Origin of the sequence: Pseudobutyrivibrio sp., from assembly GCF_015057185.1 — a bacterium.
In the GTDB taxonomy this organism is placed as follows: Bacteria; Bacillota; Clostridia; order Lachnospirales; family Lachnospiraceae; genus Pseudobutyrivibrio.
Window position 1 is genome coordinate 57,672 of the sequence record NZ_SVEV01000007.1, and the last position, 42,941, is coordinate 100,612.

A 42,941-nucleotide genomic window follows, 5' to 3' on the forward strand; every position below is an offset into this window, starting at 1 on the left:
TTCCATCAAGCTCTTCAAAACACTCAGCTAATAGATCCGTTGGAATATCAGCAAGCGATTCATAAGTTGTTCTACTTTCACAGTTTGCCCCGTAAAGAATCGTATTACATGCTTTTTTTATGTCGTAATTACTGTATTTTCCAGCCAATCCACCACTAATCTTATCAACTATACCATCCTTATCATTGTTATATGATTTTAGATATTCCTCCACTATATCATCTACATGATCATCTCCGACATATAAAGCAGAAATTCCTTCATCATCCCACTGTCTAATAAGCTTTATAGTATCAAAGTCATTTAGCTTAACATAATATCCTTCTTTATCATCATTAGTCTCATATTTTTCTACAGAATAGAAAGTGCATGCGCCTTGAATCTTTCCATATTTTTCTATTTGCTCTTCTAGCTCTTCCATTTTTTCATTGTAATCTTTGATTGCTGAATACAATGACGAACCAACACCGGCAGGATTTGCTAACTTATCTACATCCCCTAATAAATCACCAGCATTTTCTCCTGCTGCATCAACGGCACCACCAGCCATATCACCATCCGCTGCTGCCTCTAAAATATCCTTGGTTATTTCCAAACCTTTACCTGCTGGTTCGCAGAATACACCTATAATGCCAATGGTCGAATCTAATAATAAATCCTGCTCTGCCTTTTCTTTCTTTTCATTTAGGTTGCCTATTTCAGTTGAGCAAATGGCATTAGCTCCAGCAGAGCCTTGTCTATCCGCCTTTAAATCTATCTTGACAGTATTTGTCTCTATTGTTGGAGTATAATCGCCTCCATAATTAATCATGCCACTGTGGCCTGTCTGAGTCACCTTAATAGAATCATATGATAAGTAAATTACATCATCATTTGTAAAATCGAAATCTCCATAATCAGCACTTGTTCCAGTTACTTTTATTTCTGTTCCATCATCAAAACATCCTAACGAATCACAATATCCGCATATTGTAAACAATACAAGTTCATTATGATTTGCTATGTCCAGCTTACGCTCTAGTTTGCTCACAGCATCTGCATCATTAAGGTCAACTTCCCACGCACTTGTTACATAAGCATCTGCTGCCATGCTACTGCCAACTGCCAAAAATTCAATGTACTCTTCATTTCCCCATCCACCATATTGTGTACTGTTTAATGCTGCATTAATAAATGTAAAGTATTCTTCATAACCACTTGATTTGTATTTGTCATCTGCCAATGCAATTAAGTGGTTACCTGCTATAAGCTGAACATTGCTGCTCAGCTTGCTTGGATCGACATCAAATACCTCTTCATATTTTCCATCCGATTTAAATAATCCATCTAAAAAGTCAACATCGGCAGAACTTGTCGCCTGACAGTAGAGAGTTATTAAATTCTGCCTCTGTTCTTCCTTAGTAGAGCCTTCTAGCAATGCGTATTCATGATCAAAACAACCAGGGTTTTCTTTTTCCCAGTAATCAATGCATCTTCCTGTTCTATCTTCATCAGTAAAGCATAAAATTTCTGCTTTTCCATCATTCTCTGTATTTTCGAAAGTAAATACTACTCCAACTCCATTGATTTTAATATCTAAGCATGCAAGTCCAGCATCATAGTCATAATCTGTTCTCTGTAGAGGCGCTAACGCATTCAAATATACTAATGCTCTACTGTCACTAGACATGTAGCCTTTGAGTTCATTCATCAGTTCACTATTGAATACATTCCCTTCCGTTGCTCCTGGGCCATTTGCTATATACATCAAAATAGTTTCTACTCTAGCTTCTGCATTAGCACACTTCTTATTTGAAAGATGACCATCGATGTATTCAATGTCTTTTTCTGCGATTCTTGATAATGCCTTTTTTGTAATTTCGACATCCACATCTCCATCTGACCAGTTATTAAACCAATCAAAATCAGAGGAATAAAGTCCACTTAGGTCTTCGCCATAAGTCTTTAATAAGCGAATTATTTCATTGTCTACGGCTTCATCACCAGTCAAGTAATCTGCATATTTTTTTCTAAGTTCTTCATCTGTCAGGCTGCTTTTAGATAAAACCTGTGCCCCATTAGTAACTATTTTTTTAACTAAATACTTAACATTAGTAGTAGTTTTTGAAACTGCTGAATTTGTATCTATACCACCTGACACAGATTTTGCAGAACAATTAATATTCCTCTGTATCCCCCTCATAGAAGGCACCAATGCATTGCACACAAAGGTCCTATAATCCTTTGTGAGGTCAATCATGGTGCTGCTGTCATTGGCAAGTTTCATCATGCAATCTGTGCCAATAGCTTTAGACTGGATTGTTAATGGTGTCTCGTCAAATACTAAATCGGCGCCATTGCTTTCTATTGAATTAATCAATCCCGTTACAACTTTGTTGTTTAAAAATAATTCGTCTTTCATTACTCTTCCTTTTCTCCGCGTTATGTTAAACTGCTGCAAGCTCTCTCTCTAAAGATGAAATTTCATTTTCTAGTCGATTGATAACACCATCAATTCTCACAATAACATCTGCAATCTCGCCTAAAAAGGACCCGATTTTTCCTTCCAGTGTCTTTTTTCTTATTTCACCGTCTTCCTGAAGTTGACCGGTCCAATGGGAAATATCAAAGGTGGCAGTAAGGTCATAGTTTTTCTTGGGAATGAGAACATCATCTTCTACTCTGGCGCATTCTCTCCTAAACTCTCCCTTATACTGATTTAGTCTGTTTATCTTGTTTCGTCTTTCAGCGATTTGCCCGCGTAAATACTGGCGACGTGCTTCTCTTGCTCGCTCTCTTGCCTCTTCCTCTGCTCTAGATGACATTTTTCATTCTCCTTTTCTTTTAAACGATTACTCCCTAATTATTTACAGTAGATAATAGAACCATTTCTTACTCCGAATTCGTCGAGTAGGTTATCCCCACGCAGCAACCCTATGGGATTTTCCATTCGAAGGAAACATTGATCTGGATTATCCATGTCTATTCCAAGATTAAATGCCTGAGATACACCGTAAATAAACTCATTTGCCGTGATGTTAACCGGTGTCTCTAGGTCATAGCTTCCGTTGTTTAATTTTAGAATTACAATTGCTTTTTCCATAGTTCTGACTCCTTGCTATCCTAGTCATTCTGTAATTGAATCTCAATCGGGTCACCTTCGGCTCCATATCCTGACCTGAAATATGTCAATCCCTTTCCCTTGATCCATTCATACAATTCTACTGCTGGACAAATTCGCCATTTTGGAATATATACTTATATTCCTCTCCATCATATTCTCCTACAATGCACTTATTATCATTATCTACTTGATAATTTGGTATTTCCTCAAATGACTTCGTATATACGTATTCTCCATCGACATACACATATGCGCAATGTACTTCTGTTCCAGATGCCCCCTGATGTCCTAATGAAATGACAATGTCATTTTCTCCATCAAACGTAACATCTTCAAAATACGCCGTGAAATCACATGCATCACATACATATCTATCAGAATCTATCGGATCATTTTTAGAAGGATAATCAACTTTAAAATATTTAACACCATCTGAAGATTTTATGAAGAAATAATCTTCTAAGTGACTATACTCATCGTCTATCTCCTCAGTGCGACCTACAGCAATCCTGTATACGGATTGATTATCATCAATCCACTGTCCATACTCAACAATTCTATCTGAGTCTAAAAGTAATACATCCTTTATGCATATATTGATTTCTTCATCATCTGAATAATAATTATTAGAATTTGAATCATTCTGATTTTCTTTTTCTTCATAATTATTATCCGACTCAATTTCATTTACATTATCTTGTGATACTTCCACATCTTCTTTGTTGTTACTAGTGTTCCCTTCTTTATTCGAACAACCAACTAATAAAAGCAGCACTCCAGTCATAACAACCTGAAAAATTATCTTTTTTCGTAATAACATAAATTTCTCCTTTATACTATCGTCTCTTTACTATGTCTGTTTCTTATGAAGCCTAATCGTATATACGATAGTAATAACAAGGCATATAAACCATATAACAAAAAATATAAATTCAAATGCTATAAAACTGAGTAGTACATCTACAAATGCATTAAAACCATAAATCTTTTCATCACTATTGAATCCATGATATGTTCCATTAAAAAATGCAATTATGCAATGCTCCATTACATAGGCCACTGGGACAATTGTGATAATCCACAGTAAACCTTGAATTATAGGCTGGATTCTGTTTTTCATAATCACTACCTCTTTATGATTCTATCTCTCAAAAATATATGTCTGAAAATCAAAAACCGGACATGGACCAATATTAGTACCGCTTGTTACGTAGTATTCCTTATACAATGGTCTACCTTTTAAAGTTTAATTTTCAAAAAATCCCTTATTTCCTCTATTGATAGTGTTACCTTAATATCTCCCCCTATATCATCTGAGATATCTAGACCACCCATGACAAAATATACGTTTTCATCATCTATATAAAAACCAAATTTTTTATAGTAATACTTTTTTACAAATTCTTCTTCATTTTCAAAATAATTCTTTATATCGTTTTCTAAATCGACTTCAGACCTAAATGATACATCTGAGAATTCACTTTTAATCTTACTACTGAGAATACTGTATAGATTGTCATTCAAATCAATAACATCTTCAATCTCATAAATACTTCCATCCATAGGGTTGATATTATATGTATCAATCTCATATTTTGGATGGTACCTATATATCTCCACATGAGTAATAGTTTCGATAGAGATAATAGATGAATCCGAGCGCGAGATATCTGCTGATATCTCGATTGAATATGGTTTTTCTGGCAAAGTTGATAAATCTGCGCATTGATTTATAGAATCTTTAAAGTCATCAACATTCGTTACAGCTTCATTTTTTATAATTTCATTAACATTTTCTAGTGCGCTACTGAGCCCAGCATATTCTTCGCTAGCTACCGTTATAGTTGGATATTCACAACTATATAAACCTTCATAAGCCTCTTCTGGATTTATACTGTTTACGTCAACAGATAAACTTATTTCTTCAGGCTCAACTACATCTTCGTCTGATACGGATACATCTTCAGTTGGATTCTGATTGTCTTGTACTGCTTCGTTTATATGTTTATTTTCAATTTCATTTACATTATCTTGTGATACTTCCACATCTTCTTTGTTGTTACTAGTTTTCCCTTCTTTATTCGAACACCCAACTAATAAAAGTAGCACTCCAGTCATAACAACCTGAAAAATTATCTTGTTTCGTAATAACATAAATTTATCCTTTATACTTATTTACTAACCTCTGTTATCGATGCACCATTTTTGTAACAGACCTATTCCTCAAATACATCAAAAGTCTTTACACTATATCCATCAAAACAACTGTATTCATTCTTTACTAATGTAACGTTTGCTTTCTCTGTACTATTGTCTGATATATTAAAATCTGCTTCTATAACAATTTCTTCTTCATCTGAAATAACTTTATAAGATGCCAACTCTGCATATACAAACCCACTTGAACAATCATTTACGTCAACCTCATAGTCGTCATCTATACTCTGAAATTCAACATAATTTCCTGATAGTGAATACTGTATATATTCTATTTGCTGTTTGTTTATGATACCTTCACTTTTGTCTAGGCTTTCGTATATATAGTCGAAACAAAACCAAGAATTTTGACAAAAATTCTTTATAAATGCGGATTCATCCTCGGCCTCCATTGTCTCATCTGAATTATAATGCTTATAATAAATTGCCATGTTCTCTAGCAACAATTGAAGATTATTATCCACTTCAAACTCCGTGGAATACACATATTTTTCTATTTCTAAATCTGCAAACAAATCTAAATTGGTAGCTTTATTGTCCTCTGCTTTTTTGTCTTCACTTTTTTGTACTGATTCATCTGTATGACTTTTTATTTCTTCTTTTTCATTTCTCTGGTTTTCACTAGCATTATTAAAAGCACATCCTACCAGTAATGTACATGTAACTATCATTGTTAATATTTTCTTTATTTTTCCCATTCTTCTCTCCTACATATCAATGTGACCCACAATTTGCGCTTTTGTTACATGATTTCCTTCAAGGTTTAACTCTGAAGTATACTCTGTTGCACTGTAGTATTTGTCTCCATTATCTTTATATTTCCAACCTGCCACCATAAACTCACAGGCGTTTATTGCTATAGATGTATTATTATTTCTTAAATATCCATGACCATAATCATCATTCTGCACTTGTCCAACAGATAATTCATCATGTGGGTGATGTGTATATTTAACATCAAGAACTATAAAATTAAAATCACTTCCATCTTCTAAAAATACTTTTACTATATCTCCAACTTCACCATATCCTTCCACCATCGCTCCAGCATAACAATCTCCAAATTCTGGAACGTCAAATTTTAACAAATCTTCATTTCCGTTGTTATTTGTGTACCTATTCATTAGGGTTTCCATACGTCCAGCTATTATTCTAAAACGGCTCTTAGCTGTTTCATAATTAAACTCTATTGACCATGCATCCTCGTCAGCTACTGGAAGACTGTATGTTGTTATTCCATCGTTGTACTGTACAATTTCTCCGCTTTGCGGAAACTCCAATACCTTTCCATCTTCTATCTTATGTTGTTTATGATAAGTATCTAATACTTTTTCTATTTTTTCATACGTCCTCATCTCTAATCTCGTACTACTATTTCTTGCACTATATAATGTGTTAAGTAGATTTGGATAATACGTCTTTAGATATTCCATTTCTTCTTCTGTAAATCCGTATTCCTTCATTAATTCAGCATATTTTGCGTCCTGCCCGTTGGTCTTGCTTCCCCCACTCTTCGCCACCGGCTCAGTTGAAATGGTCTTAATCTCATATTTTGCCATCTTAGGTGATTTTGCCACTGGAGTCATTAGTGCTGCGCCGACGCTTTTTGCACGGGCGCTGACTGTTGTGGAATGGATGTCGATTTGCTTGCTGGTGATGTAGCTATTGACCATTCCGTCGAAACGGACAAGCTTGCCAATACACTCTGAAAGGTATCCTGTATTGTCAGCGTCACCACCGCAGAAGTCCTCGTATTCCATTAATACTGGGCGGGAATCAGGCTTTCCAAAATAACCATAGGAGCCAAATTCTCCGTTTAATCTGTCTGCAATATTTTCCACTGACAAAGCTATTGATTTAAATGTATTATGAAACCCTTTGAAATCTGTCTCGATGTTTCTTAGGGTGTTATATTCAATTCTTGCGTTTGGTGCTGGATCCACCTCTGTAGCAAAAGTCGACAGAGTAAAATCCTGAGAATCCTTTACCAGATTCTGTGCCTTTACGGCATCATCAAGCATCTGACCAGCACGATTTTTAACTAACATTTTTACAGCCTTTGCTGTTTTCCCTCTAAAGGCGTCTGTTGAAAAAAAGTTTAAGTATTCGGCATTTGCTATTTCTGATTTTTTAATATACTCATCCATTGAAATATTCATGCCGTCAAAGTAGTCTTTCGTTTTCTTTACATCAAAAAATTTTCCTGCTTGTACACTCATTATTCCTGCCCCTTAACTCAATACTAATCCAACGAGCCCTATGCACTCGTTGGATTATATAAATTTTAGTGTCTTACATAGTCTTAATCGAACTAGCTACCTGCTCAGCAGCATTTTGTGTGTTGTTTGCTATCTGAACAAATGCAGCACCACCGCTAGCAAGCTGCTTATCTATTTTATGCATACCTGGTAGTACTTCTTCTTTTGCAGTCCTTAATGCTGAACTCATTAAACCTTTAAGACCTTCTGTGTGGCCTCTTGTAATCTGTGCATCATTGTCCTTCATAAGGGCTTCCAATTGATTTGCAATATCCTGGGCTTGATTACCTACACTCTTTGTAACGCCTGTATTCATATAGTAGCTCATTGTCGCACCTCCCTATTTTCCTTGATTAAATGCATTTAACACATAATTTGTATTGCTATTTTCTACCTGCTTCATAGATGCGCCGGCTGAACCCATGTAGCCTTTAAAATTGTGTGTATTTTCCTTAGCAGTAGCTAAGTTTACCTTTGACCTGCTTAAAACTGATCTAATAGCATCGCTATCTTTTCCTTCTCCTAATAATGGAAGAAGCTTTTCTAGCTTTGGAATAAGATCATCCATTGATCCTATATTTGTATCTAATCTGCTGATGACGTCTCCTACTATATTGTAGTCAACTCCTACATCTTCAGCACCTTCACCTGGGACTAAATTTAATTCTGCACCCATTTTTTTATTCTCCTTTCATAATAAACTAGGTGATGGCTTTTATTTTTCCAGCACCACTATTATCTATGTAGAATGCATCTCCATAACTCAGCTTCTTGGCATTCGCATTTGCGAATGAAGGTAGGATTTCTATGTTTCTCACCTGCTTGATTTCCTCGAATACCAAATGGGCAGCGTTTGTAGATAATTCTTTCAATAACTGCGGAGTAGCATAGGTAACCTCGGAATTATCTACATTTGTATGCATAATACAAGCTTTGCAGCCTTTAAGTTTGTTAGTAATCAGGTCGTAATATTTTGATGCGGTATCGTCATTTACAACTACATCCATGGCAATAGGAGTGTTTATCACAATTACTAACATTGGCTTGTCATCCAAGTAGTTTGCATTTTCAGCCAGAGCGTCGTATCTGGCGTCTACCTCCATACAAACCTCCTCGATATACTTCACAATGTCTGTTGCTATTATTGAATATTTAGCAACTATATCCTTCTGTGATATATACTCAAGCTCCCTGGTCATGTCATCAATAACATAAAGCTTTACTGGAGCGGATGACTGATATTTTTCCATTGTGGAAATCAAATACTTAATGAAGTCCATTCTTCCCAATTCATTAGAGCCCTGAATAGCCACAAGTGGATTTCTCATAGGTCTAATGTAAAGTGGTTCAATAGTTGAATAGCTGATTCCCACTGGATATTCGTACATGTTGTAGAATTCATCCTGCTCTCCATAGTTGTTTACCAAATATTTCTCGTTTACAACTTCAGGAATTGTAGGAATACGTCTTGCACGAATATTTTCACATTTACTATTAATGTCTTTAACGTATTTACGAATCATTTCGATTCTGTCAATTTCTCTTTGAGCATCGAATGACAAATATGTCTGGAACTCTCTGATTCCATCAGGGGTATTTATAATTGCGCGTCCCTTTACATCATCCGGTGTCAATTTGTTTCTCTCAAACAGACTGCTGTATTGGTCTGAATCATTGCAGAAGAATGAGATTCTTCTAGAGAAATTGGTAAGTATCTTGTAGCCAATTCCAGTAACGGTAGGATTTGTAACTACCACCGAAATACCTACAGATAATCCATCTCTACAGATATCTAAGAATGTCTCCTCGTATCCCTCGAAGGTGGAACGGAACACTCCGTAATTCTCCACAATGATTACCACCTGGTTGAAATCCTTGTAGCCTGCCTCTCTGTATGCGGCAAAGGAGCTAAGTCCCAAATCTGCTAGAATCTTCTGGCGTTCATCTATCATTGAAACTACCATCAAAAGTAGCTGGCGAAGCATTGTGTCATCTCTGATTGTTACCACTCCACCTACGTAATTCAGTGAAGAGTAATTCTTTAGCATCATTGACGCAAAATCCACGATGTAGATAGATGCCTCATCTGGTCTGTACCTTGATGTGAGACCACGAATGATTACCTGCATGAGATTGGTTTTTCCTGTTAGTGAAGAACCAATGATGAAGGTGTTGTCTGTGGTCAGATTCAACCATACTGCATCCTGAACCTGGTTCTCAGGGTCATCGTACATACCGATTGGAACCACAATGTCATTTGTTCCATAATCCATTGTTTTGGCATCTGGATATGGGATTCTCTCTGGCAATGGTGGCAAACATATTGGTGCAAGGTTTGCGATTTTATTTTTCTCACAGTACTCAGAAATGTATGAGACAATTGCCTCTAGCTGAGTCATTGAGCTTTCTTCTTTTTTAGGCTCCTGATGGAAAATAACTTTTCTTGCGCCAACCATATTTACCAATGACAGGTCAAATTTGCTTGTTTTATCAACAGCTCCAACCACTGCAGGACCGCCGCTGTAGGCTGACTGCAACAGCTGGAAAATCTCATGGTTTCCAACCTCCATGTAGCATCGACCGGGCTCTCTGATTTCTGCTGCAAGAGGCGATTTCAAAACCTCGTTGGAATCCTGCTTATCCTGAACCTTCAAGCAGAGCTTGAAACGCGAGTTACTCCAAATCTGGTCGTTAACAACGCCTGATGGTTTCTGTGTTGCAAGGATAAGGTGCACTCCCAAGCTTCGGCCTATTCGAGCAGCGGAAATCAATTCCTTCATAAACTCAGGCTGGTCGCTTTTTAGCTCTGCGAACTCATCTACTATCAAAATCAAATGTGGAAGTGGTATCTCTACCTGACCCTTTTTGTACATGTCTATATAATTGTCGATGGCGTTGACTCCCGCCTCTGCAAAAAGTCTCTGGCGTCGCATCAGCTCAGCCTTGATAGACATAAGTGAGCGATTAACCTGCTTGCCGTCGATATTTGTGATGGCTCCATTTAGATGAGGCAAATTCTTGAACTGGTTTGCCATTCCACCACCCTTGAAGTCGATGATAATGAAGCTGACCTCGTATGGATGGAACTGGGCTGCCATGGAAAGGATGTAGGTCTGTAACAGCTCAGATTTACCAGCACCTGTTGTTCCGGCAACCAGACCATGTGGGCCATGACCTTTCTCGTGGATATCAAGTGCCACAATTTTTCCTGCACTATCAACACCAATTGGAGCTGACATGGACTCAAATATTTTGGAATGTGCCCATCTGGCACCGATATTTAAATCATAGGCATTGAGCACCTTGTACATCTGGAAGAAGGAAATATTCTTGGTCAGTGTACTCTCTAGGCTGACCTCGCTAACATGTACGCAAGCCAACTTTTTAGCAACTGCCTTTGCCTGCTCAATACTGACCTCGTTGTATTCAAAGGACTGAGTCTTGGCTGCATCATCTGCCTTTTGCAGGAAGCCCTTGTTCATGTCTCTGTCTAGATAAACAAGCTGGTCGCAATCAGCGTGGATGTGTTCCTTATACTCATCAAAAAACAGAAATGTAAATCCTAAATCCTTTGCCTTGTTCACATAGTTTGTAATTGGATGCTCCATGAGCTCCTTTGTGCGATACGCAAATACGATATAGTGAACGCCCCCTAAAACATCCTTTTTGTCTTTGTCCTCTCTGGCTGAGATTTCGTTGTATATTGCATCTAAAACAATCTTTTTGCTTTCCTGGTCGTACATGACATTTCTACGACCTGCATCAGTTATATTCTGAAGCCATCTAATCCAAACGAAATCATTAACATCCTCTTTTTCCATAAGGAAGAAGAATTTCACATCCTCGTAGTAATGCTGGCCTGCGATAGTGATTAGTAGGTTTCTTGCTATGGCACAAAGCCTGTCTCTGACGCCAACAAATCCTACCGCATTTACGGTATTTAGATGAAGGATAATTGGCATGTCAGCAATCTTTTTATATTTCTCACTGAGCTCTTGAGGATAATTCATCAGTGGATCTTCGGTTTCATAATATGGATTTTCCCTGTATGCCACCTGATTTACAGCATCCACTGTTCCTCGACCGATTGGAACATCAAGGAAATCGCTGTGACTTTTCTCTTTTTCAAAAAGTCTTGCATCAAAGGAAAGAATCTGGTCAACCATGCTCTCTGAGAGATAGTTCATTTTCTCTGAAATGGTCTTTTCATTCCTGCGCTCTTCTAGAAGCTCCACATCCTTTTTGTGGATGTACTCGTTGTATTTCTCAATGCGTTCCTGGGACTTCTTTTTGTAGTCCTTTCTTCCTAGGATGAACATTGCAATGGACATTAAGGCGCTGACACCATACATGCACCCGTACATAATCATGTACCCGTTTCCGCCTGCTGAGCCCATCATGTTGCTTCGCATAATCATCATGGCTAGCATCATCACAAGCATTGGAAGCATAGAAAAAAGTGCTGTCCATGGCTGCTTTTGAGGCGCCGGCTGAGGCTGGAGCACTTCCATTTTTTCCTGTGGTTGAACGTATCTAAGTCTTACGTTTTTGATAAACTCAGGATAGTTGAACTGGTTGTTTGACTCTCTAATCTGTGTAGCTGGAAGATTAGTTGTTACAACTAGTTTTTTGCTGGTACAAAGCTTGCCGTTTTCCAGGTAGAAATCAACACCGTAAACCTTCAGGAAATCCTTTTCATTTATGGTGCTTACGTTTGCTTTACTAATAACACCGTTGATGAACAGTCCATATTTCAAATCGGTGCTATCGATTTCATAGCCTGCTGCAACTCGGGTGATAATGCAATGTTCCTCACCAATCAACTCATCCCTAAGGACGATGTCACTACCTGTGCCTCCGATTGTAAAAACTGCTCTATCGGAGATGTCTATCTGGTAGCTGTAATCCGTCTGTAGCTTTCCGAAGTCAAAAAGCAAATCAATCTGAAGAATAGGCTTCGTGGAATTACCTTTAAATATTTTTAATCTGTCGCCTGGGTGAAGGGATTCCTCGGTAACCTTATCTTCGTCTTTACGGATGTAATTGCCTTCTAGACACTTGGCTGTGTAACAGTCCTCAGATTTCTCAATGGTGGCCACACTTCCGGTATAACCGCTGTCCTCTGGCAATCTGATCTGAGCATCCTTGGCAGAACCGATTAGGATTTTTTCTTTATCTTCCGGTATGATTATCTCTTTATAAAGTTTATTTCCGCTGATAATTAACTTGTAATTCATACTATTTCCTAAAAATAAATTCTTCGTTTCCAAGGCGGATATTCTCGCCGCCTCTAAGCTCGCATTGCTCGCCTGCTGCAAGTCGTCTGCCGTTTATGAATGTGCCGTTTGTAGAATGAGCATCCTCTGCGTATACGCCATTTGGATTTACTGCCACAATCAAGTGCATTCTAGAAATGGCGCTGTTATCTCTGATGCAGTAATCAACGTGGAGAGAATCCTTGCCAATGACTGTTCTATCCTTGGTCAAATCAATGTTCTCGCCAGTTTTCTTTCTAATGATTTTTCCGTGCGAAACCTTTGTATTAATGCCATCATTATTCTGAAGAATACTTGTCTCGTCACATGCCCCTGCATTTAATATGCTAGTTCCTGAGGTTGATGAGATGTTGCTGTTAACATTCCAGTTTGGATCAAATGGTTTTTCTAGCACCTGAGGCTCTTTTTTCTTCTTCTTTTTTTCTTTCTTTTCTTCTTTTGGTGCACCCTCTCTTTGCTTTCTAAGAAGAATTACAACTAGCGCCATAAGCACAATGAAAATAACACCAAATACAACGGCAATTATTATGATTTCTATAGGCATTGAGCTAGCTTCAGGCTTTACGATAGGGTCTATGTCGTCACCGTCGTCGACCTCATCCCCAGATTCCTCTGTTGTCACGTCAGTTGGAGTGACTTTGCCATATTTCATTCCAAAGGAGTCAAAAATATCAACCATTTCTGATGCATCTACTGCAACATAATAGTCACCATCCATTGAAAGAATGTTCATTCCGATGACATTTCCGTTTGCATCTAGAAGTGGACCGCCACAGTTATTCATTCCAATTGGAATATCGTGAGTGATAACATGGATATCATTCAAAGTATGAATGTTCATAATGTGGCCAGATGACATAACCACCTGGTCATTTCCGTAATATGCAGGATTGTTTGCATAGTCAATTGCTGCTGGGAATCCTAACGTATATACGGAATCTGTATTCTTATAAGGCACATTTTCCTTTGAGCCATCCTCTGAAGTGTAGATGGAGAACATTGTTCTAGTGGTAAGTAATTCATCAAGTTTAAGTACTGCCATATCCAGGTTGTCACTATCAAGGTAAAGTGTGGCGTTTGTGCTAACGTCACCTGCTACCACAACCTCATACTCTACGGAATCTGCCTTGCTATCCACATCCTCCTCTGAAACTCCAAGCTCTAGAAGAACGCTTTTGATATATGATTTGTCAGGCTCCACAATGTGTTTGCAGGTAACAACGTACTCCTCAGGGTTATTTTCATCAGCTGAGCCAATCAAAAATCCTGTGCCGCCCTCGATTATGTGAGTTTTTCCGTCATCATCTGTGTAAACTAGATTGACCTGAACTATTCCCTTTTTCGCTTGCTCTAGACTCTCTTCGGCCTGAACTTTACTAACTGGCCAAATGCAGATTCCAATAATCAGGACAAGTGCAATCGCTAAACCTTTAAAAATGCTTTTCGCTGTAGTTTTCATTGAATTCAAATCCTCTTAATCTATATTTTTTGATCTGTTCCTGTTAATCTAATGTCTTCTTCGATTACAAAGCCTTGAATGCTTTCATCAAGCACTGTTGTTTCCGGTTCTAAAACTGTTGTCTCCATGTTCGAGTCTATTACTTCTGTTTTCTTCAAAAGACCTGATGTATTCCATGTAATTGAAGCATGTTGACCAGCTGATAGCTGTTGTTTACTGCCATAGCTTGAATCTGATTTGATTCGTTTCACTTCCTTGCTTACACCAAATCCTATGAGAACCCTAAGTGAGTGAAGAATGTTTAACACAAACCAAAGCACTGTTGTTAAAATGGCAAATATTATTGCAACTATTATTAGGGTAAGTGATATTTGCTTATAGCTTTGGGCTTGTTCACTTATCGTATTTACGGATATTTGTTTACTCATATCTATTTGCTCTCCTCCAACAATCCAATTGTTTGTCTTGCCTTTTCGATGTTTGACTCCAATTCACCTTTAAGCTCCGCTACTCTATCTGAAGAGTCTCCATCGATTGTCTCAACTGCGTTTTCTATATCAAGAAGCGCCAATTCCATTTCTGAATATGCAACGCCGTCCTTATTGAACTTTGCTGCATTGGAACAAATCTGAGCTGCCAATTCCTTGTATATTACAAGGGCGGTGTTTTCATTATCTATTTTTGCAATGTCACCTGAGGATACTGCTATCAAATCGTTCCAATAATCTTTGTAGCTGACGGTGCTGTCACCTGATTTATCTATGTTGCCCAGGCTCACATAGTAATTGGCAATTGCCCCAAGTCTTCTGGCTCTCTCTGTCTGGCTTTCATCTAGCTCACCAGATGCTGCCTTATCGAACCAGTAGGCTGATAACTGTTTATTGCCTACGCCCTCATAGCTGTAAAAATATGCTAGTCCCAGGCGATAGCACATAAGGCTGTAGCCTGCTTCATCCTCAGCTAATATTTGTTCATAGGTCTTTTTATTTTTTGTTGATATAAGGACACTTCTCATTTGGTTGGCTTCATCCTCTGAGAATACTCCGTCCTCCATGTATGCTTTATCAATGAGATTTATGTAAGCACTGGCTTCCTCAGGCTTTACATTAATCATGTCTATATATCCTTCCGGACTGTCTACATCCTTTTCGGATTCTACCGCCAAGCTAGCGTAGCTTTTTTCTATATAACTATTGGCGTAAGCATTTAGCCCAATTCCCATGGCGGCTGTTGCTATAGTCAAAAGAAATGATGTGGCAAATAATGCAAGCTTTACTCGCTCTTTATTTTTGTATGTATTATCCAGCTCGTAATAATGCATCAAATCGTATTCTAGTGACTCACAGTTTTGGTAACGCTTTGCTGGGTCATTTTGAACACATTTTAAAATGATATCCTCCAAGCCTTGAGATAAGGTTGGAATGTAGTGTCTAATTGGAAGGATTTCATATGGTGGTTCGCTTGGATTTTTCCCTGTAATCAAGTGATACATAGTGGCACCCAAGTTATAAATATCTGTTCTGGCATCTGTCTGGCCTTTGCCACCAAATTGCTCTGGTGCGGCATAGCCTCTGGTGCCCAAGCAGATTGTATCCTCCATGTTATCTTCCTTGTATTGTCTGGCTGTACCAAAATCAATCAAAACTATCTGACCATTTGGTTTTAGCATGATGTTACTGGGCTTTAGATCTCGATAAATAATAGGTGGATTCTGTGAATGCAAATAACCAAGCACATCACACAGCTGAATGGCCCAATCTACCACATGCTCCTGCTGTTGCGGGCCATACTCATCGATGGCCCTTTTTAATGTATTTCCTTCTATATAATCCATGATTATCAGGATGCTTTCCTCATAATCAATGATGTCTACAATGCTAGGCAAATTAGGGTGGGACAAACCTTTTAACAGTTCTGTCTCAGTACGGATGCTCGTCATGGAAACTTTGGACTTTTCCACATCATCCTTGCGAAATTCTTTGATTGCCCACTGTTTGTTTGCACGTTCGTTCATAGCAAGATAGACAGTGCTCATACCGCCCTGCCCTATCTTGTTAAGAACTTTATACTTTTTATCAATTACGGAACCAATTTCTAACATAGCTAGTCAACTCTCACCACTAAACCTGATATATTATCTGTTTCTCCTCTATCCTTAACCAAATTCACTAACTCTTTTATCCCGCTATTTTTTGCAACATTTTCTACCATTTCCTTCCCCTCTAGCTTTCGCCACAGGCCGTCGGAGCATAGTAGGAAACTAACGCCTTTTTTTGTTTCTCCCCTGAAAAAATCTGGCTTAATCTCTTTGGAAGCCCCTACGCATTGAAGCAATACGCTTTTTTCTTTGCTGTTTAGGGCTTCCTCAGGTGTCATTCGCCCAGCATCCATTTCTCTTTGAATGTAGCTGTGGTCATGGGTGATTTGCTCTATGTTTTCGCCTTCGATTCGATAAACTCGCGAATCACCTATGCTCATGACCAAATATTTATCATTCATAATCAGTAAAAGGGTTATTGTTGTTCCCAGCATTATGCCTTTACTGCTTCCGTACTCACCAAGCTTTTTATTGATTTCCTCTGCCAATCCGTTCCATTGAAGCTCTATTCTGCCCCAATAGTCCATTTCGCAGGAATAATCTTCAAGCTGTGTTGTATTGTTTTCTGCGGCTAATATTTGTGGTAGTTCTCTATTGAACCAGCCATCCACTCTATCTACCAAGGTTGCGCTGGCTACCTCGCCGCAGGAGAGGCCTCCCATTCCATCACAGAGGCAAGCCATACAGATTTGACCCATATTTTTGCTTTTCGCCTGCTTAATTAAAAGGGCATCCTGGTTAACGCTTTTCTTTGGCCCAATATCTGTATGTGCATCTGTTTTGAATGTCATGAAAGTTTTCCTCTAGTTCTATTTCTTAAATCTTCTAAATCCGAATGTGACTGCTCCGGCAGCTCCAACAGTACTTGTTCCTACCACTGCCATAACGCCCTTAGCCATTCCTGAAAGACCTGAATTATTAAGGTCCTTTCTGGTGATTTTCTGCTTCTCTATTGTTCCACTTGCGATAAGCTCCTGTGCTTTTTCTGAAATAAGAACATTGTCATAGGTAAGGGTTGTTTCGTTTCCTGAAACATCCTGGCAAGTAAGGGCAATCTGCTGGTAATCATCCTTGCCGGCAAGTGTGATTATTTCTGTTCCACCATTTTCTGTAAGCTCAGAGGCTTCATACTCTGCAACGACTTTGTTGTCTGCGTATACTGTGATTTTTGCTACGCCAACTGTATCTGTTGCGTTTACTGAGAAATCATGCTGTGACTCCTCATAGATTCCGTCGCTTTCAATTCCTGAAACAACAACGCTAGGAGAAGTCTGGTCCATTAAGAACTCGATTTCAGCTTCCTTTGACTGGTTGCTCTGCTTGTTAGTAGCTTTGTCCTCAGAGTAAACAGTTACTGAATAAATACCGTCACTCTCAAAATTAGATTTACCAACTGTGTAGCTGATTGAATGCCAGCCGTTTTCATTACTCAGCTCTGAGGTTGTATAACCGCGGCCTGCTGAAAGCTGGTTTACATCACCGTCGTGGGTTACTGAAACTTCCTTGTAGGTAAGTGTGTCTACGTTAATCTCTGTGATTACCACATTCTGTGGTGTAGTTACGTAGTAGTCATCAATCATTTTCTTTGTATCAGGGCTTACTACGTAGATTGATCCAAATCTGTTAATTGAATAGCTAATCTGCTTTTCAAATTCGTTTCCTGCTAAATCCTTTACCTTTGCAGTCAAGGTATATAAGTCGTCGTTTGCTTTCTCATGAGCAAGGTCTGAAATCTGAAGTGTGTAGCCATCCTGTGTCTGTGTAGCCTTGTTTTCTATTGCTACCTCACCGTTGTTAGAGCCTGTTAAGTGAACCTCGATATCTTCGCTCTTAAGATTCAAATCCTTAACAGTAATTACTGGCTCCACTGTGCCATTGTTTGCAGACATATCTGTGACGCCAGTAATCTCGATTTCTGGCAATGTGGTGTCGATAAAGAACACACCGCTTGTGTAAGTATCTGAGCTATTTCCCGCTAAATCCTTACAAGTTATATTAAAACCAAATTTTCCATCTGTATTGAACTTCATTGTGGCAACATATTTTCCATCAGACTCATTGAAATCTGTTACTGCTGGAAGAGCATTTAGGCCGTCCTCAGAAGCTTTATCAATGCTTACAAGTGAGCTTGAGAAGCTGATATCTTCGATTGTAATTGTTGCCATTCTGCTTTCCTTGAAGTAGTTCTCATTGGCTGGTGTATTGTTATCAAAGGACACCTTCACCTCTGGAGCTGTTAGGTCTACCACAAATTCTGAAGCGCTCTGCTGTTCGCTGCTATTGCCTGCTTTGTCCTTGCAGTTAAAAGTGAGACTGTAAATGCCATCAGCGCTGAACTCTATTTTCTTGCTGTAAGTATCATCACTTGTTTTCTCCCAACCGCCAACTTGTGGAGTTCCGATTTGAGAGTTAAGTGTTAAGGTTGTATAAGCATCATCACCTGGGAAGTTTGTGTCCTTTACTGTGATTGTTGCTGTTCTAGCCTTGTTGAAGTATTTATCATTAGTAGCTTCGTTGTTATCGAATGTAAGCTGAACAACTGGCTTTGTTTTATCTATTGTGAAAGTGCTCTGGCTGTCTAAGCTTTTTATGTTATTAGCTTTGTCTGCCACGGTTCCCTTTAACTGATAGCTACCATCCCCTGAGACTGTTGCAGCAAAGGTATGAACATCGCCATACACCGACTCGGCTTTAAAGTAAATTGGCTCACCACCAGCCTCATTTTCAATGTAGACACCTTCTAGTGTATCTTCGTTGATAAGATTGCTTTCTTTTACCTTAATCTCAACTCTAACGTCCTCATTGTAGAAGCCTGTGTCGGCTCCTGAGGAACCTGCTGGTGTGTCACTTCCGTTATAGGTTGTGGAGATGATTTCTGGTGGTGCATTATCGATGAATGTTTTTACCGTTTTCTGACCAAGCTCTCCATTGATCACAAACGAAAGAGTGTAGGTGTGTTCGCCATCATCTGCGGCTGGCACATAGTAAATTCCACTATTTTCAAACTGGTCATAGAAGATTTTGTATGCATTATCAGTATGGAAAAGGTCGTATATTGCTTTGCACAAAGCATCTACTATGCAACAACGGCGATTATCCTGATTTGGAGCACTTTTCCATTTACCTTCAATCACTGCATCATTCTCATCTACTAGCTTGGCATTCGTAATCTCATAGTCTGTAACACCTGCAAACTCGATTTTCAGTTTATCCTGTAAATATTTGGTTGATGAGTAATAGATTTCGTTTTCATTGCTGTCATTCATTTTCCAGACTTCATTTCCGTCTGCATCAACCGCTGAAACTGTGTAAACAACTCCTGCATAATCCGCATCTGTCAGCTGTACATAGCATTCGTGAGCCATAGTAGCACTAACTGATTTGTAAGTGGAATTTCTGGCTAGGGCTCCCATAATATAGTAGTAAGTACCGTCTTCATCCACTGTGAAGGTGTATACCTTGTTTCCATCATCGTCTGTTTCTGGTACATCGTCTGGCTGGAATTCTACGGATGTCTCATTTACCACATCATATGCAGCAAGAACGACCTCCATTGACTGGGACTGGTCAATTGTTGCTTTAACTGTAAATTGGGTTCCGGTTGTGTAGTGAGGAATCCCACAAATATATACCGGATTATCATTGTTATCCTCTACTGAGACGATTGTTGGTCTTGCATCTACCGATGACAACTCCTGTTCACAGATTGTGCAGTATGTTTTTACATAGTAACCATCAAGCACTGGATTGCCTGGAGTGCAGCTCACTGAGCCTTCCTTATAGTCACATTCTGAATCAGTGCATTGGTAATAGTGAATGTGGTCCCCCTTGACTAGCTCTAAACAGTGAGTATGTTCAGGGGTCGTTTGGGTAGTTTGTGTTGTTCCGGTTGTTTGGGTAGCACCGGCGCCGTCTGTTTCTGTTCCGGTTCCTGTTCCTGTGGTTGTTGAAGTTGTGTTGGCTCCGTCTCCTGTTACTTGTGTATCTCCCGTGCTGGTGCCAGTTTCCTCTCCTGTTCCTATGGTTCCCTGGGTTGTGCTCGAGCCATCTGTACCGGTTCCAGCTCCTGTAGTTTCCGAAGTTGCGCTGCCACCATCTGTGCCGGTTCCGGTTCCTGTGGTTATGCTGCTCCCGTCTGTACCTGTTCCGGTCCCTGTGGTTGTACTGGTCCCGTCTGTACCTGTTCCGGTCCCTGTGGCGTCCTGTGTACCCCCGTCCTGTGTCGAAATGATATCTCCCTGAACAGGCTCATCCTCATCTGCGAATACTCCTATTGCCGAGTTAGTACACAAGAATGTGCCCAGCATTAACATTGCTGTCAATCGCTTGAGTTTCAACTTTATTCTCCCTCTCTTCCATACATATTTCCCTTTTGTGTATAAAACTTCGCTTTTCACACTTTTTCCATTATTACATAACTTCGTCTGATACACAACTATTGCATTTGTGTATACAAACTTTCATACAAAGCCTAATTTTTCGTTAATTTGTTATGCGTTATAATGTTTTTGAATTTTGAATATCATACGTTCTAGGTAGCATTTTAGTACTTATATTGTTTTGTGTCAATTCTCTAATTCACATTTTTTTCACAAATATCTTTCCAATAAAAAACCAGGCCATTCCCAGCCTAGTCATCTCACTAATCACACTATGAATTTGCCATTTTCTTAGTACCATTTTTTCAAATCGCACTAAGAATCCAAGATTTATTCTTATTTCTTAGTACGCATTATCAAAAAAATCATCTGTCGTACTAAGAAATATATCTTTTCACTCTATTCTTAGTGCATTTTTCTTCAAAACCTCTTCATCCATACTAAGGATTCTCCCATTTTTCTCCAAGTTTAGTATTTTCTTAATTTCTCTTGATTTATCGTACTAAGAATTAAAGCTTATTGTGTAATCCTTAGTACAATTTCTTTTTATTTATCTTGTATGTACTAAGGACATAAAAAATTTCTATATTGCTTAGTACATTTTGCAATAATATGACTATATAGGGAAACTTACTTTATTTCATATAGTTATAAATATTCTGTATGTACTATATATTCAGGCTTTGCCTGATTTATATAGTCATAAAAACCAATTAAGTACTATATATACCAACTTTTATGCCTGTATATAGTTTCAAAAAAACTATTTGTACTATATATTTTTGTATCCAATCTTTTATATAGTCATTTTCCTCATGTTCACTTATTTTCAGGGCATTATCGCACTATATATACTGGGATTTCTGCTTTTATATAGTTCTTTTTCTCTTGTTGACTCATTTTCAGGGCATTATCGCACTATATGTATTGGGTTTTCTGCTTTTATATAGTACTTTTTCTCTTGTTCACTTATTTTCAGGGCATTATCGCACTATATATACTGGGTTTTCTGCTTTTATATAGTACTTTTTTTCTTGTTCACTTATTTTTAGGACATTATCGCACTATATGTATTGGGTTTTCTGCTTTTATATAGTACTTTTTCTCTTGTTCACTCATTTTTAGGGCATTATCGCACTATATGTATTGGGGTTTCCTCTTTTTATATAGTCGAATTACATGTTTCTTTTGATATTACTTTATGTATGCGCTATATAGATTCTTTTTTCTTGCTGATATAGTACGAGTCATATACAGCAACCAAGTTTTATCGTTTGTTTTATAAGAAAGTTCCGGAATAGGTCCCTATAAACTCAAAAAGCGCCTCCGATTTCTCGGAAGCGCTCTAAAACTTCTTCTTTAATTAATCTGAAGGCCAAACCTAATTGTTGATGGGTCTTATGGTTTTTGCTTATCCCTTCAACGCGATCTGCTCCATCTCTGTAGCAATTCGATTGATTACCTCAAGTGTGTCATTCATGTTATTGAGGGCATCCATTGCATCATCACTAACTGAGCCAACTGTATCGGTGGCAGCCGCAACCTCTTCTGAAGTAGCAGAAAGATTTGTGATGTTATCCATAATCTCTCTATTTGCAGTAATGACATTATCAACAGAGCCTTTAACTTGAACAACGCCATCGCGCAAATTATCGGTTCCTGTTTTAATAGCATCAAGCTTAGTACCTGTCTCAACGATAAGCTCGTTTTGCTTTGTAGCATACTCTGCTGATTTAGACATTGCATCGGCAGCAGAACGAGCATCAGATGTAAGTCTCTCGATAATCTTTGAGATTTCCTCTGTAGCCTGTCTTGTGCTCTCTGAAAGTGCTCTGATTTCATCAGCAACAACGGCAAAGCCTTTACCTGCTTCACCAGCTCTTGCAGCTTCGATTGAAGCATTAAGGGCTAACAAATTAGTCTGACTAGAAATACCAAGGATTGTCTCTGTAATAGCCTGTACATCCTGGATACTATCATTAAGAGCCTGTGTAGTAGAGCTTGTTTCGATATTAATGTTAGCAACCTTCTCAGCCTGATTCTTTAGCTGATTAATAAGTTCAACACCTTCATTTACTGAAGCTTCTACCTGTTCTGAGACTTCATCAATATTATTTGCTTCTTCGCCAACAGTCTGGATACTCTCCTGAATAACCGCTGTCTTATTAGTCTGATTCTCGATAGCCTCTGCTGTATTCTTTGTTCCTTCCACAATCTCAAGCACTGAATCGTGGACAACATTCATAGACTCATTAAGTCTTGTGGATACCTCATTAGCCTCTGTGAATTTATTATTAAGCTCCTCTGCCAAGTCAACGATTGTTTCAGAAGTAGCTTTAATGTCTGCTGCATGATCCTTTATTGTATCAAGAGTCTCTGTATTCTGACGGCGCTGCTGCTTACAAACAATAACGGCAATAGTACAAGCGATAATACTGAATACCATCTGGGTCATAAGCTCTCGACCTGAAATATTTCCTTTCTTCAGTTCAATAAAACCTGAAGAAACAAGACAAGCATTTGCAATAAAGCAGCCTATTCGCACCGTATTGGCTTCTCCATAAATCATTACAATCAGGATAATAGTATACATGAATATGTACATGTGATTATCACTAGGAGAATAAATGGTAAGCAAGAACAGCAATACCATAGAAAGAGTTACAACGTATTTATACTGATATTTATCGCCAAAATTAATTGCGCATACCTGATATAGAATCAAGCAAACTATTGCAACCACAAGTCGTGCGATATTAAGAGCGCTCATGCCATCGAAATAAAGAGAGCGCGAAGCAAAGAAAATCAATGCACAACTAGTAATAGTTCCGCTACAACGTGCCAGGAAATTCTTCTCGGACATCTGTTTAGTCTCAATTTCCATCTTCTCAGATTTTTCGCCCATACTACTTTTACCTCCGTCTATAATCATCATAAAAAAGGAAATATTACTCACGTAGTAAAATCAGTATATCAGCTAAAATGTGAAATAAGGGTGAAACAACAGTTTTTTCACAAAACATTCATTATATTTGCAACAATTTCATCATAGTTTTCTCGTACGTGTGGCCTAAGGCAATTAATACAAGACTTAACGCCCTTCTCAGTATAGTAAAAATTGCCGCCGCACTTATCCCCCAGACAATACAACGGACAATAGCAAAACAAGCAATTAAAATCCTCTGGCTTGTCCGTCTTGTGGCAAGGAAAGTATTCACATTCTTTATTCTGAAAAAATTTATAATTATCCATGCCCCAATTATACATCTTCTCGGCCCATTTGGCTCGCCCTTTTCCTTTGGGCGCCACTAGGTCATCCCCAGCCCCGCTCCCCGGCCCGCCTGTATGGAAACAATTTCACGAATATTTTTAGTTTTCCAATATGCAAGAGGGAGCATCCCGCATGTGTCTTTCTATGGATGAACTGTTTTGAAAAATGTATTTTTACAGGGCGGACATATTTGTAAGTTCTAATTGGTACAACTCAGGTCTCAAGGGGGAATTGGGCTCATAATACGTTCACCAAGAAAAATCACAAAGCTGGATTATCATATATTGGCACCGTGCTTTATACGACATCGTGTCGCGTGTCGCACTTGCGCCGCCGTCCTAGCGGCGCATGCCAATATATTGATAATCCAGCTTTTATTTTTCTAGGTTCACTCCCAAATCGCCCAATTCCCCCTGAGCCTGAGTTGTACTAAATATACATTTTCGTGTCCGCCCATAAAATACCTTTTTCAAAATTGTACAGACATGAGAAAGACACATGCTAATAAAAGATGCGAGTCCTTGCATATTAGGAAAACAAAATATTCTTGTGAAGTTTCCATACAGGCGGGCCGGGGAGCAGGGTTGGGGATGGCCTGGTGGCTGCGATGTAGTGAGGCGAGCCAATGGGCCATGGTGTCTAATTGGTGGATGGAAAGCCTTCAGAATAAACGAATGTGCCATCCTTGAGGACCCACATGGCTTCGACGCCTTCGTGGGACTCAATAAATTGCTGGCCGTCCTCTAGGGTCATGTTAAAGAGTGCGGTTGAGAAGGCGTCGGCCATGCCTGAGTCTGATGCAAGTATTGAGACTTGGGCGAACTCGGTGGATGGGAACAATGTGTCAGGATTGATTATGTGGCAGTAGCGGGTGCCATCAACCTCATAGTAGCGCTGGTAATCGCCGCTAGATACCACGCAACCACCATCTCCAATTTCCACTGTTTCAATGTAGGCCTCATCACTTTCTAGGTCTGGGTTTTGAATTCCTATCTTGAAATTCTTATCTTCAGTTTTTGAGCCAATGGCACAGATATTTCCTCCCACATTGAGTAGGACATGGTCTATACCATGAGCTTTGGCTGCTGTTGCAACTGCCTGCACAGCGTACCCTTTTGCGATGCCTCCAACATCTAGAGACATTTCTGTGTCAGCTAGGTAAACTGTGCCAGCTTCTTCATCTATGATAATATCCTCAATATTTGTGTGTTCTGATGCAGCTGCTAGCTCCTCTTCAGTTGGAAGGGTAGCTGCATCTGGATTTTCAAGACCCTGTTCTCTGTAGGTGTGCCAAATAGATAGTACTGAGCCCATGGCAATGTTGAGCTTGCCATCTGTTTCATAGTACATCTCCTTGCCATATTTTATTAGGTCTATTAGCTCACTATCTACTTTTACGGGAGTTATCCCTGCATTATCGTTGATTGTTTTGACATTATTGATGCCTTCATACTCGTTGTAGATATCATATAGATTGTTGTACCTAGTCAGTTCTTCTTTGATGAAGGCTACATCCTCTGTGAACCTTTCCTCAGTTGTATTGTAGCCACTGATTTCAGTTGTTGTATCAAACAAGTCTAAGATTGATATTCCGTAGTCCTCGCCTGTGGCAGAAGCTTCTACTGAAGCTTCCGTATCTGGCTGTGATAAAAGCTGGAAGGCTATGAAAGCTATCAAAGCGACTATTAATAATGCAGAAATAATTATTCCCTTTTTCATCGTAAATCCTTTTATTTAAAAAATTTAAGCTTAATCAGCTTGAGTAAAGCTGTTTTCTTAAAGATTATACCTGCTCCTGCAACGATAGCAACACCTGCTGATGTTGCTGCAATTGGAACAACTGGTATTTTTTTCTTTTTGTTGTTTTGTTTACTATCAGATTCAGAGTTATTTGTTTCGTTAGATGCTGCAGATTCGATAGTATTTTCTTTTATTTCAGCATCCTCCATAGGCACTTCTTCCTCAGCTGCATCGGATGATTGGCTACTAGAAGAATTGCTGCTAGATGAGCTTGCAGTCTGAATGCCGGTTGTTTCTTCTATTGTTTCATCAGGCGCTGTCTCCTCAACGACCTCAACTGCTGCTTCCTCTGTACTAGATTGGGTTGCTGAACTACTAGCGCTGCTTGTTGATGAGCTACTGCCTGAAGATCCACTATTTGATGAGCTGTTTCCTGTCTCAGAAGACTCAGTGATTTCTTCTGTTGTATTATTCTCCGAAGGCTCAGATATATCTGTGTTTTCCGAAGGTTGCTCTGGAAGTGGTGCTATTTCCTGGGCAAATGCAGCCAAGTCAACAAGACCATATCCATAAGAATTATCATAGCCCTCGTCACCCTTATCCTGGCTGGTTGTCTGAAGTAATTCCTTGAATTCATCAGGTGTAATGTCAGGATTAGCCTGCTTTGCTGCTGCAGCCATTGCTGCAACTATAGGTGAAGAATATGATGTTCCCGATTTAACGAAGCATCTGTAACCACGTGCGCTAAGTCCCAAACTTAAAATCTGCTGACCTGGGGCAGTAACATATACCTGGTCGTTCTTTGTTGAATTTACACGCACGTTTCCTGCATTATCAACTGCACCTACGCTGATAACAGAATCATAGGATGCAGGATAAATGTAGGCATCTTCTGTGGAGCCAGATACTCCAGAGTTTCCTGAAGCTCCGACAACTATTACACCGCATGAATTTGCATAATCAACTGCTGCTTTTAGCTCCTCTGTGTCAAGCAAGCTTACGCTAGTTGTGATTACGTCTGCATCAAATTTATCTACAGCCTCTACGATTGCTCTGCCTGCTGCTTTACTTGCTTCCTCACTAGCACCTGAATCTATTCTCATTGGAATAATATCCACGTCGCTAAGCAATCCGGCTATACCAATATTGTTATCCCTCTTTGCGACGATAATACCTGTCACAAAAGTACCATGCCCCTCAGGATCAGTAAGCTCCTCATTGTTCTCTGCGCCTGGGTCATTCATTGGAGAATCATTTACATAGTCCCAGCCTGCAAGGATGTGATGATAATCTATATCTGCCGAATTGCAAATCAATCCACTATCGATAACCGCAATCTTGACTCCCGAACCAGTCAATCCATGCTCTGCTAATCCATTTCCGTTAATGTCATCATAATACTTACTTTGAAGTGACCAGTAAGTGTCATTTAAAGTAGTATCAACTGTTTCCTCTTCTTCCTCTTCTTCAGATTGTGTAATTTCTATATCAAATCCAAAGATTTCTGCTATTGAATAAAGTGTATCAGAGTTTGTTACATATTCTCGCTCGTAGTCTGTGAGCGCAGTGTAGTAATTGATTGCAGCTAAAACATTGTTAATATTTCCAGTTGTAGATGTGTTTGCTGAGGTATAGCCTGCGATTTTATCTATTGCATTTATAGCAGTCTGAGCTGAAGCCTTGGCAAGTGCATCTGTTACACCTGATTTTATTCCAGATGATGTAAGTGTAGCTCCAGAAACTGCATCAACCTCTGTTGTCTGCTGTTCCACGATTGTACTGTAGAGTGTTGATGCTCTTGCATATGGAGATGTATCACCACCCTCTGTGGTCTCACTGTGGCTAATACACTCGATTGAAGAAATCATATTGTTTTCAATGACAACATTAAATGTCATTGTACCTCCACGACCTACTCCTTCACCTGTGTATGTTCCATTTGCCCAAGTTACGCCACTTAATTCAGTCGATGCCTTTGACTCGGTGTAAGCTTTCTCATAATAATTTGTGCACATAACAAATGCATCATATGGATTTGAAGATGATGCGGCCTGTCCGTGCCACTCCCAAGCAGGGGTACCATACTGTCCACTTGTTTGGCCTACCACTGTAACTTCTGTCTCGTTTTCCCTATTGATTACATCGTAAATCCAGTCTCCACCAGTGGTTCCGTAGTTCTGAACCCATGAAACATTGTTACTAGAATCATATTTAATAATTATGCCGTCGTTTGCGCCATAGTTGTCCCAAATGTAGCCTTCATCCAATAAATCGCGTTCAACGATTGTAGTATTTGAAGTTCCGAATACAACATATCCGCCGTCGCTAGTTGCTGTAACTCCTTCCATTTGAGTACCTGCATTTGCTGTAAGGCTTCCTGAAAGGCCGTCTACTGTTCCGATGTTTCTTGCAAATAAAACGTCATCCAAATCAGCTGAATAACGTACAACCACAACGTCTGTAGAGCCATAGCACTTCCAGTCTTCTCCTGTTGTTGCATCGTTTGTAGCTGTTCCTGTAACTACATAAGTGCCATCATCAAGAACTGCTACTGACAAGTACTCAGCGGTTATTAAATCGATGCTATCCTGGGCTGTTGGATTAGCTGTACCTGCCATTCTATGGGCGATAAGTTCTCCTGTAAGTCCGTCCCATTTTGCAATAACTGCATTTGCGTTACCCTTTGCAAGCTGTGTTATTCCTACTGTAATAAAGTTACCGTCCTCGTCGATATCAAGGCCTCTGATTTTTTCTGTAGGATTTGAGTATGAAGAATCTGCAACATCCTCCATGACACCATAGTTTTCAAATGAAGCAAATTCAACATTAAAGTCCTTATCGAATTTTATTAAACATCCATTGAAGCCCTTATCACTTGCACGTTTGCTTAATTCCTCATCCTCACCAGAGGCATTCTGCCAAATTTGTGTTTTTGTACTGAATCCATCCTCAGAAGAAGCTATATATCCTGTAAGGTATGAAGTATATCCAGAAACAGCAAAACCGCCATCATCTGTAGGAACAATACCATTTAGCTCATAACCTGCTCCCGATGTAGAATTGATAATGTATTCTGTATAGTCATCCTTATCATTAGGATTGATTTTTACAATGTACATAGCGGTTCTTGTACTTTCGTAATCTCTTACACGACCAACCGCAACAATACTTCCGTCGGCAATTACATCAACACCAAGAAAATACGAAACTCCTACATGTGTTGATTCCCATGTCCATTTCACATCATGATCACTATCGAAGCAAACAACAATAGCCTCATTGTATGAATGCCCATATTGCGGAGATGCTTCCATATTTGTTGTGAAATCCCAATCAGGGTCATCGCTTGCCCCAAAGGTATAACCTGCTGCTACAAAAGCGCCTTCTTCCTCGCCAGAAGCTGGAAGTAAATATGCAGCTGCTTCGAATTTGTCCTCATACAATCCACCGTAGCTTTTTGCAGATTTAAAATCCAGCGCATTATTAAACTTTGATTGTGTTGCTGAAGTAACACCGTCAATATCTGTTTTCTTTAATTTGTGAGGCTTTTCTTTTTCCTCTTCCTCTTCTTCAGCTTCTTCTTCAAGCTCTGTTAAATCAAGCTCTTCATCTGTAGCACTAGCTAAGGAAGTAATGAGCTGTTCTTCTATAGACTCATCAGACTCATCGTCATCGCCTTCTGAAGTCTCAGTCTCTTCGTCATCGCCATCTGAAGCCTCAGTCTCTTCTTCTCCTTCCTCATTCTCGCCATCATCATTCTGGCTTACTTCATCATTGTCTTCTTCATCTTTTTCTTCTTCGCCATCCTGACTTTCTTTTTCAGACTCATCCAAGTCCTCTGTTTCTTCCACAGAATCATCTGTTGTATCTTCTTCTGTAACAACAGCCCCATCTGTCTCGGCTGCAAGCACAATCATAGGAGCCCCAATTAGCCCAGTATAGGCTATGCTCAGAGCCATGATCATGCTAAGCACCGTGTTCAACACTTTTTTCATGCATTTTCTCCTTAGTTATATCTCACTTACGCTTTGCACTGCTAACTAACGTTAGAGCAAACTAACCGCGGTTATGAATTATAACATAGTGCTAAAAAACTATCTACACCATTTTAAGTTTCCGTGTCTACGATGTAGTGAGGCGTGCCAATGGGGCATGATGGCTTTATTTATTCTTGGGCATGAAATAGAAAAAGTTTTTTCACACTCTGGTGGTAATATGTCCTCAGAATTATATTTTCGTGAGGTAATCTACATGGCAGAGAAAAAAAATAGTGACAGCTTCATAAGTGATTCCGGCATTATTATCAGCAACAAAACAAAGCAAGCGAAGATTTTTGTATTCATTTGCAATGTGCTGACTCTGATATTGGCTGTACTGGGATTTATAACTTTTGTTATTGGGAATTTTTAGGGGACCTTTAGTGTGACTAATGTTTAAGCGAGTATTGATTTAGACTAGGTTAATCAAAAGTAATTATTGAGGATAATTTATGTATGAATTTAAGCGTAGAATCTATGAAGTAATAGAAGTTTCTCATATTGGGGATATTTCCAGTCGTGCCTACGACAAATTGATGACAACAGCCATCATCGTAGGTCTGATTCCTTTGACCTTGAAGACAATGAACAAATACGTCATTGCAATAGATGTGCTGACGAGTTTTTTGTTTTTGATTGATTACGTGGCGCGTGTATACACAGCCGATTACAAAATGGGATACAAGAATTATCGCGCCTATATAGCCTACATTTTTACTCCACTGGCTATTTTTGATTTGCTGTCAATATTGCCTGTAATATATATAATCGTGCCTGTATCCACTGTAATTGGACTCTTGCGTCTTTTCAGAATCTTCCGTGTACTAAAGCTAATCAGATACTCCAAGACTATGGTTATCATCGCAAACGTAGTTCGCAAGGTAAAATCCCAACTTCTGGCTGTGCTTCTTTTGATTGTAGTTTACATTTTTGTTGCTGCTATGCTTATATTCCAACTGGAGCCAGAGCTTTTCGGCAACTTCTTTGATGCACTTTACTGGGCAACAATTTCTATCACCACCATCGGCTACGGCGACTTTACACCTGTCACCGCCCTTGGCAAATTCATCACTATGATTTCCGCCCTTGTTGGCATGGCAGTCATCGCACTCCCAACTGGTATCATCACAGCCGCATACATGGCTGAAATCACCAAGAAGAAATCTAAGTATGAGTTGTAAAAATCATGCTGATGAAAATTAAGCTAACACTTCTTTATGAAAGACAAAGAATCCTCTTTATTTTCGGCTAGAATATTCAATAGTCTGTATGCTGGTCCTGTTGGGTGAGTACTGCCTAATTCCCAAGCTTCAAAAGTTTTTGCTTTTAAATTGCCTTTTTCAAAATCAATTGCTTCCTGCAGTCCCTCTTTTAAATCATCAAACAGTGTACTCATATGCTACCTCCTGTTTCTTTCCATCTTTTGGTAAAAATTGGCACCTCGATAAATGTTCTTGGCATTATTCTTCCTAAAAATTCTTGATACTTAGTATTTAATACCCTACATTGTAGGGTGTAAATATTCTATCTAATATAGGATGAAAAACTAAACATATTCTGCAATTACATACAAATAAATAATGTCGCACTTTTTTATTTAGGTGCGACTTTTTTTATTTCCACTAAAATGGACATAAAAGAAGCCACATCCTCACGACAAGATGTGACCTCTTTAAAGTTAACTTGATTTGATAAAATGCATTATAACATACTGAGCGTAAAAATCAATATCCTACTTTAGCTAATAGCGCTTCTTCTAGAATTCTGGAAAAATTTAGTCCCAGCTTTTCTGCTTTCAAATTTAAATAGTAGGGTATTGTTACATTTTTTCTTACTTTGCGATTATCGCATTTCAGGCGATACACGTCAAAATCAATATCTACATATGTCACAATATCGTCTTTTTCAGTAACATACTCTCCGTCGTCGGCTCCAGGTAAATCTCTCCCTTGATCCTGGTATTCAATGCCAACAATCCCGATGGCGTCTCTTGCCATTTCCATTGCATCCGCCATACTTTCACCCGATGTATCAATGTTAAATGCCGGCACATACACTAGATAGCCGCATTCATCCGGTGTGAGTATAACAGGATAAGCAATCCTATTAGCCATAGCGTCCTCCTTTGCCTACTCCCCCATTTTTCAGAAATATTGAGAAGATTTAACCCAATCGAAACAGAAACTCATATAGCAGAACAGGCTATATGCCTGTTCGCTTTATGATTCTCTTTGCCAAGTTTTCAGGAATTTCGTTATGTCGTTCAATCGGCTCCATTTGTACACCGTTGGTGTATACATCGTGATTGGAGCCGTGGCGAATGAGATACCACCCGTTGGCTTCGAGACGCTTAATAAGGTCTCTTCGTTTCAAATCAAGTTAACCTCCTTTCATATTTCTTGATTAAATTATACACATATTATGCGCATACATCAAGTGTTTTATACGCATATTGTGCGCATATTTTTAATTTCTTGCTTAATAAAAGCACCCTATTTCTAGGATGCTCAATCTTATAGATAGTATTTTCTTCTTAGATAGAATTTTCAAAGAAAGGCAACATATTGACTCCGAGGTCGTTGGGTAGTAATATACTACCATACAGAAATAAGGGGACATTAAGTTGAAAAGCATTAAAAGAATTATAAATATAATCGGTCTTGTTTTTTTACTGGGCTTGATTGCCTTTTATAAATATAAGTTGGGATATGTGGAATTATTTGTGACCTACGTAATTAGTAGACGAGGTTGGGCGGATATATATACTTATCTATATATTATTTGTGGCATATTCGAGATCATTTATTGCCTTGTGGTGTTGTGTGATAATACTAGGAAAAAAATACCATCTGCGCTAATAACTGTTATGGGAGTTGCATGTAACATCGGTTCATTAATTATTGGCTACAGGAAAGTTATAGAGCCATGTACTGATGTCAACATTCCAACAATTGTTGCTTTTAAAATGAACTTAATATTTAATGGTATAGGAATCGTTTTAACCAGCGTTATACTTCTTCAGTATATCTATAAAAAGAATAAGCATAATTATTTCTGGAAATACAATATATTTCTGTTTCCAATTATTGCTTGGGTTTCAAATATAAACTGGTTTAATGATTTCACAGGCCAGGAATACTGGGACAATCTGCTTAGCAATATAGGAATTGGGACAACTCTAATCATGGCGATTATGTTTCTGTTTGCATTCCTGCTATTTAATAGATATGGAAGCAATAAAAAAGAGATGCTAGCTGACTAGAATCTCTCATACTGTAAAAAAAGGGTCCCGCACTAAGTAATTAGTGCGAGACCCTTTAATTATGCTCGTAATTAGATTACTTTGCTGATGCTTTAAGTAATGCTACGATTTCTGCCTCTGTTGTAAGGCTAAGTGCCTTCTCAGCGAGGGCATCTGCCTCTTCCTTGCTCCACTTAGAGATGATAGCACGTGCTGTAAGTACAAGTACTGGGTTAACACTGTACTCATCAAGTCCAAATGAAATAAGAAGTGGAATCATGAGTGGGTCAGCTGCTGCCTCACCACACATACCAACAGGAATACCTGCGGCATTTCCTGCTGCGATGATATTCTTGATTGAGCGAAGTACTGCTGGCTGGAATGCTGAGTAAAGGTAAGCTACCTTTGCATTTCCACGGTCAACGCTCATTGTATACTGTGTTAAATCGTTTGTTCCGATTGAGAAGAAATCTGCTTCCTTAGCAAGCATATCTGCAATGAGTGATGCTGCTGCAGTCTCAATCATGCAACCAACTTCGATATTAGCATCGAACTTAACTCCCTCAGAAGTAAGCTCCTGCTTGCACTCCTCAACGAGGGCCTTAACGGCTCTGATCTCGTCTACACATGTAACTAATGGTACCATGATTTTAACCTTGCCATAAGCTGAGGCTCTCAAGATTCCTCTGAGCTGAATCTTGTACATGTCTGCATTAGCTAAGCAGTAACGAACTGCTCTGTAACCAAGGAAAGGATTCTCTTCCTTCTCAAGGTCCATGTAAGGGATATCCTTGTCGCCACCAATATCAAGTGTACGAATAATAACTGTCTTGCCTGCCATTGTCTCAACGGCTTCTTTGTAGGCTTCGAACTGCTCATCCTCTGTTGGAAGATGTGGCTTGTCCATAAATAGGAATTCTGAACGGAAAAGACCAATTCCTTCGCCGTCGCATTCAATTGCCTTCTTTGCATCCTTTGGTGTACCAATGTTGCAGAAGAGCTCTACCTGCTTACCATCTGCAGTAAGTGTCTCCTTGCCAACAAAGTTCTTGAGCTCTGCCTGTGCACGGATAAACTCTTCTCTTTTGCGTACATACTGAGATATAACATCTCCGTCAGGATTAATATATACATCACCCTCTGTACCATCGACAATAGCTGTATCCTTGTCCTTAACGAGCTCTGTAATACCAGGAACTGAAAGAACAGCAGGTATCTCTAATGCTCTTGCAAGGATAGCAGAGTGAGATGTCTTTCCACCTACTTCTGTAATAATACCAACAACATTATCTTTTACGATTTGTGAAGTCATAGATGGTGTTAAATCGTGAGCAACGAGCACTGTGCCTGGTGCTACCTTGCTAATATCTACGTCCTCTACCCCAAGTAAAATTTTGAGCAAGCTGATTTTGATATCAGAAATATCTGATGCACGCTGACGCATCATGTCGTCCTCCATTTTAGAGAACATGCCGATAAACATGTCGCAAACAGCAGTAACTGCTGCCTCTGCACACTGACCAGCTTCGATCATCTTTGTCATCTCGCCTGCCATAGTAGGATCAGCAATCATAGCTAAATGACCTTCCATGATTTCAGCTTCTTTAGGTCCGATATTCTTTCTGATATTTTCTGCCATCTCAGCTGTTTCAGCCTTAAATTTATCGATAGCAGAATTGAATCTAGCCTTTTCAGCTTCTTTGTCCTCTACTGGCTTTGACTCGAAAGACAAGTCATGCTCAACAATAAGACAAATGCTACCAATACCTATTCCTCTTGACGCTTCTATGCCTTTGTACATAGGTTCCTCCTTGCTATTAGATATTAGTCTCCTAAACCGCTCTCAACAAGCTCAACGGCCTTTGCAAGTGCTGCCTCTTCATCTGCACCATCGCACTTGATCTCGATTTCAGCACCGCACTTGATGCATGCTGCCATAAGCATCATAACGCTCTTACCATCATACTCATTGCCATTAAATACAATCTTAACATCTGAATCAAATGGTGTAACAGCTGCACTGAAAACTGTAGCTGGACGCATGTGCATACCCTGCTCATTAGTAACTTTAACTACTTTTGAAACCATAAATAAAACTCCTTTCGTTTCAACGTAAATGCGTAAAAAAGTACTACTATACTTTATAGAAAAACAACTGATTTGTCTACAATTGTTTTACTAAAAAATACAAAAAAAACTGTAAAATATATACAAAAAACAAAAAATAATACACAAACAACTAATTCCGAGGGGAATATCCCCTCGGAATTATATTTAAGCAAAACCATGATGTTTTCAGTATTTGATTACTCTACGGCGTCCTTCTTAAGCAATCCAAGAAGTAAGCAGCTAACTACAGAGCCTGCTAAGAGTGCAACAATGTACATTGCAACGTTTCCTACTACAGGGAATACGAAGATTCCACCGTGTGGAGCCATAAGTGTACACTTGAATGCCATTGAAAGTGCACCAGCAAGACCTGAACCAACCATAAGTGAAGGAATTACATGAAGTGGATCAGCTGCTGCAAATGGAATAGCACCTTCTGTAATGAAGCAGAATCCCATGATGAAGTTAACTGGACCAGACTTTCTTTCGTTCTCTGTGAACTTCTTCTTGAAGAAGATTGTTGCAAGAGCGATAGCGATTGGAGGAACCATACCACCAACCATAACAGCTGCCATAATCATCCAGCCTGTCTCATTGCCTGCTGCAAGTGAAGCTGTACCGAATACGTATGCTGCCTTGTTGAAAGGACCACCCATATCTGTAGCCATCATAGCACCAAGTACTACGCCGAGGGCTATCATTGAGCTTGTTCCCATTCCCTCAAGGAATGATGTAAGACCTGTGTTAAGAGCGCCCATGATTGGGTTAACTGCACACATAACAACTGATATCAACAGTGTACCAAACAATGGATAAATAAATACTGGTTTGATACCTTCAAGTGATGCTGGAAGAACATCACAAATTCTTCTAAGACCAAGAACAAGATAACCACCTACAAAACCTGCGAACAATGCGCCAAGGAATGCTGATGGGATGTCACCGCCTGGTGCTCCAAATGTAGCACCTGTTGAAGCAAGGTAACCACCTACGAAACCAACAACAAGACCTGGTCTGTCAGCAATTGACTGAGCAATGAAGCCTGCAAGGATTGGAAGCATGAAACCAAATGCTCCGCCACCGATTGTCTTGAACCAAGCAGCTACTGGTGTGTTAGAACCAAAGTTACCTGGATTAGCTGGATCATATGTATCAATTAAGAATGCTAAAGCAATAAGTACACCCCCACCGATAACGAATGGAAGCATGTGAGATACACCATTCATTAAGTGCTTGTAAACCTTACGTCCTACAGACTCGTTTGATGTGTCAACTCTCTTTGCACCTGTTCCAGAATAGTGGAATAATGGAGCATTTTCAGCCTTCTCAAAGAGAACATCTGGTGTGTGGATAGCTTCTTTTGTAGAAGCCATAAGTACCTTCTTGCCATCAAATGGAGCCATATCGATATTCTTGTCGCAAGCGATGATAACTGCATCAGCTTCTTCGATTTCCTGAGCTGTAAGAACATCCTTTGCTCCGCCTGAACCGTCTTTTTCTACTCTGAATGCAATACCGAGCTCTTTAGCCTTGCGCTCAAGTGACTCAGCAGCCATGAATGTATGAGCAATACCTGTTGGGCATGCTGTAACAGCAACTATCTTCTTTGCTCCTGCTGAAGCTGTAGCTGGTGCTGCCTGGCTGGCATCCTTCTCTGCTTCTTTCTCATCGATAAGTCTTAAGAATTCATCTACAGAAGTTGCCCCAACTAACTTCTTGCAGAATGCAGGGTCCATGAGGATTGTCATAAGCTTTGCAAGAACCTCAAGATGAGTATCTGCGCCGCCCTCTGGAGCTGCAATCATGAATAATAAGTCGCTTGGATTTCCATCCATAGCCTTGTAATCTACTCCTGCTGGACATGTGATTCCAACAAGACCTGCCTTTGCAACTGCTGCGGACTTGCCGTGTGGAACAGCAATACCGTTTCCAATTGCAGTAGAGCCCTTAGCCTCACGTGCTAAGATAGCCTCCTTGAATGCTGCCGCATCCTTTAAATTGCCTACTGACTCATGAAGAGCGATAAGCTTGTCAATAGCTTCGTTTTGGTCTGCCAAAGCTACATTCAGTTGGATCCCTCTAGGATCAATAAACTCTGAAATTTTCATATTCCCTCCTACAATGTTTTTAATAAATTATCTATATCAGCAGCTTTTGCAAGTCCGTCTGAAAAAGCTGTTGCCGATCCTGCTGCAGTTCCCATTTTAAGAGCAGTCTCATAATTCTTTGTCTTCATGTATCCTGCCACGAAGCCTGCTACCATGGAATCTCCTGCGCCTACTGAGTTTCTAACTGTTCCGCTAGGAACTCCAATGCGGTATCTCTTGCCCTCTTCATCTACAAGCATTGCGCCTGCACCTGCCATGGAAATGAGTACGTTTCTAGCACCCATCTTTTGAAGCTCAAGAGCTCCCTCATATATTTCATCATCTGATGTAAGTACCTTGCCAACAATCTCACCAAGCTCAAAGTTGTTTGGCTTGATAAGGAATGGATGATACTTAAGTACGTTTGTAAGTAAGTCCTTTGTTGCATCAACAACGAACTGAATCCCCTTGCCCTGAAGCATAGAAAGAATTTTTTCATATACGTCATCTGGAAGTGAATTTGGAATTGAACCAGCAAGGATAAGTACGTCACCCTCTACTAACTGTGAAAGCTTGTCGAAAAGCGCCTGCTGTGAAGCCTCGTCAATCTTTGGACCCTGAGCGTTAATCTCAGTTTCCTCTGTGCCCTTAAGCTTAACGTTGATTCGAGAAATTCCTTCTTTGAGCTCGATAAAATCTGTATCGATTCCCTGAGCCTTTACTCCGTCATCGATGGCGTGTCCTGTAAAGCCTGCAATAAATCCAAGAGCTGTGCTCTTAAGTCCAAGCTCTGCAAGAACCATAGATACATTAATGCCCTTTCCTCCGAAATAGTACTCCTCACTAGCTGAGCGATTTGTCATACCTGGTAAAAGGTCGCCGTCCATTCGTACTACATAATCAAGTGCTGGGTTAAATGTAACTGTATAAATCATTCTTTTTCCTCCATATCGCTTTGTCTGTTGCTCTATTCCCCGCAGATTTTAACAACTGTATGGTTTGTATAATCCTTTGATGCGAGTTTGTCTGTTATAATGCAGCAATCATTAATCTCTGCGAATGTTACCGAATTGATTTGATCGAACTTGGTATGGTCTGCAAGAACGTATGCCATGTATGCATGTCTAATAGCTTCTCTTTTAATCATTGCTTCGTCCACGTCTGGTGTGGTGAAGCCTGCTCTGATTGAGATGCCATTAGTTCCCATGAAGGCTTTGGTAAAGTGGTATTTCTTAATAATCTCTACACAGTCCGGACCTACCACCGCCTCTGTAGATTTTTTAAGTCGTCCACCAATCATGATGGTCTCAAGGCCTTTGTCGATAAGCTTCTTTGCATGAACAACACCGTTGGTAATGTATTTTGCTTTGTAATTATCAATGTAATCAATCATCGCTAAGGTTGTGGTACCTGCATCGATGTAAACAAAATCATTATCCTGAATAAGATTAGCTGCGTATTTGCTAATGTTATCCTTTTCGTTGACGTTCTTAAGTGCCTTTAGTGAAACTGTGTCCTCTTTTGTATTAACATCAAGAGAACTCATGGCAGTTGCACCGCCGAAAACCTTTATCAACTGCTTTGACGCGTTAAGAGCATTAATATCTCTTCTGATAGTAGCTGCGGAAGTATCTAAAATTTCCACTAACTCATTAACAGAAACCGCCTTTTTAGAATTGACTATTTCAACAATTTTGGACCGTCTTTCTTCAGTAAGCATTCAGTCATCCCCCCAACAATTGATATTACAACTTCTGTTTTCTTGATTAGAAAACAAACTCTTTGATTATTTATGATTGTTGTAATCAAAATATAACATCATTTTTAATCACTGGCAATCATATTCAATCAAATAAAATCATCGGAGAGCAAATTCCGTCACTATTCACATTTCTCGATGCTCACTTTTGTGTATTTCATTCAATAAAAATCACTAAAAATAGGGAGACCAACTCGATCTCCCTAAACATTTCACTTTTTGTGATTACTTTTGTCCGTGTACATTCTCTTATCTGCCTCATCTAAAAGCAAACTGAGGTCATTCACTTCTGAGTAGACAGCCATGCCAACGGACAACCTTAATTTTACTTCTATGTGCTCTATCATTTTAATTTTTGATATCTGGTGATTGATATCATGCATAATCTCTTCATTTTCCTGCATATTTTGGAACATGTGAAGAATAACAAATTCGTCACCACCAAATCTAAATACTAAGCTATTTTCTGATGCCACAATGCGAAGTCGCTCACTTACCGCTTTTAATATTACATCACCAAAATCATGGCCATAAATATCATTAATCTGCTTAAATTTATCTATGTCTAGCAAGAACAGAGCAAAGTCCATACCTTCCTCTTTGTATTGCTCCTCATAACGACCAATGATATCGTTGAAACCGCGCCTATTATATACACCAGTTAACTCATCAGTTCTTGATATCCTTTTTAGCTTCTTCTTTTCAACATTCTCATCAGTTACATCCCTAAAGAAGCCAATAAGACCAATCAATTCACCATCAATTACAAATGGCATTTTCGTTGCCACAATATCTCTTACTTCGCCCTTTACTATACATTCTCCAGCAACGTCCTTAATGATTTTGCCATTATGAATTACGTCTAATTCTATTGACCTGAACGGTTCTGGGTTAATATGCCAGCCCATATCCTCATCGGTTTTGCCAAGTATTGAATCCACTGAATTAAAACCGTAGTAATCGAGGAACATTTTGTTTGCACCCAAAAACCTACGTTCAGTATCCTTCCAGAAAATGCCTATAGGGGTCATTCTAAGGACATTTGCGATGATATTCTGGCTCTCACCTAAGATTACATCTGCACTATAGCCGTCGGCCAACTCTGCTTCAATTGACCTACTAATGGAGTCATCCACAATTGATACGCACACAAGCATTGACAGATTTCCCCCAAGATTTATAAGTGACAGGGAAACTGTTTTCCATTTATAAGATCCCTCATCATCTACAACTCTAAACAAACTGACGGCTTTTTTATTTTTGGTATTTGTTAATCGTTCTTCTATAGTGTCAATATTCATATAGGACAGGAAACGTTCCCTATCCTCTGAATAAATTCGCTTACTAGCAAGCTCATTAATAACTTCCCTTGGTACTTTATCCTTATTATTTAGATGAAGTCGACTACTTTCAAGATACAAATTCTCGAAATAATTCTCAGTAATTCCATATACATCAATACACTCGTACAACGAGAACATTCCCTTGGTGATAATGTTCATCTTTTCATCTAAGTCTTTATCTACAAATCTAGAAACGGTGCGCATTGAAAGCAAGTATGCATCTATACCCCCAATGGTATCCTCTGCAATATGACGGATTTTTAGATTGACAATTCTGCCCTTCTCCACAAAATCCATGGTCTCCTGCTGATGGCTTTCCTTACTTTTCTCACACATATCCCAGAAATGCACATAGCGATCCCATTTATCACTATCATTCATCATAGCTTCTGCAGATTCATAATCTGTGTCGCCATTAATCAGCATTTCATTTCTATAGCCCGCATTGGTATATATAAATTTCCACTTATGGTCTTTTACAATTCCAATAGAAAGTGGCAATGGATTCTTGGTCAATTCGGTACCAATATTTTGCAGTGGATTCTGTCGAAGCACATCAATTTTGCCTATAGCGTTATAGAACAATCTAGTCTCATTATCCTCACTCTCTATACCTTCCGACGCTACATACTCAACGCTTTCCATAAAAGGCATAGGACGACCAATAAGGTATCCCTGGACTATCTCACAGCCCAGTGCTTTCACAAATTCATACTGTTCCCTAGTCTCAACACCCTCGATAAGCGTATGCATTCCCAGATTCTTAACAAGGGAAATAACATGCCTTAGGATTATCTTTCCGTGGTCAGTTTCATCGAAATCCCTCAAGAACTCCATATCGATTTTGACAACATCAAACTCAAAGTTCTTTAAACTATTCAAGGAAGAATAGCCACTTCCAAAATCGTCCATCCAAACGGAAAAACCATTTTGCCTAAGCTTCTTTACCTGTGACTTAATAAGTGCCGGATTATCCGTAATAACACTCTCTGTAATCTCAAAATGGCACATATACTTAGGGCACTGATATTTTTCCATTAGGGAATCAACGAAAGCTGTAATGTCCAGCGCCTCGAAGTCCAATCTTGACAGATTCACAGAAACAGGTACAATCTCCCTTCCCTCCTGAATACACTGGGTAATATTCTTAATCACCTGTTCTATTACGAACTGGTCAATCTGGGTAATACGCCTATATTCCGCCAGCACCGGAATAAAATCATTTGGATAAATTGTGCCTTTAACTGGATCAATCCAACGTACCAGAGCCTCCCAAGAGCACAGCTTACCCGTAAGTGTACGAACCATCGGCTGATAGTACACCTGGATATATCCCTTTTCAATTGCTTCATCAAGATGATCTAAAATGAATTGCTTACGAAGAATAGCGCCATCCAACTCGTCATCATAGAAACAATACGCCTGATCATATCGCTTCTTGATGCTGGAGCAAGCAGTTCTTGCACGGTCACAGCACTTCATGGCCGCCAAGGATTTATCCTTTACCACAAAAATACCCGCCTTCAGCTCCAAATTAACATTTCGCTGATTTTCCTTTATACGCGTGCGAATCTGCTTAATACTTGGCACTATCTGAACTGTTTTTGTAAAAACCGCAAAATGGTCTCCTGTAAACCTAGAAACCAATTGTCCCTCAAATACATCATTTATAATTTCAGCAACTTCCTTCAACAGCAAGTCACCGCTCTCATAGCCGTAATTATCGTTATACAGCTTAAAATTTTCCACGTCAAAAAAGACAAAGGCATAGTCACTATCGCCATCCATGGTGTCGATTAATTCTTGACTACAATCATAAAAGGTTTGCTTTTCCAGCAACCCCGTTAATTCATCTCTGAAAATGTGAGTTTCCTGCCCTTTTCCCATCGTAAATCCCCTAAAGTCTCTCTTTGAGTTATAATATTCTATCATTCAAATGTGAACATTCTTTAGAGAAATTGTTACTGCATGTTCATAAATCCAACAGGCCCCACTATCCTCCCAATTTTAGCCACCTTCCGGCCTTGGGCCTTGCCCCGCCCTACTGATATTTTAGGCCACACCAGCCCCTGCCAGGGCCTACCGGCCTGTGGTTTTCACAGTTTCGCGAATATTTCAGTTTTCCAATATGCAAAAGGGAGCATCCCGCATGTGTCTTTCTATGGATGAACCATTTTGCAAAATGTATTTTTATTAGGCGGACATTTTGGTTTATATAAATTGGTACAACTCAGGTCTCAAGGGGGAATTGGGTTCATAGTACGTTTGCTAAGAAAATTTAAAAAGCAGGATTATCATATATTGGCACCGTGCTTTATACGACATCGTGTCGCGTGTCGCACTTGCGCCGCCGTCCTAGCGGCGCATGCCAATATATTGATAATCCTGCTTTTAATTTTCTAAGCGCACTCCCAAATCACCCAATTCCCCCTGAGCCTGAGTTGTACCTAGTTTAGTTATTTGTGTCCGCCCATAAAATACTTTTTGCAAAATTGTCCAGACATGAGAAAGACACATGCTAATAAAAGATGCGAGTCTTTGCATATTAGGAAAACGAAATATTC

At 39.3% G+C, this 42,941-nt stretch carries 32 protein-coding genes (1 of these 32 only partly in view); 3 read left to right on the forward strand and 29 right to left on the reverse strand.

Annotated features, from left to right (window positions below; all coding sequences use genetic code 11):
- From E7276_RS04350 to E7276_RS04445, 20 genes are all read right to left on the reverse strand, one after another.
- Positions 1 to 2,401, reverse strand: partial view of a hypothetical protein gene (locus E7276_RS04350; protein ID WP_294214185.1) — the 5' portion only. Its footprint begins 53 nt before the window's first position; 2,401 of the gene's 2,454 nt are visible here — the first part of the coding sequence; it begins with the start codon at positions 2,399 to 2,401; the stop codon falls past the left edge of the window.
- Between the two features lie 25 nt (positions 2,402 to 2,426).
- Positions 2,427 to 2,804: a hypothetical protein gene (locus E7276_RS04355; protein WP_294214187.1), complete on the reverse strand. Its 378-nt coding sequence runs from the start codon at positions 2,802 to 2,804 to the stop codon at positions 2,427 to 2,429.
- 38 nt (positions 2,805 to 2,842) lie between these two features.
- The gene (locus E7276_RS04360) at positions 2,843 to 3,082 is read right to left on the reverse strand and encodes an EsaB/YukD family protein (protein WP_294214189.1); all 240 of its coding nucleotides are present in this window, start codon (positions 3,080 to 3,082) and stop codon (positions 2,843 to 2,845) included.
- 118 nt (positions 3,083 to 3,200) lie between these two features.
- The gene (locus E7276_RS04365) at positions 3,201 to 3,923 is read right to left on the reverse strand and encodes an XAC2610-related protein (RefSeq protein WP_294214192.1); all 723 of its coding nucleotides are present in this window, start codon (positions 3,921 to 3,923) and stop codon (positions 3,201 to 3,203) included.
- 30 nt (positions 3,924 to 3,953) lie between these two features.
- On the reverse strand, positions 3,954 to 4,223 hold the full coding sequence (locus tag E7276_RS04370) for a hypothetical protein (RefSeq protein WP_294214194.1): 270 nt from the start codon (positions 4,221 to 4,223) through the stop codon (positions 3,954 to 3,956).
- A gap of 119 nt (positions 4,224 to 4,342) precedes the next feature.
- Complete coding sequence (locus tag E7276_RS04375) at positions 4,343 to 5,257, reverse strand: hypothetical protein (RefSeq protein ID WP_294214196.1); 915 nt, start codon at positions 5,255 to 5,257, stop codon at positions 4,343 to 4,345.
- A 62-nt stretch (positions 5,258 to 5,319) separates the two neighbouring features.
- Positions 5,320 to 6,018: a hypothetical protein gene (locus E7276_RS04380; RefSeq protein ID WP_294214198.1), complete on the reverse strand. Its 699-nt coding sequence runs from the start codon at positions 6,016 to 6,018 to the stop codon at positions 5,320 to 5,322.
- A gap of 9 nt (positions 6,019 to 6,027) precedes the next feature.
- On the reverse strand, positions 6,028 to 7,539 hold the full coding sequence (locus tag E7276_RS04385) for a hypothetical protein (protein ID WP_294214201.1): 1,512 nt from the start codon (positions 7,537 to 7,539) through the stop codon (positions 6,028 to 6,030).
- A gap of 73 nt (positions 7,540 to 7,612) precedes the next feature.
- Positions 7,613 to 7,906, reverse strand: coding sequence for a hypothetical protein (locus tag E7276_RS04390; protein WP_294214203.1), 294 nt, complete (start codon positions 7,904 to 7,906; stop codon positions 7,613 to 7,615).
- 12 nt (positions 7,907 to 7,918) lie between these two features.
- The gene (locus E7276_RS04395; RefSeq protein ID WP_294214206.1) at positions 7,919 to 8,254 is read right to left on the reverse strand and encodes a hypothetical protein; all 336 of its coding nucleotides are present in this window, start codon (positions 8,252 to 8,254) and stop codon (positions 7,919 to 7,921) included.
- Between the two features lie 25 nt (positions 8,255 to 8,279).
- Positions 8,280 to 12,815 carry a type VII secretion protein EssC gene (gene essC / locus E7276_RS04400; RefSeq protein WP_294214209.1) on the reverse strand — a complete coding sequence of 1,512 codons (4,536 nt, stop codon included), beginning with the start codon at positions 12,813 to 12,815 and terminating at the stop codon, positions 8,280 to 8,282.
- 1 nt (position 12,816) lies between these two features.
- A complete protein-coding gene (locus E7276_RS04405; protein WP_294214212.1) occupies positions 12,817 to 14,313 on the reverse strand; it encodes a trypsin-like peptidase domain-containing protein in 1,497 nt (498 codons plus the stop codon).
- Positions 14,314 to 14,333: 20 nt separating this feature from the next.
- Complete coding sequence (locus E7276_RS04410; protein ID WP_294214215.1) at positions 14,334 to 14,741, reverse strand: hypothetical protein; 408 nt, start codon at positions 14,739 to 14,741, stop codon at positions 14,334 to 14,336.
- Between the two features lie 2 nt (positions 14,742 to 14,743).
- Positions 14,744 to 16,414, reverse strand: coding sequence for a serine/threonine protein kinase (locus tag E7276_RS04415; protein WP_294214218.1), 1,671 nt, complete (start codon positions 16,412 to 16,414; stop codon positions 14,744 to 14,746).
- 2 nt (positions 16,415 to 16,416) lie between these two features.
- Positions 16,417 to 17,202, reverse strand: coding sequence for a PP2C family protein-serine/threonine phosphatase (locus E7276_RS04420; protein WP_294214220.1), 786 nt, complete (start codon positions 17,200 to 17,202; stop codon positions 16,417 to 16,419).
- Positions 17,203 to 17,220: 18 nt separating this feature from the next.
- Positions 17,221 to 20,748, reverse strand: coding sequence for an Ig-like domain-containing protein (locus E7276_RS04425; protein ID WP_294214223.1), 3,528 nt, complete (start codon positions 20,746 to 20,748; stop codon positions 17,221 to 17,223).
- A gap of 1,453 nt (positions 20,749 to 22,201) precedes the next feature.
- Positions 22,202 to 23,695 (reverse strand): methyl-accepting chemotaxis protein, encoded by a 1,494-nt coding sequence (locus E7276_RS04430; protein WP_294214226.1) that lies wholly within the window; start codon positions 23,693 to 23,695, stop codon positions 22,202 to 22,204.
- Between the two features lie 107 nt (positions 23,696 to 23,802).
- Positions 23,803 to 24,042: a cysteine-rich small domain-containing protein gene (locus tag E7276_RS15105; RefSeq protein WP_294214228.1), complete on the reverse strand. Its 240-nt coding sequence runs from the start codon at positions 24,040 to 24,042 to the stop codon at positions 23,803 to 23,805.
- A gap of 658 nt (positions 24,043 to 24,700) precedes the next feature.
- Positions 24,701 to 25,780, reverse strand: a complete 1,080-nt coding sequence (locus tag E7276_RS04440) for an FAD:protein FMN transferase (RefSeq protein ID WP_294214230.1) — start codon at positions 25,778 to 25,780, stop codon at positions 24,701 to 24,703.
- Between the two features lie 11 nt (positions 25,781 to 25,791).
- Positions 25,792 to 29,796: a S8 family serine peptidase gene (locus E7276_RS04445; RefSeq protein ID WP_294214232.1), complete on the reverse strand. Its 4,005-nt coding sequence runs from the start codon at positions 29,794 to 29,796 to the stop codon at positions 25,792 to 25,794.
- Between the two features lie 256 nt (positions 29,797 to 30,052).
- Here E7276_RS04445 and E7276_RS04450 point away from each other — a divergent pair, with 256 nt between their 5' ends.
- Both E7276_RS04450 and E7276_RS04455 read left to right on the forward strand, forming a co-directional pair.
- Positions 30,053 to 30,211 carry a hypothetical protein gene (locus tag E7276_RS04450; protein ID WP_294214233.1) on the forward strand — a complete coding sequence of 53 codons (159 nt, stop codon included), beginning with the start codon at positions 30,053 to 30,055 and terminating at the stop codon, positions 30,209 to 30,211.
- Between the two features lie 79 nt (positions 30,212 to 30,290).
- Entirely contained in the window at positions 30,291 to 31,019 is a 729-nt protein-coding gene (locus tag E7276_RS04455) for a potassium channel family protein (RefSeq protein WP_294214236.1), read from the forward strand.
- Positions 31,020 to 31,042: 23 nt separating this feature from the next.
- Here E7276_RS04455 and E7276_RS04460 read toward each other — a convergent pair whose 3' ends face one another.
- From E7276_RS04460 to E7276_RS15110, 3 genes are all read right to left on the reverse strand, one after another.
- Positions 31,043 to 31,234 (reverse strand): hypothetical protein, encoded by a 192-nt coding sequence (locus E7276_RS04460; protein WP_294214239.1) that lies wholly within the window; start codon positions 31,232 to 31,234, stop codon positions 31,043 to 31,045.
- A gap of 328 nt (positions 31,235 to 31,562) precedes the next feature.
- Positions 31,563 to 31,952: a type II toxin-antitoxin system HicB family antitoxin gene (locus E7276_RS04465; protein ID WP_294214244.1), complete on the reverse strand. Its 390-nt coding sequence runs from the start codon at positions 31,950 to 31,952 to the stop codon at positions 31,563 to 31,565.
- A gap of 88 nt (positions 31,953 to 32,040) precedes the next feature.
- Positions 32,041 to 32,211 carry a type II toxin-antitoxin system HicA family toxin gene (locus E7276_RS15110; protein ID WP_294214246.1) on the reverse strand — a complete coding sequence of 57 codons (171 nt, stop codon included), beginning with the start codon at positions 32,209 to 32,211 and terminating at the stop codon, positions 32,041 to 32,043.
- Between the two features lie 250 nt (positions 32,212 to 32,461).
- On the opposite strand from E7276_RS15110, the gene E7276_RS04475 reads away from it, so the two are divergent.
- On the forward strand, positions 32,462 to 33,100 hold the full coding sequence (locus E7276_RS04475; RefSeq protein WP_294214249.1) for a hypothetical protein: 639 nt from the start codon (positions 32,462 to 32,464) through the stop codon (positions 33,098 to 33,100).
- Positions 33,101 to 33,176: 76 nt separating this feature from the next.
- Here E7276_RS04475 and ptsP read toward each other — a convergent pair whose 3' ends face one another.
- The 6 genes from ptsP to E7276_RS04505 all read right to left on the reverse strand — a co-directional run bounded on the left by ptsP (position 33,177) and on the right by E7276_RS04505 (position 42,264).
- Entirely contained in the window at positions 33,177 to 34,880 is a 1,704-nt protein-coding gene (ptsP, locus tag E7276_RS04480; RefSeq protein ID WP_294214251.1) for a phosphoenolpyruvate--protein phosphotransferase, read from the reverse strand.
- Between the two features lie 23 nt (positions 34,881 to 34,903).
- Positions 34,904 to 35,167 carry an HPr family phosphocarrier protein gene (locus E7276_RS04485; protein WP_294214254.1) on the reverse strand — a complete coding sequence of 88 codons (264 nt, stop codon included), beginning with the start codon at positions 35,165 to 35,167 and terminating at the stop codon, positions 34,904 to 34,906.
- Between the two features lie 218 nt (positions 35,168 to 35,385).
- On the reverse strand, positions 35,386 to 37,296 hold the full coding sequence (locus E7276_RS04490) for a PTS fructose transporter subunit IIABC (protein WP_294214256.1): 1,911 nt from the start codon (positions 37,294 to 37,296) through the stop codon (positions 35,386 to 35,388).
- An 8-nt stretch (positions 37,297 to 37,304) separates the two neighbouring features.
- Complete coding sequence (gene pfkB, locus E7276_RS04495) at positions 37,305 to 38,210, reverse strand: 1-phosphofructokinase (protein WP_294214259.1); 906 nt, start codon at positions 38,208 to 38,210, stop codon at positions 37,305 to 37,307.
- A gap of 32 nt (positions 38,211 to 38,242) precedes the next feature.
- Entirely contained in the window at positions 38,243 to 38,995 is a 753-nt protein-coding gene (locus E7276_RS04500; protein WP_294214261.1) for a DeoR/GlpR family DNA-binding transcription regulator, read from the reverse strand.
- A 251-nt stretch (positions 38,996 to 39,246) separates the two neighbouring features.
- Positions 39,247 to 42,264, reverse strand: a complete 3,018-nt coding sequence (locus tag E7276_RS04505) for an EAL domain-containing protein (protein ID WP_294214263.1) — start codon at positions 42,262 to 42,264, stop codon at positions 39,247 to 39,249.
- Positions 42,265 to 42,941: the final 677 nt, after the last annotated feature.

What these genes read in the sequence shown, in the direction of transcription:
- E7276_RS04355 (WP_294214187.1), bottom strand. Translation starts at nt 2,804, where the DNA reads ATGTCATCTAGAGCAGAGGAAGAGGCAAGAGAGCGAGCAAGAGAAGCA.
- E7276_RS04360 (WP_294214189.1), bottom strand. Translation starts at nt 3,082, where the DNA reads ATGGAAAAAGCAATTGTAATTCTAAAATTAAACAACGGAAGCTATGAC.
- E7276_RS04365 (WP_294214192.1), bottom strand. Translation starts at nt 3,923, where the DNA reads ATGTTATTACGAAAAAAGATAATTTTTCAGGTTGTTATGACTGGAGTG.
- E7276_RS04370 (WP_294214194.1), bottom strand. Translation starts at nt 4,223, where the DNA reads ATGAAAAACAGAATCCAGCCTATAATTCAAGGTTTACTGTGGATTATC.
- E7276_RS04375 (WP_294214196.1), bottom strand. Translation starts at nt 5,257, where the DNA reads ATGTTATTACGAAACAAGATAATTTTTCAGGTTGTTATGACTGGAGTG.
- E7276_RS04380 (WP_294214198.1), bottom strand. Translation starts at nt 6,018, where the DNA reads ATGGGAAAAATAAAGAAAATATTAACAATGATAGTTACATGTACATTA.
- E7276_RS04385 (WP_294214201.1), bottom strand. Translation starts at nt 7,539, where the DNA reads ATGAGTGTACAAGCAGGAAAATTTTTTGATGTAAAGAAAACGAAAGAC.
- E7276_RS04390 (WP_294214203.1), bottom strand. Translation starts at nt 7,906, where the DNA reads ATGAGCTACTATATGAATACAGGCGTTACAAAGAGTGTAGGTAATCAA.
- E7276_RS04395 (WP_294214206.1), bottom strand. Translation starts at nt 8,254, where the DNA reads ATGGGTGCAGAATTAAATTTAGTCCCAGGTGAAGGTGCTGAAGATGTA.
- essC (WP_294214209.1), bottom strand. Translation starts at nt 12,815, where the DNA reads ATGAATTACAAGTTAATTATCAGCGGAAATAAACTTTATAAAGAGATA.
- E7276_RS04405 (WP_294214212.1), bottom strand. Translation starts at nt 14,313, where the DNA reads ATGAAAACTACAGCGAAAAGCATTTTTAAAGGTTTAGCGATTGCACTT.
- E7276_RS04410 (WP_294214215.1), bottom strand. Translation starts at nt 14,741, where the DNA reads ATGAGTAAACAAATATCCGTAAATACGATAAGTGAACAAGCCCAAAGC.
- E7276_RS04415 (WP_294214218.1), bottom strand. Translation starts at nt 16,414, where the DNA reads ATGTTAGAAATTGGTTCCGTAATTGATAAAAAGTATAAAGTTCTTAAC.
- E7276_RS04420 (WP_294214220.1), bottom strand. Translation starts at nt 17,202, where the DNA reads ATGACATTCAAAACAGATGCACATACAGATATTGGGCCAAAGAAAAGC.
- E7276_RS04430 (WP_294214226.1), bottom strand. Translation starts at nt 23,695, where the DNA reads ATGGGCGAAAAATCTGAGAAGATGGAAATTGAGACTAAACAGATGTCC.
- E7276_RS15105 (WP_294214228.1), bottom strand. Translation starts at nt 24,042, where the DNA reads ATGGATAATTATAAATTTTTTCAGAATAAAGAATGTGAATACTTTCCT.
- E7276_RS04440 (WP_294214230.1), bottom strand. Translation starts at nt 25,780, where the DNA reads ATGAAAAAGGGAATAATTATTTCTGCATTATTAATAGTCGCTTTGATA.
- E7276_RS04445 (WP_294214232.1), bottom strand. Translation starts at nt 29,796, where the DNA reads ATGAAAAAAGTGTTGAACACGGTGCTTAGCATGATCATGGCTCTGAGC.
- E7276_RS04450 (WP_294214233.1), top strand. Translation starts at nt 30,053, where the DNA reads ATGGCAGAGAAAAAAAATAGTGACAGCTTCATAAGTGATTCCGGCATT.
- E7276_RS04455 (WP_294214236.1), top strand. Translation starts at nt 30,291, where the DNA reads ATGTATGAATTTAAGCGTAGAATCTATGAAGTAATAGAAGTTTCTCAT.
- E7276_RS04460 (WP_294214239.1), bottom strand. Translation starts at nt 31,234, where the DNA reads ATGAGTACACTGTTTGATGATTTAAAAGAGGGACTGCAGGAAGCAATT.
- E7276_RS04465 (WP_294214244.1), bottom strand. Translation starts at nt 31,952, where the DNA reads ATGGCTAATAGGATTGCTTATCCTGTTATACTCACACCGGATGAATGC.
- ptsP (WP_294214251.1), bottom strand. Translation starts at nt 34,880, where the DNA reads ATGTACAAAGGCATAGAAGCGTCAAGAGGAATAGGTATTGGTAGCATT.
- E7276_RS04485 (WP_294214254.1), bottom strand. Translation starts at nt 35,167, where the DNA reads ATGGTTTCAAAAGTAGTTAAAGTTACTAATGAGCAGGGTATGCACATG.
- E7276_RS04490 (WP_294214256.1), bottom strand. Translation starts at nt 37,296, where the DNA reads ATGAAAATTTCAGAGTTTATTGATCCTAGAGGGATCCAACTGAATGTA.
- pfkB (WP_294214259.1), bottom strand. Translation starts at nt 38,210, where the DNA reads ATGATTTATACAGTTACATTTAACCCAGCACTTGATTATGTAGTACGA.
- E7276_RS04500 (WP_294214261.1), bottom strand. Translation starts at nt 38,995, where the DNA reads ATGCTTACTGAAGAAAGACGGTCCAAAATTGTTGAAATAGTCAATTCT.
- E7276_RS04505 (WP_294214263.1), bottom strand. Translation starts at nt 42,264, where the DNA reads ATGGGAAAAGGGCAGGAAACTCACATTTTCAGAGATGAATTAACGGGG.